Origin of the sequence: Microcoleus sp. CAWBG27 (assembly GCF_020883145.1) — a bacterium.
Classification (GTDB): Bacteria; Cyanobacteriota; Cyanobacteriia; order Cyanobacteriales; family Microcoleaceae; genus Microcoleus.
Genome location: NZ_JAHREU010000004.1, coordinates 72,071 through 129,741 on the forward strand (window position 1 = coordinate 72,071; position 57,671 = coordinate 129,741).

Consider the following 57,671-nt stretch of genomic DNA (forward strand, 5'->3'; position numbering starts at 1 on the left):
CGAACATATCAGTAGGTTTGTAGTGAGGACTTTAGTCCTTTCTTCTATGAGAACTAAGGTTATTTAATTGTGATGGATATATCGATTTGTCAAAAATGGAAAAATGGTGATTAATTCCACTATCCCATGTTTTTATTTTTGTGCTGTCTCCTGCTTATTTAAAACTTGTTCTTGCATCCGCAATAACTCTGGAACTGTTACAAATTTGTACCCTTCCTTTCTGAGTTTAGCAATAATATCCGGCAAAGCTTGCACAGTTCTCGAACGATTGCCGCCACCGTCGTGCATCAACACAATGCCACCAGAATTTGCCTGCCGCATCACGTTGTCCATCAAGGATTGCGTCGCAGTCCGCCAATCTAAAGAATCAGCAGACCACATGATAACTGCATAATTTTTCTTCTGTGCGTAAGCTGCCAATCCATTATTTAAAATGCCTCCTGGCGGCCGGAACATTGATGTTTTGACGCCTGTTACTTCCTCAATTAATGATGACGTGCGATCGATCTCGCGAGCCGCACCGTCTTCGTTATACTTAATGTATTGGTGGTTCCAAGTGTGGTTGCCGATCGCGTGACCGGCTGACGCAACTTGTTTGCCAAGTTCGGGATATGTTTGCAGGTATCTTCCTACCCAAAAAAATGTAGCCTTAATATTGTTTTTCTTCAGAATCTCTAGGATTTGTCTAGTAGTTGTCGGCCAGGGCCCGTCGTCAAATGTCAGGGCGATCGCCTTGTGCTGTTCGTCCAGTTTTGCCTGACGCAGCATGGTACCTTTAAACTGGGATGGTAGGGATGATTGAAAACGAGTTTCCTGCTGTTGAGCTAGGGCTTGTTGGGAAACTTCAACTCGATGGGCGATCGCTCCTGCGATTCCACTAACATTAGATATCAGTTTTGGTTCTGGCGAGGATACTGCCAAGACTTGTGGCTGTCTCGGTGGCGCTGGTTGATTGGCGCGCAAGTTCATCGGCAACGTTACACCCAGCAAAAAACTGCCCGCAGCAGCCAGAAAAGCAACGATTAATTTTTTTCGCCGCCTCAAAAGCCGTTTGATATTTGTCACGTCATTAATCTCCTTCACACCTTCGACAATTAATTCTAGATTTTATGTTGATATTAGTTAGTTCACCTTAGAGGATAATCTTAAATCAGATTGTCCCTAGCAATGTTACTCCAACTAACCGATCGCGGGGAAGTCCGGCAGGATGGGAGCATCTCATTTTTGCAAAAAAACATTTCTTTTGACAGTCACATTTGTAGTAGGGTGCGTCAGCCACTTCTGGCTCCCCCACCAAAAAATTCGGCTCCTCGCTGACGCACCCTACAATATCTACTCGCACGGCATTAAAAGCAAAACACAGATGCACTCGGCAGGATTAACAAGTTTAAGAATTTTCAGCGAGAGTTCCCCTAACCGATCAAAACGGGGAATAGTGGCAATCTTCCGGAAGGTAGTTACCAGAAAGAATTGGTTGAAAGCCCCAAGTCTTTGAGGGAGAAATTAAAATCCGACTATTCATTACTCCAATCCTCGGACTTAATGGTAGAGGTCGCTCTTCTTCGGTCAACTGTTAGCTGTCAACTGTCAACTGTCAACTGTCAACTGTCAACCGCCCCAGCGCCTTCAAATTAACTTTTAGGGCCGGTTCTCTCTTGATACAAGCCGACAATCCGATCGATAACTTCGTCAACAGTCAGATTATCTGTTTGAATTTCCACAGCATCAGCAGCTTTCCGTAAAGGTGCGATCGGGCGAGTGCTGTCCTTGGAGTCCCGCAGAGCGATGTCTTGTTCTAACTGGGTCAAACTAATATTAGCCCGATCGGCGTCTTTAAGTTCTAACATCCGCCGGCGCGATCGCTCTTGTACCGAAGCCGTCAAATAAATCTTCAATTCCGCATCGGGAAAAACATTAGTTCCTATATCGCGGCCTTCTGCCACAATCCCACCTTTTGTACCGCAGCGCCGCTGTTCATCTACTAGAAACTGGCGCACAGCGGGAATTGCCGCCATTTCCGAGACGCGAGATGTCACTTCCAAACTGCGAATTTCCTGGGTTATGTCTTCGCCGTTAATCTTCAGCATAAAAGATGCCGGATCGAGATTGTATTCCAAATAGCTGTAACTAATTAATTCGGCGATCGCACATTCGTCGGACATCGGCGTGTTTGTTTTCAAAGCCAGCCAAGTCAGCGCCCGGTACATCGCGCCGGTATCGAGATAAAACAAGCCCAAAGCTTTTGCTGCTTGGCGAGTTACGGTAGATTTGCCAGCGCCCGCCGGGCCATCGATCGCCACAATTGGCCTGCGGTTCCTCAGAATTATATTGTCAATCAACCGAGTAGAGCCGACTCTGGCTGCTACGGCTAAAAGTCCCGCTGTTTCCACCACCTCCAACGGCATCAGAGTATCGGGATCGACGAGTTCGGCGTATTCGAGCTTAACTTCTGGTTCTCCTGCCACTTCGGCGCGCGCGGTAGCGAGTGCAGTGGCCGAGGTGCGGTCGCCTGAAGCAAAAGTTTTTGAGGCTTGTTGCAGCGCGCGGAAGAGGGCGCAGGATTGCTGTTTTTGCTCTGTTGTTAAATACTGATTTCGAGAACTCATTGCTAGTCCTGATTCTTCGCGGACGATCGGGCAAGCAACAATCTCTACAGGCAAGTTAAAATCCCAGGCCAGTTGGCGGATAATTGCTAGCTGCTGGGCGTCTTTCTGACCAAAATAAGCTTTTGTCGGCTGCACCAAACTCAAAAGTTTGGTAACAATTGTCGCGACGCCTTGAAAATGACCGGGCCGAGACTTGCCGCACAACACCGATGTCATCGCCGGTGGCGGCACTACTTGAGTTAAGGATGAAACTTGAATTTGTGTTTGGACGGTTTTGTCGGTTGCTGCGCGATCGCCCCCTGGATTCCCAAACATTTCTGTGGCTGGGGGAGCAAAAATGGCATCAACGCCAGCTTGTTCGCACAGCAGCCGGTCTCGATCCAAATTTCGGGGATAATCTTGAAAATCTTCTGTCGGGCCAAATTGCAGCGGGTTGACAAAAATGCTGACTAGGACGATCGCATTGTCTTGTCTTGCCCGCTGGATCAAGCTGAGATGTCCGGCGTGCAAAGCTCCCATCGTCGGCACCAAACCGACTGTCACGTGAGGTGCAGCAGACTTTTGTGAATTTAAGTAGCAGCGAAGTGCTGCAATGCTAGTAAACAGGCGCACCGGTAGACTCTCCTGAAGGCATTCGGCAGAATGCAGAATTTTGTTTGTCGGAATTTGTTCGATCGGACATCTTGCACGGATGTTAGCAACTTGCCTCGCCCGCATCGGGACTCGACGAGTCCAAGATGTCAGTTTTATTCTACTTTCTGCCTTCTACACTTCCGATAACTTATTTATTGTGCTGCCTTTTCAGAAAGAATTGGTTTAAAGCCTTCACCCTTATAGGGAGAAATTAAAACAAGACTATTCATTACTCCCATCGTCTTTATTCCCAGTAGAGGTGACTGTCAACTGTCAACTGTCAACTGTCAACTGTCAACTGTTGAACGTCCTACACTTGTTTACTGTTTGGATTCGATTACTTGGATTTCCACTCTCGCAACACCGCTGCTCATCATTCCGAGCACGTTGGCTGCGCCCGCCGACAAGTCAATCAGCCGATCGCCCACGTAGGGGCCGCGATCGTTAATCCGAACTACTACCGATCGGCCGTTGTCCAGATTTCGCACCATCACTAAAGTGCCGAAGGGCAAGTGGCGGTGTGCAGCAGTCAAGGCATTTTGGTTAAAACGCTCGCCGCTGGCGCTGAGGTTGCCATCAAATCCGGGGCCGTACCAGGAAGCCCAGCCGCTGAGCCGCACTTGAACTGGGCCCAAAGATAGCACGGGGGCTTCTGGTTCTGGTTCGGGTTGGCCTGCCACTGCTTCCAAGGGTGGGGCGTTGCCCAGGAGTCGGCGGAGGCGATTGGTTACTTGCAGCGCATCTCGGCTGAAGTTGCTCGTGGTGTCGGGGAGGATGTTTTGAGCGTTGATGCTTACCAAATCCTCGCCGTTTGCCTGGATTATGTAGCGATCGCCTTTTTCCCACTTAACGGTAATGCTGTTGGGATCGATGTTGTTGCGGTTTAGTTGGTTGAGTCTTGCTGCTAAGCTAGATGCCCGCCACATTGGATCTGGTTCTTGATTGGTGGAATTGCTGGCAGTGTTTCCGGCTTTGGGATTTTCTTTTGTGCCGGCTACTTTTGACTGACTGCTACCACTGGCTTTGCGATCGCCAGTTTCTCCAATTTTGGTGTTGGTTTCCTGGCTTGGGTTCAGAAAGGTGATGACTGGAATGTTTCGCACGTAGACTGTCACTGCTTGTCGCCCCTCCAAGTCGTGGGGCTGAATTTTGACGATCGAGTCTTGGTCAATGTCAGCTCTGGCTTGGTACTGATACTGTCCAACTTTTTGTGCTTCGACCCGAGTTGCGTTTAACTGCGGGGACGGTTGGGTGGCAATTACTTGCTGCTTGGAACCCTGAGAGTCTGGCTTCAGAGCGTCTGTCGCTTGTGCGTGACAAGAAGATGCCGTTCCTACCACAGGAACTAACAGGACAGCGAGTAAACCACCAACAAATTTTTCCTTCATACGTCCATTTTTGTGAAGAGCCATTGCCAACCGAGATTGGAGGATTGGCCATTTGGCGGCAGGCGTCAAGGATTTTTCTCGATCCCTTCGCCATTCCCCCGTGAGTCAAAGCAAAGTATCCGGGTGCATTTTTGCTGTAATGCTTCAGCCCCAAAAAAAATTGGCTGAAACTTCCCCGATCTTTGACAACTCATACTCGATCCGCAATTTGTGTTTTGGTAACGAACTGCAACAGACTACCACAAACTTTTGCGCTTGGGGATCGCTGTTTCGATACATTTGAGCAATATTGCTCAAATTTTCTCAGAACTCTGTCTGACAAAGTCCTTTAATTGCAGTGGTTACAGCCATTTTCAGGATTCCAGAAATTTTTACAAAAATTTACAAAAAATTCGCGTATTTTATGGTTGCCGAAGGATTAGCCTGAAAAAATCTGTTTGTCAAGTATTTAAGGTTGAGTTCGCAACCAAACGGATACTTGCTGTGAGCCCAAAATTTTAGACTCTATTCGAGATCCGAGATCCACGGTTCGTTCAACGTTGGCGCTTAGCTGGAAGTCTAAAATCCCCAATCCCCAATCCAAAATCTAAAATCCAAAATCCAAAATCCAAAATCGACTGACGGTTCCGAATAAACTAAAACGTACAAATCGATTTGGCAGACTTATGGATTATCGAGCAGCAGGTGTGGATGTTGAGGCGGGCAGAGCTTTTGTCGATCGCATCAAGAATACAGTCAAAAGTACCCACCGATCGGGAGTTTTGGGCGGATTCGGCGGATTTAGCGGATTTTTCAGCGTTCCGGAGGGTTTAAAAGAGCCGGTGATGGTTTCGGGCACTGACGGCGTGGGAACTAAGTTGAAATTGGCCCACGATCTCGATCGGCACGACACGGTAGGTATCGACTTGGTGGCGATGTGCGTCAACGACGTACTGACATCCGGCGCCGAGCCCCTCTTTTTTCTCGATTATTTAGCAACCGGAAAGTTAAATTCCGAACAATTAGCTGGGGTGGTGACAGGAATTGCTGAGGGTTGCAAGCAAGCGGGCTGTGCTTTACTCGGAGGGGAAACCGCAGAAATGCCCGGTTTTTACCAAGCAGGTGAGTACGATTTGGCTGGTTTTTGCGTGGGAATTGTCGAAAAGAGCAAATTGCTTGACGCTTCCCAGGTACGGGTGGGAGATGTGGCTGTGGGGCTGGCTAGTTCCGGTGTGCACAGCAACGGTTTTAGTTTGGTGAGAAAAATTGCGGGCGATCTAGGTTTTGATTGGAATTCCCAACCGGAAAAGTTGGGCGGCAAAACTTTAGGAGAAGTGCTGCTGACTCCGACTACAATTTATGTGAAACCAGTCCTCGAAGCAATTAAGAGCGGTTTAGAAATTCACGGTATGGCTCACATTACTGGTGGCGGTTTGCCGGAAAATTTGCCCCGCTGTTTGGGAGCCAATCAATCTGTGAAAATTGACACCAGTAGCTGGCCGAGTTTGCCAATTTTTGACTGGATTGCTGAAGCGGGTTCAGTTGCGACGGCCGATATGTTTAATACTTTTAATATGGGTATTGGCTTTGTGCTGTTGGTCGATCGCCGGGAAGTCGAGCAGGCTGTTAAGTGGTTTGAATCTCAGGGAATTGGTGCATTTGCGATCGGCGAAGTTATTGACGGTAGTGGAGAATTAGTAATGGGCGTCGATTAATTTTAGTTGCATGAATTAAAAAAAATCGCCCTTTTTTTAGGGTCAAACGCTTGACTTTGACGGTTCAAAAAAGTATTATTTAATAATGGGAGTGGTGACAATTTTAAAATGTAAGTCACCATTTCCATTATCTAAAATATACCACAAGAATTCTGCAAAAATCAATAGGTAAAATATCCTTCTTTCTGACAAATTTTTCAATAAGATTGGAAAAAAGCCGATTTATTAGACTCGAAGTGCATAAATTTTGAATGAGCGAGGAAAGTTGATATTTAGGTACGTAGTTGCGCTTGAGCGCTTTTTTCTTATATATGAAAGTACGTAGTTGCGTTTCAGCGCTCTTTTCATAATATATATAAGAGAGCGCTGAAGCGCAACAACATACCTTAGAGTAATGTACAAATTTAAATCAAAGTAAAATTTGCTGCATTAATACTGGGAGGCATAACTCCATTTAAAACAGCTATAATTTCCCCAGTCGGTACAAACTGGATAGACGTTTTACCGCTGAGTTGAGTAACATTTAATTGCTCGAAAGTCAAGCCATTACCTAGAATCAGCAAATCTTTTCCATTCTCAAAATCGGCAATAATATCGCTCCCGGAATTGGTAGAGAGTAAAAAGCGATCGCTGCCAGCACATCCAATCAGACAGTCATCCCCCAAACCGCCAATCAAAGTATCATTTCCCTCGCACCCGTCTAGCAAATCATTGCCAGCACCCCCACTCAGGCAATCATTGCCAACGCCTCCGCAGAGGGTATCATCACCATAATTGCCGTAGAGAGAATCCTCGCCTCCGCTGCCGAAGATAATATCATTTCCCTTGCCTCCAAAGGCGCGATCGTTCCCCCTGCCTCCGTCGATAAAATCATCACCTGCACCGCCAACAATTAAGTCGGTGTTTTCTTGACCGTGTATCGAATCATTGCCGCTATTTCCGAAAATGATATCTTCGCCTTTACCGCCAACAATAATATCATTACCCTTGCCGCCAAACAGGATATCGTCGCCCTGATTGCCCTCAATAAAATCGTTGCCTTGGCTGCCGTAAATGATATCATTTGCTTCGCCCCCGTAGATGTTATCATCGCCTAAACCCGCAACGAAAATATTCGGATTTGGGCTGCCATAACAAGCATTATTTTCCGGCGTGCCAAACTGAATTTCACCGCTACCGTTGATGTTAATAATGTTATCAATTCGGTTGGGCTGGTTGAGATTTGGATAGTCAATAGCATCGCAAATGCACTCTGGCGCAGCAGGAGAAGGAATTACACCGGGCGTCGGCGTGGGAGTTGGAATTTCCGCAGGCGTTGGAGTTGGCGCAGGCGTTGGTGTTGGTGTGGGAGTTTCCGTAGGCGTTGGAGTTGGCGCAAGTGTTGGCGTTGGCGTCGGAGTTTGTAATGGCGTCGGAGTTGGCGCAGCCACAGGAGTTGGCGTCGGAGTTGGCGCAGGCGTCGGAGTTGGTGTCGGAGTGTCCAATGGCGTTGGAGTCGGCGTTGGTGTCGGAGTTGGCGTTGGTGTCGGAGTTGGCGTTGGTGTCGGAGTTGGCGTTGGTGTCGGAGTTGGTGTTGGAGTTGGTGTCGGCGTTGGTGTCGGAGTCGGCGTCGGAGTTGGCGTCGGGGTTGGGGTTGGAGTTGGGGTTGGAGTTGGTGTGGGAGTCGGCGTCGGAGTCGGAGTTGGTGTCGGAGTCGGAGTCGGGGTTGGAGTTGGGGTTGGAGTTGGTGTCGGAGTCGGCGTCGGAGTCGGAGTTGGAGTTGGAGTTGGAGTCGGAGTCGGAGTCGGAGTTGGTGTCGGAGTCGGAGTCGGAGTTGGTGTCGGTGTTGGCGGATTGACGGTAATATTTACAAAATCGACATCCGTTTGAGCACCGCCTAATTCCGGGGCACCATTATCCTTTGTCGTCACAGTCAGCGTATCCGTACCAACAAAATTCGGATTCGGCGTATAAGTTAAACCATCTAAAGCAGCATTAATATCAGCCTGTTTTCCCGTATAAATCAGGATGTTGCTACCATTACCAGATCCGGTAATTCCCGTCAGCGACTTGAGTGTCAGATTGCCGCTGGTGACGCTGAGATTAACTTCCACCAACTCGCTATCTGAGTCAAATACAGAGATACTATTGCTGTTGCTAGCAGAGAAGATGCGAGGAGTATTTTGAGTTGTGGTTGCTGTGCCGGTATCGGTAGTAATGTCCAGACTCCAACTGGCAATATTTCCAGGAATAGTAGCACCGGATGCCACACCATTCTCTTGGTTGGCATCAACTGCATACAACTTCCAGGCACCATTCGGGTTGGTTTTATTAAAAACAGAAAGAGTCGAACCGTAAGGCCCTTCTGGTGCTCCTGTCGGCGTACCAGGTGGTATAACCAAGGAATAAATATCGCGAAAACCGTTTGGCGAATAGTTCGTTGGTTTGTAAGTTCCTGAAGCAATATTTGGTAGCGACGTTGGAAATGTAGAACCAAGAAAAGAGGCAGCATTATCATCCAACTTCAGTGTGATGTTGTTAAGCGGTGCAGATCCTACCTGAGACATTAACACTACATTTTGTCCCTGTGGGCCAACTAGCAACAGGTTAATTACCTGTGATGCTGAATAAACCCCATCCGAAGTTTTGACATTGTTGATAGTGGTCGTAATACTGTCTACATTTCCCGTCACGCCTGAAACGTCAATAGCAGACGGATACGGTGTCGCTAAAACGTTATAATTAGGTATTCCTCCGCTGTTTATCGTAATGTTGTTTGGGTTAGTTGTGGTAGTAGTTGTTCTTCCCGGTATTGAATTAATCGGAGATTGATTGCGACGGGAAAATTCCGATGTATCACCTGTAGTTTTGTTAGTAGCAGTAGCTGCGAGAACCGGTTTGCCTGCTACTGGAGTGTAGGGAAAGTTGATATTAGCATTGCCAGCACTATCTGTCGTCACATCTTGGAAACCTAGAAAAGTTTCACCTTGACCTGCACCTGCGGAGTCATAACTTTTATTAGCAAAGAATTCGACGCGGAAGTTATTGTTAGGAGTGCTGTTGAGAATGCCTTTGACTGTGTTGCCGCTAACTGAGGTCAAAACCGGAAAATTTTGCAGGTTGTTGCTGCCTTTATCTGCATCGCCCACATCGTTGGGAGTCACGCCAGTAGTACCGATCAAGTCAATGCCCAATCGTTTGTTATTAAAAATGCTATTGCCTTGAATCGTTTGGTTGCTGATATTTCCATTAACCTCAATACCGCTGCCCTTGTTGTTCGCAATAATATTCGCGGTTCCGGGTGCGGCTCCACCAATGATATTATTATTAGGATTGGAACTTCGATCGAGGATCATAATGCCATCACCCTCGTTGCCTAAATCTCTTGTACCCGTGGTATCAGTCCCGATATAATTGCCCGTAATTGTGGTATTTGTTGCTGATATTTTCGCAAGAAATATGCCTCCTAAAGCACCATTGCCAGAAATGACGTTGCGCGAGATAATAGTGCCTGTGATGGGGTTAGGTGTGGGATTAGGCACTAAAGGATTGCTGCCACTGTTGATTCTAATGCCGCCCATAGTATTACCTACAGCAGCAGTACCGCTAATATCAGTGCCGATGTAGTTATCTTGAATAGTATTGTTATTAGTATATACCCAAATGCCGAAGCCCCCAAAAATGTTTGCTGCTTTTCCAAATCCATTAATAACTAATCCCTGAATTGTGCTGCCACTGGAATCTTCCTGACCCCCAAAAGGACTTCTGCTCAATTCTATACCGTTAGTACCAATCAAGCTACCAGAACCACCAACTTGTACCAAACTGCCATTGAGTTCGATAATTGGTTTCCCAGCATATCCGGGTTGAGATTTGCCATCGATAATTACTGGGCTGGTGATGACAGGTAACGCTTGATTTAAAAGGGTAATGGTATGAGGGCCCGTGCCGGGAATGTTAAAGTTAATTGTGTCTAATCCGGGATTGAAATTGGCTTGTTGAATCGCATTTCGCAGAGATCCCGTACCGCTATCGGAAGTATTGGTAACGCTATAGGTAGCCAAAACAGACGCATAATTTTCCATTGCGTCTGACTCGAATGCTAGGGGAGATTTAATGTTACCAATTTTTGTTTCGAGTTCCCAATTGCCTCCTAATTTTGCACTCCCCGTGAGATGTTTGGAGGCGGCGATATTTGCACCAGTGAGAGTGGCAATGCGGTGGAGGAAGTTGGTACTATTTACAACTTGTTCATCGAGTCCGCCGTTCGTTTCAACCCCCGTCTCATAGCAAAAGTCCTCGATCGGGGACTGTTTAATGAAATTGTTTTCAGTCGGTTTCAACCGACTTTCGCGCTCGAACAGGGAATAAATTCCCTGGCGGACTTTCGGGCAATCACGAGATTCTGCTGCGACATTACAAGCATAAATCAAGATATCTGCATCAACTGTTAAGGCGCGCCGCCATTGCTGTAATTGCTGGCTATAAGCTTCGAGGTTATCAATAGATAGTCTGGTTTTACCGAGTTGCAAGCTTCCCGGTTCGCCGTGGGAAACTAGATGAATGCTGTCAATATTAGTGCGATTCGCTAAGACTTCGCTAATTTGTTCGATTCCATCTCTGTGGGAGTCGATAATTATTGCTTCTACTCCCAATTTCACTCCATCGAGGAGAGTTTGATAGTCTGTTACTGCTGCATCGATAAATACTGCTGATAAAACTGGTATCATGGCTGTGTACCCCAGATCCTAAAGTAAATAATTTTTCATAAATCCAGGACTAGCACACCCGAACTCAAAAAAACCGTTTCTTTGACGGTACAAATACCTAAAATTGTGATTTTCCTGAGAACAACTCGGTTTGTTTGCAAGTCTTAAATTTATTGATTCAGACTATATTGTTTGTGGCTTTGTTTCTTAACTAGCCAAACAGATTATTTGACAAAATTTTGTCTAAATTCAACTATAGCCAGCATACTTACGTAAGCCCAAAGTCTTAATAAAAATACATATTTTCGACTCCAGCTAATCGGGGTAAATCCGCTAGCCCGATCTATTATTTTCCGCTCATTTACTGTGTCCGCGCTTCCTGTCAATTTTCGCCAACACAGCACCGGAAACATCCGCCAGAATGCTGATAATCCGATACAAAGCGACGGTGCTCAAAATTATACCCACAGAAAAGCGATCGTCCAAAAGGGCGATCGCCGTTGCTTCAAATACTCCCATCCCCCCGGGCGCACCCGGTACAACCAAACCCACAACAAACGCAAAACCAAAAGCACCGAACAAGTTGGGAATATCGATAAAATTCACCGGATTTAAAGCCATCACCGTTAGCAAAAAACCGCTGCCCCGCAATCCGATAAAACAGATTTGTCCGATTAACGGCACTAAAGGATAGCGTTTAATTGGCAAATTATTTTTGCGCTGAGACTTGACATTAGATATTTTTTTAGTTAGATTGGAGCTAGACTCTAAAGGCGAAATTAGTCGATCGCCCGCAGCATCTCCAACCTCGGAATTTTCGCCCTTGTTCTTGGATAACTTCAGGCGCTCTACAAATAGGACGATCGGATTTAAAATTCGGGGATGAATGGCTATTAAAATAGCAGCACAGCCGACAATTCGCAAAAAGCCATCGATCCGCTCAAAACAAATCAACCCAATCAGCACGCCCGCAGAAGCCATCAGCAACGGTTCCAACAAGACGCTGAGAGTAGCAGCTTTGGGCGCAATTCCTGCCTTTTTTGCCTCCAAGATGCGACCCCAAAAATGCCAAATATTCCCCGGTAAATACTTGGCAATATTAGTTTTGAGAAAAACTTGAATCGCCCAGGCGGCATTGACAGGTTGGCGGAATTCGCGCAAAATCAACATCCACACCCAGCCGACAAAAATTAGAGACAGTAACGTGACACCAACCGCAATAGCCAATAACGGAAAACTTTCGGCTCGAATTCGGATATTAGCGACTTCTCGCCAGTGAGTTACAAAAGCTTGGGCAATAAATAAAAACGTGCCGCCCAAAATCACATAGCGCAAATAAGGCTTTAAACGTGATTTGGCGAGGTTGAAAAAATTCTGAATTCGATGCAAGTGTTGTTTTCCCATTTTCCGATCCTGATTAATGAATTTGGGATTGTAGATTTTTTAAGGACAATTTCATGTTTTGAATCTAAAATTTAGATTGATTTTATCTAAGGAGTAAATTTCTATGCCCGGCCCGAGCCCTGACGGATTTTCCTATCTTTTAGATGATAGCCCCAATAGTTTCGCATTAACTCCAGGCTTTTTGACTCCTTATCCTAACGGACTTTTTGCCCTCGGAGGTAATGATTTTATTGTCGGTGCCTCGGATGCCGATCGCCTCAGCGGTGATAATGGTAACGACAGACTCCTCGGCGGTGCCAATTCCGATACTCTCTTCGGTGGTGTCGGGAATGACTTGCTTAACGGCGGTGCCGGCAATGACTTCCTGTTTGGCGGAAAGGGCAGCGATACCTTGCAAGGAGGTAGGGGAGATGATAGCCTCAACGGCGGCAACGGTAGCGACGTTTTAACAGGCGATGGAGGCAAAGATACGCTGACAGGGGGTTTGGGCTCAGATACCTTTGTGCTTCGCAGCAATTCCCCAGTCTCAGATCCGGCTGTTGCAGACACGATCGCTGACTTTAACAGTGTTGAGGATGCGATCGGACTAACTGACAATCTTACCGAAGCAGACCTCACTTTAGAAACAGTTTCCGGCACTCCCAATACAGTAATTAAAATTCGCCAATCCGGTGCTATTTTAGGCTTAGTCGCCAACACATCACCACAAAACCTCAGCGGTAAGTTCATCTCTGCAAATCCCGTATTGGGCAACCAACTCAGCCAAGCCCGAGATTTAGGCGTTTTGAGCAGCAATCAAACCATCGCCGACTCGGTTAGCAACGCCCGCCCAGACAACCTTTACCGCTTTACTTTGCCTGCAACTAACGACTTTAAATTAACTGTCAGCGGTTTTAGTGCCGATGTTGACGTGGCTGTGATTAAAGATATTAACGGCGACAATTCTATTGACTTTACCGATATTATTGCTTCTGCTAAAGAATCCGGTTTATCGCCAGAGTCGATCGATCTCAAAAATTTGGCAGCCGGAACATACTTTGTCCGAGTTTATCAAAATCAAGGTAATACAAATTTTACCCTAAATTTATCTGCAACTCCTGCAACTATTGTTCCTGACAATCCCAGCAACTCACCTGGTTTTGACTCTCGTTTTGGGTTTGGTTTAGTTAATGCGGCGGCGGCAGTTGCTAAAGCTCAAGGTGTGCCCACTTTTCCTGATGTTCCAGACTTGGGCGGTGACGAGTGGGGCAGAGACTTAATTAAAGCTCCAGAAGTTTGGACGAAGGGTTTGACTGGAGATGGCATTGTCGTAGCAGTTATCGACAGCGGCATTGACTACAATCACCCGGATTTAATCGGGAATGTTTGGAGCAATGGAGGAGAAAATGGCGTTGATGCCGCAGGTAGAAATAAAGCTAGCAACGGCGTAGATGATGATGGCAATGGCTTTGTAGATGATGTGCGGGGATGGGATTTTGCCAACAACGATAACGATCCGATGGATGATAACGGCCACGGCACTCATATCTCGGGTTTAGTTGCTGCCAAAAAGGATGGAGTGGGAATAACTGGAACTGCTCCGACTGCCAAAGTTATGCCTTTGAAAATACTCAATAGCACAGGAGTAGGCAGAATCTCAGATGAAATTAACGCAATTAATTACGCGGTGGCAAATGGTGCGAAAATAATTAATGTGAGTTTTGGCGGTCAACAGTTCAACGATCGCGAATTGAGCGCGATTCGAGCGGCGGAAGCTAAGGGCGTGGTGGTGATTTCGGCGGCAGGAAATGAAGCTCGCCCGGATGTAGATTATCCGGCTAAGTTTGCGAATGAGGTAGGAATTGCTGTCGGTGGTGTTACCCGCAACGGCTTGTTTGGTGATTATTCTAACCGGGCGGGATCTAACACAATTAGTTATTTTGTCGCTCCGGGCGGCGACGGCGGTAGGGCCGATGCTGGGGACGTTTATTCAACTGTGCCGCTGTCTCAACCGGGGATTCCCTATCGATATTTTGCGGGTACTTCCATGGGAGTGCCGCACGTATCCGGGGTGATAGCTTTGATGTTGCAAGCCAATCCCAGTCTGACTCCTGCTCAAATTAAGCAGATTCTGGCGGAAACGGCGAGTCGATCTGTTTAAAAAGGCACGTTGTTGCGCTTAAGCGCTCTTTCAAAGGCACGTTGTTGCGCTTCAGCGCTCTTACATATATATGAGAAAGAGCGCTGAAGCGCAACAACGTACCTAAAACCTTAATAATTGGCGGCGTAAGTCAAGTCAAATTGACGGCACAGAGTGATGCAGCAGTAGCCTGGTCGATCGAATATTAACTCGTAATTCATCTCGCCATCTATTTTGGTAATCGGCTGCTTTAAGGGGATGCCGTGAATGTCGTATTGGCGGCGTTCCAAGGCACTCCAGTCGATAATTTTGATATCGATTTGGTTCTGCAACTCACTAGCGATCAGATATAAGTGCATCTTGTCTTGAACTTTCCCAGTCAGGGGAATTTTCATTAACACTGACTGAGTGACAAGGGGTTTTTGGTCGTTGGGATGCTTTTGAGTGTGGCAGTTGTTGAGTTCGATATCGTAAGGTTCTACCTTAAATTTCTCTCCGTTGGCGATCGCAGACGAGTGTAAGTCTTTCAGCGATTTTTCTAGATGAGGAATCAGACCTAAGTCAGGATCGCACAGCAGTTTGCGAATGTTAGAGGTTTCAGTTACTGTCATTTTAGATTTTTGATGTTATGTTTGTGATCCTTAAATTATAGCTTACCGCGAAAAGTAATTCTGTTCTACTATACTTGCGACATACTTCCAAAGACCAGGTTTCTGGGCAGTATTTGCCGGGAAACTAGATTTTGATTCGTTAATGTTTTTATAGCCTTTATCAGAAAGATGAGGTATGACTATAAATGGAGTTTTTTATGCGACCTCGCTTACTATATAATAAATATAAGAGGGCTAAAGCCCAACAACGTACCTCACTTTTTTGAGAACCGCTATAAATTATTTTTTGGTAATTTTCCACAGATTGAGTTCGCCATTACCGCCCACCGGATCTATTTGATAGTTTTGTTGCCCAATTGCCGATCGCAAATTTGAGGAAGGCCTGTATAAAAACAACTCGCCCAAACCGCTGGGAATTTTCGGAGGTTCTGGTTTTTTCCTTGCCAACTCTCGATTTGCGTAGCAAGAAGTGTAACAGCGCGGTTCGATTAGCAGTTTGACTTTTGGTTGCAGGCGATAACTTAAAGGCATGATGTATGCTATGTTCGCATCGCTGATGATGAGGGGATTGCTGGCTTGATTGACAGTCGCTGCGACTTCTATTTCGGCACGCAGCCAGCCGCTGCCTTTATTCCACCAACTATCAGCTTGAGAACTAACTCCACCGGAGATGATGCCAGCACAAAACAGTGCAACTATAACTATTTTCCACAGTCTTTGCGGTTTTAAGTTATCAAAATTGTTGCTAATTTTCGCAGACAGCAGGTAAGCAACGGCTAGCTGAATTCCCACATAACAAGGAACTAAATATCGCGGATTTGCCGATCGCCTCCCGCCTTTAAGTATATCCGGCACTGCCAAAAATAAGGCAGTTGTGGCAATTAACAATAATATCAACAACCAAACCCGTTTTGGTGTTTGCCGGCATAGAAAATAAAGGGAATAGCCGACTAAAGCTAGAATCATGATGCCAACGGGAATTACCAAGGCTAGTTGTGTGGCGTTGGCAGTCCCATCAGTGCCAATATCAAAAAATCCTATGCAGACGGCGCCCACCCACCTGCTGACTAATCTGAAGAGATTTGTCTGTTCTGCCCATACTGTGGTACTTCTAACTTGATTGAACTTTTCGACAGTATTTACGAGGGAAGGCATGAAGCCAATTAAGGCGACCATTGCGGCTGCATAATAGGCAATAAATGTTTTAACATCGCGCCAGTTGGCAATAACTGCGACGTAGATTGTGTGGGCTGCGGCTACCCAGATAAATAACAAGTGGGTGTACAATCCCATTGCTGCTGTGACTGCGTATAGTGTCCAGTGAGAAATCAGCAACATTGGATTTTGATTGACATCCGGGCGCATTGCTCGCAATAAGGCTGCACTGGATAAAATAGTAGTTAATGCCCACAAACTGTACTGTCTGGCTTCTTGGGCAAACAGGATGTGGTAGGGAGAAATGGCGAAAATTGCGATCGCCATCCAAGCCACAGCAGAGGATTCAAATAACTCCCAAGCCAGCCAATAAATGGCGGGAAATACTAGCAAGCTAATGACGGCGGGCAAACTTCTCATTGCTGTCACAGAACTGCCGAACCATTGCGCCCAAAATCGCGCTAGTATGTAATAGAGTGGCGGGTGTTGGGGGTCTTCGGTTGCTAAGGAATTTAGGGTATTGCTTAAAGTTTTTTGGGAATTTATCTGCTGGTATTTTTGTAAATCTGAGGGCGAAGTTATTTTCTGGTATGAAATTTGTTTGATAATTTCCGCTTCGGTGTAGCCGGAAACTCTTAAGGAAGTATAGTTTTCGTCGATCCAGTAGAATTTGCGATCGAGATTTGCGAACCGAAATAAAATGCCGATCGCTAATACGGCTATAATTAAAAATCGCAACCACTTCTCAAGTGGAGGGTTGTGAGAATTTAGTCGATCGCGATTTTTAGTAGATTCCATTTTTTTACTAGCTAATCTCGCAGAAGTTTTGTGATGTCACGCTACAGACAACACGGTTTGTAGTGAGGACTTTAGTCCTTCTTTCCTTCTTAATAGTCAGAGAGAGGACTGAAGTCCTTACTACGAACCTGATTGAAAGGACAACACGGTTTGTAGTGAGGACTTTAGTCCTTCTTTCCTTCTTAATAGTCAGAGAGAGGACTGAAGTCCTTACTACGAACCTGATTGAAAGGACAACACGGTTCGTAGTGAGGACTTTAGTCCTTCTTTCCTTCTTAATAGTCAGAGAGAGGACTGAAGTCCTTACTACGAACCTGATTGAAAGGACAACACGGTTTGTAGTGAGGACTTTAGTCCTTCTTTCCTTCTTAATAGTCAGAGAGAGGACTGAAGTCCTTACTACGAACCTGATTGAAAGGACTGAAGTCCTCACTACAAACCAAAGAATGATTAATCGTCTACTCCTTCAATCGGTGCAAAACCTTGCCGCTGAATATTTTCAGTTATAGTGCGAGGTTCGAGGAATTGTAGCAAATAATCCGGGCCGCCGGCTTTGGAACCAACTCCCGAAAGTTTGAATCCTCCGAAGGGTTGGCGCGATACCACAGCGCCGGTGGTTCCGCGATTGATGTACAGGTTTCCGACTTCAAAATCGGCTTGGGCGCGATCGATATGCGAAGGTGTGCGAGAATACAATCCGCCAGTTAAAGCGAAATTTGTACCGTTAGCAATTGCGATCGCCTCATCGAAATTACGAGCCCGAATCACCGACAAAACTGGGCCGAAAATTTCTTCCTGGGCGAGAGTTGCAGTCGGCGCAACTTCCGTCACAATCACTGGGCCGACAAAATAGCCTGTTTCCGGCGCGGCCATTTCTAAGGCTATCTTAGCTTCAGCGCGACCTTTTTCGATGTATTCGCGGATGCGCGACTGCGCCGTAGCGTCGATGACAGGGCCGACTTGAGTGCCGGGATTTTCGGCTGGGCCGACATTGAGCGATCGCGCGGCTTCTACCAATCTTTGCACAAAAGTATCGTACACCGACTCGACCACAATCACTCGCGAACAAGCGGAACATTTTTGGCCGCTGTATCCAAAGGCAGAATAAACTACGCCAGCAACTGCTTGGTCTAAATCCGCACTTTCATCGACAATAATTGCATTCTTGCCGCCCATTTCTGCAATTACTCGCTTCAGGTGTTTTTGTCCTGGTTGCAAAATCGCAGCTTGGGCATAAATCTGACAGCCAACTTCCTGAGAACCGGTGAAGGTAATCATGTGAACGTCGGGATGTTTTACCATGTAAGCGCCGACGGTTGAACCTTTGCACGGTACGTATTGAAAAACGCCTTTGGGAATTCCAGCTTCTAGCAAAATTTCCGCTATCTTTGCAGCAATTACTGTGGAAAATTCCGCAGGTTTTAGTAAGGTACAGTTACCTGCAACTAGCGATGCAACTGTCATTCCGACGGGAATTGCTAGCGGGAAATTCCAAGGGGAAATAATCAGAGAAATGCCGCGCGGTTGATAGCTGTAGCGGTTAGTTTCTCCTGGTATGTCGTAATTTTGCCCTTGTTCCAACCGTTCCATTTCGTCGGCGTAGTAGCGACAAAAATCAATGGCTTCGGAGACTTCGACATCGCATTCTCTGACTGGTTTGCCCACTTCAAACACCATCCAAGCTGACAGTTCGTGGCGCCGTTGTTCCATCAATTCTGCTGCTTTACGGAGGACTCCGGCGCGCTGGCGGACGGGGGTTTTGCGCCAACTTGTGGAGGCTGCTTTGGCTGCTTCTAGGGCTTGTTTGGCTTGTTCTTCAGACAGCAATCCGATTTTTCCGACTACTTCTGCGGGATTGGAAGGGTTGAGGGAGTTAACTGTTGTTTCGGTGTTTTGGTATTCGCCGTCGATTAGCGGCAAATATGTTTTACCTAAGCTAGCCCGCACAGATTTGATGGCTGCTTCTGCTTGTTGCCGCAGTTTGGTATTGGCGTAGTCGGTATCGGCGACGTTGGGGAAAACTTTGCTGTAAGCTATCTGGTCATTGCCATTAGCGACTGGTGCGGCTAATAATTGTTCGATCGGCATTTCTTCGGAACTTTGCCGGATAAACGAACTGTTGGCGGTATTTTCCAGCAAACGGCGGATCAAATAAGCCATACCTGGGAGCAAATCGCCGTAGGGACAGTATACTCGGACGCGATAACCGCGATCGACCAAAAGCTTAGCCAGTTTGTCGCCCATGCCGTAGAGCACTTGCATCTCAAAGCGGCGGCGCGGTATATTGAGAGTCTCGGCAATTGCGATCGCCCGGGCTTGCGATCGGACGTTATGACTTGCGATCGCAGCATACAAATATTCGTGATTTTCCAGCAATAACTGAGTCATCTGCTCAAAATTTGCATCCGTAGCAACTTTGTCATTGTAGACAGGCTGCGGCCAATCCTTCTGCATCGCCTTAATTGTTTCCTGATCCCAGTAAGCGCCTTTCACCACACGCACCGTTACCGGATTTCCGCGTTTTTTTGCCCAAGCAATAATGCCTTGCAAATCTTGTTTGCTGTCGCGCAAATATGCTTGCAATGTGATACCAATATCCGTGCGGCTGCGAAACTCTTCCTCTAACAATAAGTCTTTGAGAATACTGAGAGTTAAACTCTTGTAGGCGTACTGTTCCATATCGAAATGAACAGCCGCCCCCAACTCCTGCGCGCGCCGCAATAACAGGCGAATTCTTTCGCTAACTTTCTCCTCGCTGCCTTTCGCATCCAGCGGGTCAAACTGAGAATAAAAAGCCGTTAACTTGACAGATACTTGCACTCGCGGCAGAGTTTCGCCGTCAGCTTTGTCGATGGCATCTACCTGCGACCAATTCTTAGCTGCATTGCTCAATTCCGCCATCAATTCCAAATAGCGGTTAAGATAAACTTCGGCCTCAGTTTCAGTAATCACAGCTTCCCCCAAAAGGTCAACTGTAAAACCCATTTTATCTTTGCGAAGCCGTTCTAAGGTTTTAATTACCTGCTTGATATTTTCCCCAGAAATATACTTGTGCGCCAAAGTTTCTACAGCAGGCGCAACCGTCGTCGCAGCCAATTGGCCGGGGACAGAATCAGCGTTAGCAAAGCTGAGCAATTTTTTCAAAGCTTCCGGCAATTCTACCTCTTCCACAGTCAGGTATTCTTGCAAGTGGCGGGCAATTTCCGGCTTGCTGCGGAGGGCGGGCAAACAGTCAATAAATCGAAACAATTGCACCCGCAGTCCGGGGCTGGCCATTGCCCAATCCATCAGCTTGTCGTCCCAGCGCATTTGGTCTTGCAGTTGACCGAAAAACGATCGCTTTTTGTCTTGAGTTGCCTTAAGGATTTCTTTAGCAATTTCCTGAGTCTTTGCTTCGTAGATGCTTGGAGATACTTGTGCGACCATTGGTAATTAGTAATTGGTAATGGGTAATTGGCAACCAGGGCGGGTTGATGTATTTTGCAACTACCCCCTGATAAAATTATACTGGCTATTTGACTTCAATTTTCACTCCGTAGTTTGCTTGGCGATCGCCCGAAATTTCAATAGTATAATCGCCGCTGCTGGCTAGTTGACCTTGCCACTGACCTGTGCTATCAACAGTACCTACTTTTTCACCGTTAGGAGCAATAATATCTGCACTAACTTGACCTTCTTGAACCTTTACTGTCATGCTTTGGCCGCTATTGCATTCTAGCAAGTAGCGCTTCGATTTGTTGGCTGGCAAGCTATTGCTGAGAGTCGTTCCGATAGCACCCGCTGGAAAGCTAACTCGCTCAGTTACAGGGGTTTCCAGGGCAGCGGGAGATGCAGCAGGAGAAGGTGATGGCGAGGCGGAAGCAAGTTGCGGAACCCCAGACAGCGATGGTACTTGAGTCGGAGTCGGCGAAGGTGCGATCGTGGCGGGCAGTGTCTGCTGGGGTGCGGGGGGGACACCGGGCAGGCGGTTGGCGCGCGCTGCTGGAACAGGGGGAGGGCTTTCAGGCAAGGGTACGTCCGAAGGCAATCTGATTTGAAGGTTCGCTCTTTCTTGATACATTCTCCACGCGACCAAACTGCCGAGACTGATCGTGGAACCGACTAACATTCCGCTCAGAAAAATTGCCAATATTTGCCAGATTGGAGTTGATTTGCGATCGGAGTTTGCGGTGTAATTTGTGATAGGTAAATCACCGATATTTTGACTGGTTTCCGGCGCATTTTCGGCGGTGATTGGAATTGTTTCTGTTTCGTCCATTGCCGTTGAAATATTTTCGGGTGCGGCAATTTCATCGGAAGTTTCTGGGAGTTCGGAAGTTGCTGCTAAAACATTTTCACTGGGGAGATTTTCGTCGGAAGTTTCTGGGGGCTCGGAAGTTGCTGTTAAAACATTTTCACTGGGGAGATTTTCGTCGGAAGTTTCTGGGGGTTCGGAAGTTGCTGTTAAAACATTGTCACTGGGGAGATTTTCTGTAGGAGTTTCTGGGGGTTCGGAAGTTGTATGGGGATTGGTAATGACAGTATTCGCGAACTCATCGCTGTCAGTAGCAATTGTTTCCGGTTGCTGAGTCAAAATTTGATTTTTTTCCTGTTCGTTACTCATGGGACTAAATTTTTTGTACAAATACTGCTTTTAGACAATCTTACCAAAAAGCTGGGTCTAAAGCCCCGTCCTTATAGGACGGATTTAATTCGAGTGTAAAGATTCTTGAAATAGTCAATTTGTAGCAACACCTGCTCGTAAATGTGATAGAATTATCCCATGATTGTACTAGAGTTCAAGTTAAAAGGCAAGCCACAGCAATACCGGGTCATAGACGAAATGATCCGCACAGCTCAATTTGTCCGAAACCAAGCTCTCAGATACTGGATCGACAATCAGGGAGTTAAGTTAATCGATCTCTACAAACAATGCGCCATTATGGCAAAAGAGTTTGAATGGGCCCGAAAACTTAACTCAATGGCACGTCAAGCTTCAGCGGAACGTGCCATTTTTGCTATTCAACGTTTCTTCTCTAATTGCAAAGCGTCAAAACCAGGAAAAAAAGGATACCCACAATTCAAAAAACACACTCGTTCCGTAGAATACAAAACATCAGGATGGGCACTTTCGGTCGATAAAAGATGTCTGACTTTCACGGACGGCTTTGCTGCTGGAACCTTCAGATTGCTTGGTAGTCGAGACTTGCAATTCTATGCGCCCAAGGAAATTAAGCGAGTCAGAGTAATTCGTCGCGCTGACGGTTACTACGCTCAGTTTTGTATTAATGTAGAGCGAACAGAAGAAATAGTTCCTACGGGGAAAACGATTGGCATAGATGTGGGGTTGAACCATTTCTACACCGATAGTACCGGGGAAATAGTTCCAAATCCTCGACATCTTCGCAAAAGTGAAAAAGCTTTGAAGCGGTTGCAGAAACGAGTTTCTCGAAAAAAGAAAGGTTCGGGCAATCGTAAGAAAGCTATCAATAAATTAGGCAGAAAACACTTAAAAGTTAGTAGGCAGCGTAAAGACTTCGCCATTAAAACAGCGTTGTGCGTAGTGAAATCTAACGATTTCGTAGCCTACGAAGACCTTCAGGTAAGAAATATGGTGAAAAACCATAAACTTGCGTTGGGAATTAGCGACGCAGCGTGGTCACAGTTTGCCCAATGGTTGCAATATTTTGGGAAAGTATACGGTAAAACAGTAGTTGCTGTAGCTCCTCATTACACTTCCCAAGATTGTTCAAGTTGCGGCAATCGCGTTCAGAAATCGGTATCAGTCAGAACTCATATTTGCCTGTGTGGTACGGTGTTAGACCGCGACCACAATGCAGCTTTGAATATTTTGGCTAAAGGATTGAAAGCCCGTGCAGGAATTAGTTTAAATACGGTGGGGCACACCGGAATTAACGCTTGGGGACAGACCGACCTCTACTCGTTGGTGGTGACATCAACGGGCAAGCCGACTGGTTGAACCAAGAATCCCCGCGCGTTCACGCCGGGGAGTGTCAATTTATATTAAATCCGGTGATGGTCGAATGATGCTGAGGGCGCGAGCGTCCCCTTCGCACTTAGGACTGAAGTCCTCACTACAAGCCAATTTTATGAGAAATTTGTCGGCTGGGGCGATCGCAAATTTACCAACTTTTAAAACCTGTATCTATAGCAACCACCACATCGGTATTGACAGAAATAAACTCATCAATAAAACCGACTATCCTTCTAGCATCAACGGTTTGATTCCCCTACTCTATAACTGTCAACTGTCAACTGTCAACTGTCAACTGCTATATATCGTTCAACTTAATTGCTGATTCAATTTCGTCATGAAATGCCTCAGCATAAGCCCAAGCATTTTTCAAATCGCTAGCACTAAGATGCGGATAATCTTCTAAAAGTTGAGCGTCAGTTGCACCTAATCGGCGAGACTCTACCAATCCCCAAACAGAAATTCTAGTTCCTGCAATCCTGGCATTACCGCCAACAGTACCGGGAGTTTTTTCAATGCCCTGCCAGGTGTTGGCTAAACTTTGAGCTAATATCTGTATTGCTTGAGCTTTCTCAGGCGGAGTCAGGGAAAGGAGTTGCGGTTCTAATTCTTTTAGTGTCATAGTTGAGCGCGGGTTTGGCTGCTGAGAATGTCGTATGTATATTATAGCGATCGGGCGGTTTCAACCGCTTTTTTTTGACCTCTAACTCTACCAACGAAGTCGAGGGCAAGTGAACTAAAAAATCGCGGTAGGTGCGTCGCTCATATATTGTCGTAAATTACCGGGATTATCGCAACGACGCACCCTACTTTCATATCAAATTCGGTTGCATAGGAATTATTAAGCTCTCTATATCTCTCTCTGTGTCCTCTGCGCTCTCTGCGGTTAAATCATTTCCATACAACCGGAAACAATATCACTTGTAGCTAATTAAAGCGGTACTATCTAATATCATCCCCATATTTGCCGGACGAGACTCGCGACGGCGGCTGATTTCGGCCAATAGTTCTGTTACAGATTTTTTACGTTGTTCTGAAAGAGGTTTTTTCTTTGTTGACAACTCGGCTTCTAAAATGGCGATCGTAAATGCACTAATCGAGCGGTTTTGAGCATCGGCCAACTCTTGCAGCCTTGTATACAATTCCTCTGGTATATTTTCTATTTGCAGGGTAGCCATCTCTTAAACTCCTAGCATAGTTTCCCTAAATATTAGCATAGGGAGGCAAGTTTATGGGGGATATTGAGATTTACGGTTGGGTGGGGGCGGGTTTACGAGATTGTTCGTTACAGGCGAGTATTGTTGGTGAACTAGCCCCTACAAAATTACGATTCCCGATTCCTGATTCCCAATTACTAATTATTAGGCAAAGATTGCCAAAAAGGAATAGGTTCTGGCTTCCTCACAGTATTCGTCGCCGACTGCACGTTTCCTTTCAATTCTTGATAATACCTATCATCCAGAAAACTCACGCTAACGCCAGCAGGAAGCAGCAATTGGCGCAATCTTTCTTGAGTGTAATCTAAACCATCAATCATTGCCCCGCGCGGATTGGAGACTAACAACTTACCGTTAACAGGCACCGAATTGACCATATTCGGCCACCAAGCATAACCGCTGTAGCCAAACATCGCTGGAACCTGAACGATTTGGTCGTCTGCGAGGGCAAACTCTCTTTTCAACTTCTCTAAAATCGGATTGAGTTTCTGCTTTTGCAGCTTGAGGTTGTGTTGAATTAAAGCAGGATTGTTCAAGGCAGCGCTGACTGTAGTTTCAGTGCTCAAGCCGCGATTGATTGTCACATCACCGTACCCTTTTTGGGCCAATTCTTCCAATAACTTAACTCCGGCTTCTGGACTGGCGATCGCCATTATATATTTTCCGGGAGTTGTACTGGGAATAAAATTGATAATTTCATCGACTTGGCGAGTCAAAAGCCAAGAAGTATCAATATCCACCGCTGGGCCTTGAATTCTTTGAGCTTGAATAAAATCAAGTACCTCAGGATTAAAACCAGCATTCCCCGAATTTCCGTAATAAACTCGACCCATTGGGTGTCCGGGAATCGGCGGCGTCACCTGCAAATTTCCGTATCCATCAGACCACTGATTCACAGGGTCTAAAGAGCGAGGTTTGCCAATTTTAAATACTCTCAAATCCCGCTCTTGATTTGACTTAGCCGGCTTGTCGAGCGCTGGATTGCTAGGGCTTTTAATCGCGACATTAACTTGACGCGTATCCGATTTTTCTGGAACTTGAACGTAGCCATTTTTCTGACTGTCTTGCATCCAAGCATTATCGCCCTGGATGATTTTTACTTGAGCGCCCGTGGGTTCTACAGCTTGTTTGAGTTGGGAGATGAATTCACTGTTAGCCGAGCCTCGATCGCTGACCTGAACTTCTGTTACTGGTGCTGTATTTGGTGCTATCATCCAAGGACTAACGCCCATTTGGATGGTCGCGGCGGCGATTTGTTGACCGTTATTTTCGGCAGTTGCTTTGAGATTAACAGTGCCGTTCCAATTGCGATCGGCAAATTGTTTGGCTTCCACTCCTAAAACAATATTGGTGCTGAAAATTATGGGTTTAGTACCGGATATATCTACAGGTAGCCAGCCGCCGGCAGTTTTCTGAAAAACGCTGATGTGAGGGCTGCCAATGGTATCAGCGGTGATAAATAATTGAGAATCTTTGAAGTTGTCCGACAGGATTAAGTTAACTTGAGAAAGCATTGCTGCGCGGCGAGGGACGCTAACCTTGGTTTCTTGCCAAGTCGGTATTTTGCTGCGGCGCTCGTTATTGCGATCGTTGTACACAATGAGCGCGCCGCGGGACAATGACCATTTATCTTTTTCGGCTTCGTCTAGTTGATTAATTTTGCCGTCTCTATTAGTATCTCCGGCAAAGAAGAAGTTGGTGAGTGAGGTTGCGGGCGTAACTGGGGCTGGAGTTGCGGTTGCGGTTGATTCTGGAGTTGGTGTTGCGGTTGACTCGGAAGTTGGTTGAGGAGTTGGTTGTTGATTGAGTTCTAATTGTTGTCTTTGTTGTTCTTTGAGGGCGAGTTCTTGCTTTTCTAATTCTTGTCTTGTGAGTTCTTTTAGTGCTAATTCTTCCCTTTCTTTTGCTTGGCGGGCAAGTTCTTGTTTTTCTTGTTCTTTGCGGACTAATTCTTGCCTTGCAAATTCTTGTTGTTCTATTTCTCTGCGGGCGAGTTCTTTTTTCTCTTGTTCTTGTCTCTCTATTTCGCGGCGAGCAAATTCTATTTTCTCTTGTTCTTTTCGAGCGATTTCTCTTACCTGTTCTTCCTCGGCTCTAATTTTCTGTGTAGAACGTGCTACTTGCCATTCGTAGGTAGCGAGAGTGAGGTTTCCTTGATATTCGATGGTTTTGTCGATCGCCCGTTCAGCCAACAAAGAACCGTGGGGAATGAGTCGAAGGTTATTGATAGCCAATTGCCAAAAGCGTTGCGACTGTTCCCAAGTAGCGGGATCTGCTTTAGAAGTGCGTCCAATAACGACGGCTTGGGAAGCCAATCTAGCAGCTTCATCCCAGTTATTTTTGGCTTGTTTTTCTATTTCAATCTGATTTTGAAGGTTTTGGAGTTGCTTCGTGAGAGTTTCGGATTGGTGGCGGGGGCTATCTGGTTGCCAATATTCGGGAGAAAACAGACTGCTGTCGGGAGTTTGGGCAAGTTTATCTAATTGTACCTTGAGGCGATCGCGCAATTTGTAAAGTTCCGGTAGGGATTGCGGAGTATCGCCGTCGGGCTGTTGCGGGGAGAGTGCGAGTTTGTAGTTTAGAGTAGGTTGAGCCACTGTCGTAGGGATGGCAACCCAGATAATCCCGATGACGACACCGAAAGCATTGATAATGGCGATCGCAATATATTTAACCAAACGCATATAGTTTATCCACAGACACCCAAATGATTTTACCTAATATTGGTGCATTTAGTAAGATTTTAGGGTGGGTTTGGGCAAATAGGACTTAGCATGGGGCTCAGAAACCGGGTTTTTCGCGAAAATACTTTGTTGCTACCGACAGATTAGGTAAAAAACCCGGTTTCTTTGTCGGAGTCGGTAATTTCTGTTATGGGTAATTGCGCCATGTTTTATGCTGCTTCATTTCTAACTATTGCTGCTTCAATTTCCTCTGGGTAAGCATCAGCATAAGCCCAAGCATTGACTATATCTGCGGCACTCAAATGAGGAAAGTCTTGCAAAATTTGCCCATCATTTGCACCTAGAGTGCGATAATTTACTAACGACCAAACTGGTATGCGAGTATTGCCGATACAAGCATCGCCGCCGCACACACCAGGAGTTTTTTTGATGCCTAGAGAACCGTTGGTTAAAGTTTGAGTTAGGATGCTGATGAGTTTAGCTTTATCAACCGGATTTAAGGTTAAGACTTGAGTTTCTAATTCTTGTATAGTCATAAGTGCGATCGGATTTGATATTATTTAAATTATAGAGCATTCATCGCGTCAGGGTCTAGAAACCGGGTTGTTCAGCGAATCTGTGGCTGAGTACGAAGTATTTCCGAAAAACCCGGTTTCTGAACTCCGCGAGTAAGCCCTATATTGATTTATTCTCTTTTTCGCTGACAGCAAGGTGAAAACCATGAAATTGCGCTGTTACTTATTAATTTTTATCCTTCTTGGATTATCATTAACAAGCTGCGGACAACCGCAGTCATTTCCAGAAATCGATCGCACATTGAAACATAGTAATGCGATCGCAGAACTTAGTTTGAAGCTGCAAACGGATGATGTAACTAAAAATAACATCCCAGCGAGTCCGAATAGTGGCAAGTTCGATCGAACCACCATGTCACCGGAAGAAAGTGCGATCGTGTTAGGGATATTCGGATTTCAGTTGATATGTTATTTGTTAGTTTGGAAGTTTCGCGGGCGGGAAGTGGCGAGCAACATGGCTAGGGCTGCGAGAAATAGAATCAGGAAGTAGTAGATACTTGCTAAACCCTTATTTTTTCTTAGTACGGTTGCGTTTTCTCGATTCAGCCGCCATTTTTTTTGCTTTTTTTTGCTTTTCTTTACTTACTTTAGAGGGATGGAAACCACTACCACTTATCGGTGGGCTTGACCATCCAAACATATCGGAGTTTTTAGCTGCAAGCGTAGGGGCAATCTCAGCATTATATATCTCCTGAAATTGTTTTAGACCTTCCTCCGTAGTCATGTCAAACCCTGCTTTATGACCCATCGTTACAAAGGATTTGGCAATTCCGAATCTAGAGGAATCTTGCATAATTTCCTGAAATTCCGGCTCAATATCCCGCAGGTATTTGATAATTGAAGTGGCATTTTGCAGTTTAAATTCTCGTTTCAAAAAATGCCAGAAAGCCAATAATTCTGGGATAGCATTTTCACTATCTTCCGGCGAAAGCAAAGTCACTTTCCTGGGAAATAAGTCTTCGATTATAGTTTCCACATCTGCCGCTTTCATGGAAGGTAGCGTACAACCTTCATAGCCGAAACCGTAATAAATAAGGTGCGAGATCCAAGATCCAACGTCTGGATAAGTTTTACAGTATTCTTCTCCTTCGGGAGAATTGACAAATAGCTCGATTAGCGTTTCCTGATAATCATCCAGGAGCGGTTCTGCTTCGTCATAGTCTAGGCCATTTAGTTGGCGGATGTTAAAAGGTTGATCTGACATAGTTGAAAATTTTTGAATTTAATTGACTTTATATCCAAGGTTAGTACAATTTTTGCAGTTCGATTAATTCTTTAGGATTTTATTATATTTAAATATCAGTGAGTCCACAAAATCTAGATCCCCCCTAGCCCCCCTTAAGAAGGGGGGGGACAAGAGTGCAGTCAAAGTCCCCCTTCTTAAGGGGGATTTAGGGGGATCTAGACTTGGCTACCAGCGAGATATCGAGAGGCTTTTAATCTTAACTTGTTACGTGCGATCGCTCCCATCTCCTTACCCGTAGCTACGATCGCAAAAAAATGGTATACTTTCATGTTAATCTCCTACCTAGAAAACAACACATCACTGTTGTAGAAATTATTCATTTACTCCCTTATTCTCTAAAACTCTCAGCAAAATTCATGAAATTGCGCTCATGCTGGCTAATTTTCACCCTCATGGGACTCTCCTTAACAAGTTGCTCCCAGCCGAAGTCATCTCAAGAAATTGCTGAAACAGTTAACAAGAGCCTCGTGCTGATTTACTACGAAAATCAAGCCGGACACGGTACTGGCTTTATTGTACCGGGAAAAAAGGGAGTTTGCACTGTTCTCACGGCCGGTCATGTGGTTAAAGGCTATAGTTTGAAACTGCAAACTGATCAGGATAAACAAAGTCATACAACTGACAGCATTCAAACAAGTCCTACTTACGATTTAGCCGTGGTGACATTTAAGTCTGCCGGGGAAAATTGTCCTTATCCGAGTGTCAATTTTGGTGATTCTAACGAGCTAAAATTAGGACATAAAATCTATATTTCTGGTTTTCCTGTTGTTAAAAATGAAGATTTAGCGCCAGAATTTTTGGAAGGTTCAGTATCGAGGATTAATGTTGTGTTGACGGAGGGATATGGCATTAACTATACAGCTCAAGTTTCTGTTGGCATAAGTGGTGCGCCTGTTTTAGATGCTAGCGGTAAAGTGGTTGCAGTTCACGGTTTGTTGAAAGATGAAGTTCCGAGGGGAATTCCGATTAAAACTTATCTGGCAAATCAATCTTGGGAAAATCAACCCATTACTAAAGCAGACTCTACAAAACAGGAAAAAAAGTCGGATTTGGTAGTTCTACCCTCTCCTAAAGCAGACTCTACAAAACAGGAAAAAAAGTCGGATTTGGTAAATCAACCGATTGTTAAAGCAGACTATACGAAACTGGATCAGTTATTGGAATCTGGGCAGTGGAAAGAAGCAGATCGGGAAACTACTAATAAAATGTTATATCTGGCGGGAAGACAACGAGAAGATTCGCTAAAACTGGAAGATATCGAAAACTTTTCGTGTCCAGATTTACGGGCGATGGATCAACTTTGGGTAAAATACAGTAATGGACGTTTCGGCTTTTCTGTGCAAAAGCGCATTTTTCAACGTTTTGGTGGCACCAAAGAGTTAGATGGAAATCCAAAAGTATGGATAGCTTTTAGCGAGGCTCTCGGCTGGAAGAAGAAAGAAGAAGTAGGATGGCTTGGGTCTTCCCAATTTACTTTTAATACTAATGCACCAGAAGCTCACCTGCCGGCGGCTACAAATCCGTCAGAAGGGGGAGTGGTGGGCGACAGAATGGGTGCATTTTTCTCTCATATAGAGACTTGTAAATTATAACCTATAAAAGCTTCAATTTTTTATTAATAATTGTCAGATAGGCAAAATCCAATAAGTCATGCGTCTGTGACTTTTCGATACCTGGCACTGGGGAATTATATCATGTACATTGGCCTGATTCTTGTATGTCATTGCGAGCAAAACGAGCCGAAGTGAAGCAATCGCAAGCCTCTGCGATTGCTTCACTTCCTTCGGAAGGATAAACCTCGCTGCCGGGATGATATCACTTAGCAGAATTAGAACCAGCAATCCGATCCTCCTCTGCCAAAAAAGGAGTTAAATCAATCTCTGGCGAAGACGGAGAAAACTTAGAAGGTGCCAACTTACCATCGCTATTTTGATAAACCCCATTACCACCATTCAACAAATTTTCAGTCATATCTCGCATTGCTTGATAAGCCTCCGTATCGCTACCGGGCTTCAACGTCACCAACAGCGGACAACCCTCGTCGCTATTATTCAACTTAGTTTTAGCACAAATCACGTATTGATTCGGCGTCTTAGGCTCCTCTCTATAAGCTAACCGAATTAAACCATCTTTGCGATAATCGTTCAAGCTTTCAGAAATTATTTGGCAGCGTCTTACAGGCGTATAATCACCGCCTAAAGTTGTCACCATTTTCAGCCAAGGTTGTTCACCTTTATCGTGACGGTACATAACAGTCCAAACGTCACCTCCCCGCTGAGTATCTGGCTGAAGTTGGCAGGAAAAACGAGCATTTTGTCCAACCAACAGGGGTGTCCAACCTTGAACAACAGCAATTCCCGCACCGCCAACAGCAGCTAACAAACCTAGTACACCGATAGTCAGGTTTGCGACGTTAAAGAAATTTCCATTATTGCTCACGGTACTGAATCCTCGATTAAATTTTGATAGACAACAACAGCGATAATAATAGGACTTACAGGGAGTCAGAAACCGGGTTTTTTTCGATAATACTTCGTTTAAAACCGTAAAAACTGCGAAAAACCCGGTTTCTTTGGTCTCGACGCGCAAGTTCTAAATAAGTTGAGAATTTCTACATCAGCTAACTAACGTATTCCCGAAAACGGCTGGGGAATTAATTCCCTGCCGGAGTAGGCGGAGTTCCCGTAACTGACGTGCTAAACTCAGTATACGCCCAAAAGTCACAGGGAAAATGATCAACCATCATGCAATTAGAAGATTACTTTGAATTTTTAACACCAGAAGATATCCGCATCAAAGGAACCCGCGTCGGTATCGAACACATTCTCTACGAATACATCCACCGCGGCCAAACTCCTGAAGCCATAGCTCAAAAATTTCGGACAGTGACTATGGCTCAAGTTTATGCTACGATTCTCTACTATCTGGAAAATCCCAAAACTGTAGGTAAATATGTAGGAGATTGGTTAGAATATTGCCTAAAAGCTGAAGCTGAATACGATCGCAATCCATCACCTTTTGTCTTGAAAATGCGTCAGCTTAAAGAGCAAAATCAGAAATCTCAACAATTAGATAGAGTTTATTAATGACTGTTAAAATATTAGTATTCGATTCATTTAATGATATTATAGTATGAGTTCAAACTTATAATTGATCGCCTTTTGTTACCATGCAACCAGATAACAGTGATAGCAGTGAATCTACTAGCCAGCAGCCACGCAAAAGATGCGAATATAGTGGAGAATTCTTGTCTGCCGATCCTAATAGTGACTATAAAATTTGCGCTTATAAATGCAAGGGTTACGCAGCTTTAGCAACATTCCCTTGGCCCAAAGATCGCCCCTGTCCTCAATCTTTTAACGAAAACTTTCCAGGGCCGTAAAAGTTAACCTAAAAAACGGAGAACCAAAATGTCTGAATTAGAAAAAGGTCTAGCCGCTTTTAATACCCAAGATTATACCCAAGCCTTTACCTTGTTAAAACCACTAGCAGAACAAGGAAATGCCGAATCCCAGTGCATCATTGCTAGTATGTACCATTTAGGATTAGGTCGGGAAAAGATGATATTAGAAGCAATTAAATGGTACATCAAATCCGCAGATCAAGGTTACGCTGTTGCCTCAAACAACTTAGCAGGAATTTATCTGTGCGGTGCTGATGGTGTATCAGCCGATCGCACAGAAGCAGAAAAATGGTTTCAAACAGCCAGAGAACAAGGATTTTCACATACACCCATTTCCAGTGAATATGTGAACCAAGCTAGCATTGCATAAAAAAATCGCCCAAAACAAAAACCCGGTTTATTGGATAAACCGGGTTTAATCATCTGCGTTAATCCGCGTTAATCTGCCTTCATCAGCGATCGCAAAAATCCTACAATTGCTTCACCTCAGCAACCAACTTCGCAACCACATCCTTCGCGCTACCAAACAACATCATCGTCTTATCTTTGTAAAACAACTCATTGTCTACACCCGAAAAACCAGCATTCATCCCGCGCTTGATCACGATCGTATGTTTAGCCTTATCAACCTCCAAAATCGGCATCCCATAAATCGGGCTAGCCGTATCGTGACGCGCCGCCGGATTTACCACATCATTCGCCCCGATTACCAACGCCACATCCGTCTCGTCAAACTGCGGGTTGATATCGTCCATATCGTACAACTGCGGGTAAGGCACATTTGCCTCCGCCAGCAACACATTCATGTGCCCCGGCATCCGCCCAGCCACCGGGTGAATCGCGTATTTCACGTCAACACCCATTTTTTCCAAACCGTCGGCTAACTCCCGTACCGCGTGCTGTGCTTGCGCTACAGCCATCCCGTAACCGGGAATAATTACTACCGATCGCGCATAGCCTAACATCATCGCACTTTCTTCGAGATTGATGCTGCGGACTGTTTTGTCGATCGCACCACCAGCAACCCCAGCAGCCGCAGCACTTCCGCCACCGCTACCAAAGGCACTAAACAGTACGCTAGAAAGCGATCGATTCATCCCCTTGCACATGATTTGCGTCAAAATAATCCCCGACGCGCCCACAAGTGCACCAGCGATAATCAGCATATTGTTCATCAAAATGAACCCAGCCACACTCGCCGCAATCCCCGAATAAGAGTTTAGCAGCGACACCACCACGGGCATATCGCCACCGCCGATCGGTAGCACAAACATGATTCCCAGGATATTGGAAATCGCCACCAAACCGAGGAATACCGGCACATTTTCGGGATTCGCCAGCATATAACCGCTGCCGACTAAAAGTGCGATCGCCAGCATGGCATTAAACGGCTGTTGTAGCGGAAACGTCATCGGCGCACCCGGTAGCAATTCTTGCAGCTTCGCAAACGCCACAAGGCTACCTGTGAAAGTGATTCCGCCAATCAATACGCCCAAAAGGATCGTGATTGTCGCATCAGGTGCCGGCGATTCCGGGATGCTGAGATAGCGCCAGAATTCGCCCACAGCAACGAGTGCAGAAGCCGCGCCCCCAAAGCCGTTAAGCAAACCTACCATCTGCGGCATATCCGTCATTGCGACGGTTTTCGCCATAATTGTTCCCAAAATGGAACCGACGATAATTCCGACTGCAATCAATTCGTAGCTGACTACTTGTTTTTCCAGTAACGTACCAACGATCGCGATCAACATCCCGATCGCAGCTAACACATTCCCTTGACGCGCCGTCGCGGGCGATCCCAACTGTTTCAAACCGATAATAAACAAAGATGCGGCAACTAAATAACCTAGTTGAATGCCACTTGGCAGAAAATCGCTCACGCTTTAACCTCTTTTTTCTTGAACATTTGCAACATTCGATCGGTGACTAAGAAACCAGCGACAACGTTAATTGTGGCAAGGGCGATCGCGATCGTCCCTAAAATAGAAGTAACAGTCACATTACCTTGTCCTGAAATTAGAATTGCACCTAAAACTGCAATTCCCGAAATCGCATTGGAACCCGACATCAAAGGTGTATGTAGCGTCGGTGGGACTTTGTTAATAACTTCAAATCCCACAAACGACGCTAGAGTAAACACCACTAAACCTGCAATCAATCCTTCTGCCATAACAATTGGTAATTTGGTAATTTGTAATTAGGTTCGTAGTGAGGACTTTAGTCCTTCTTTATTCAGATTTCAGACTTTAGTCTTTAATACGAATTTTTCAGACTAAAGTCCTTACTACAGGTTCGTAGTGAGGACTTTAGTCCTTCTTTATTCATTTTAAAGACTAAAGTCTTTAATACGAACCTTTAAGGACTGAAGTCCTTACTACGAGCCTTGAGGACTGAAGTCCTTACTACGAACCTTGAGGACTTCAGTCTTTAATACGAACCTTTAAGGACTGAAGTCCTTACTACGAACCTTGAGGACTGAAGTCCTTACTACGAACCTTTAAGGACTGAAGTCCTTACTACGAACCTTGAGGACTGAAGTCCTTACTACGAACCTTTAAGGACTGAAGTCCTTACTACGAGCCTTGAGGACTGAAGTCCTTACTACGAACCTTTAAGGACTGAAGTCCTTACTACGAACCATCATTATCTAACTAACTACTGAAGCCTGAGCAGCCAAAGCATCCCGCACCCGCTGGTTGCTAATCTCGCCATCGCGGGCGACACAAGAACCAGCAATGATATCATCTTCAAAATTTAAATTGAGTTCCTTATCTTTCAACATCAACTGAAGCAAAGCCGAGACATTCTTCGAGTAAGTTTCGCTAGCGTGTACTGGCATCGACGACGGTAAATTAATCGGGCCGATGACATTAACTCCGTTCCATTCAACATCTTTGCCTGCTTCTGTACACTCACAATTGCCACCTTGTTCCGCTGCCAAGTCAACAATTATTGCTCCCGGTTTCATCTGAGAAACCATTTCTCTGGTAACTAAAATCGGGGCTTTTCTACCAGGAACTTGAGCGGTTGTAATTACTGCATCAGAAGCGCCGACGTGCTGGGTGAGAACTTGGCGGGTGTGTTCTTTAGCTGCTTCTGATAATTCTTTAGCATAGCCGCCTGCTGCTACAGTTTCTTCCTTAAGTTCAACATCAATAAATTTTGCACCCAAACTTTGCACTTGTTCTTTTGTTTCCGGGCGGATGTCGAAGGCTTCGACGACTGCGCCCAAACGACGGGCTGTTGCGATCGCCTGTAAGCCCGCAACGCCCACGCCCATCACCAATATTTTCGCGGGGCGAATTGTACCCGCCGCTGTTGTCAACATCGGGAAATATTTCGGTAATGCACAGGCTGCGATCAGTACGGCTTTGTAACCCGCAACGTTGGCCTGGGATGACAGCGCGTCCATGCTTTGGGCGCGGCTGGTACGCGGGATCATTTCCATGCTGAATGCTGTTATTTTGCGATCGGCCAACCGCTGTACTAACGCCGGATTTCCCAAGGGATTCAAAAATCCGATGAAAACTCCTCCTTCGCGAAGTTGGTGAACTTCTGATTCTTTGAGCTCCCCGATTTTGACGACGACATCGGCTTCGCCCCACAGCGTAGCGGTATCGGCGATAACACGAGCTCCGGCTTCTTCGTAAGCAAGATCCGAGAAAAAGGATTTTGCACCCGCACCCGCCTCAACCCAAACTTCGACGCCTTGTTTGACTAATCGGGCTACAACGTCGGGTACTAAGGCTACCCGGCGTTCCCCTGCTTCGAATTCTTTGGCGATCGCTAATTTCATGGACTCTCCTTATACTCTAGACACAGACACAGACAGGGCGGTTGAAACCGCGTCTACACAGACAAAACCTGCCTCCGCAGGTTGAAATTCAAATTTCCCAGTCCGCCCAGAGGCGGACATCGTTTGTGTAGGCGCGATTTAATCGCTGGCTGGCTTGGACAGTCCGCGGAGGCGGACATCGTTTGTGTAAGCGCGATTTCAATCGCTGGCTGGCGTGGCGGTTGAAATCGATTCTGCTGGCTTCTCACGTTGATACTAAAGCCGATCCCCAAAATTACACTCGCTTCTTTAACTTGTCTTATAGATTCAATTTTGCTAAAGTCTTAAATTTGCAGCATGCCATGATACAATAAAACGCTGCCTAATTCTGTAGTTTGAATGTCAGTTGTCAGTATTACGCCAAAAATAATTGACCGAGGGCGGCCGATCGCACTCATCAAATTGTTGAGACATTCGATATATTAAAGGCATTCATCGCAAATTGCCCGCAGTAAATATTTAAGGTTCCATTGTAAATTTGATGAGAGGAGTGATTATGAAACGATTATTTTCAGCACTAGCAGTTACAGGTTGCTTGCTGACAGGCTTGCCAGCCCTCAGTTTAGCCCAGTCGATGCCGGGATTCACGATTTTCGGCGGCCCAGAACGCGGCAACCAGCTAAACTATCGCTTGGATTACGGCAAAGCCGGAATGGTTGGCGACAGATACCGGCTGCGAATTCCTTCCAAAAAAGTAAGTTTGGCGATCGCCCAACTCAACATTACTTATCCAGACTATTACAAAGGCGAATTCGACCAAAAAGACATTAAAGTGCGCGTCAAAGACAAAACAATAGCATTGCAAGAAGTAATCTGGGACAAAGAAAATCGATTCATAGAAATTTATCCCGCAGAACCAATTCCTGCCGGCAACAATGTTGAGGTTGTCCTCTCCAACGTCAGAAACCCAAGTCCGGGCGGAATGTACCATTTCAACGTCCGCATCCGCACTCCTGGGGACGTTCCATTGATGCGTTATTTAGGGACTTGGCTGTTGAGCATTGATTGAGGTTCCCGGAAGCAAATTTTAGCTAAACAGGCGATCGCGACAGAAAAATTTAACTGTGGCGATCTTTTTGATGTGGAAAAAAATAATGAGATAGTTCGCGATCGCACCCACGGCGAGAAACCGGGTTTTTTCTCCAAAATACTCGGTTGCAGCCCTAAAATCAGCAAAAAATCCGGTTTCTTTGCAAGGACTGCATAAAGCCTGAATGCTCAAAAAATCGAACCACAGGCTCATACCGCAATTGTATTTGATTCGTAAAATAAGTCTATGGTAATTCCCCGATGTTTGCCCCTAACTAATTAGACGTATGCCCCGGGGCGCTACTATAAAAAATATTGACGAAACTGATACATGAATTTACAAGCAAAAATCAAAAAAATCAAACTACCGCCAGCCCTGCGATCGCAAAATTACCGCCTATTTTTTGCAGGACAAGGCATCTCGCTGATTGGCAGTTGGATGACCCAAGTTGCTACAGTGTGGCTGGTCTACAATTTAAGCGATTCACCTTGGATGCTGGGTGTAGTCGGATTTACCAGTCAAATTCCCACATTAATCTTACTGCCTTTTGCCGGAGTTTTAATCGATCGCTGGAACCGACATCGAGTGATAATTGCCACTCAAATCTTAGCGATGGTTCAATCCTTAGCCCTAGCATTTTTAGCGCTAACAGGAGTCGTCAACATTTGGCAGCTTCTGGTACTGAGTTTGTTTCAAGGGGCAATTAACGCCTTTGACGCGCCCGCACGGCAAGCATTTGTCCCCGAACTCATAGAAAAGAAAGAAGACTTAGCAAATGCGATCGCCCTCAACGCTTCCATGTTCAACGGAGCCCGACTCATCGGCCCAGCAATTGCCGGATTAGTGATAGGTACAGTCGGCCCGAGTTATTGTTTTCTCCTCGACGGAATCAGCTACATCGCCGTGATTGCAGGCTTATTAGCAATGCAGATCGAACCCCGTAAAATAGCAGCAACCAATACCAAACCCTTACAAAGATTAAAAGAAGGATTCAATTATGCCTTCGGATTTCCCCCGATTCGAGCCATCTTACTGCTATTAGCATTAGTCAGCTTCGCCGGAATGTCGCACACAGTATTAGTGCCAATTTTTGCCACAAAAATTCTCAACGGCGGCCCGCAAACCCTCGGATTTTTGATGGCAGCATCCGGAGTTGGAGCATTTGCAGGCGCGATTTATTTAATCGGACGCAAAAGTGTAGTCGGCCTCGGCAAACTGATTGCAATTTCGCCAGCAATCATGGGAGTTGGACTGATTGGTTTTGGTTTGTCCCGCATCCTGTGGCTGTCATTAATCATGATGTTGTTTGTAGGATTTGGTTTCATCATCCAATTTGCCGGAGGAAACACATTTTTGCAAACAATAGTAGAAGACGACAAACGCGGCAGAGTCATGAGCATCTACACCATGGCATTTTTTGGAGTCACACCGTTTGGCAACTTAGTAGCTGGTGGACTTGCCAATTATATCGGCTCTCCCAATACAGTCATAATTGGTGGTATAATTTGTATTTTAGGTTCAGCAATATTCACAAAACAACTGCCCGCATTAAAACATTTAGTTATCCCAATCTATCAAAAAATGGGCATAATTTCCTAAACAACTTGTAAAATACCGTATTGACTCAAACCATCTCTTTGCATCTCTTACTCTGCGCCCTCTGCGCCCTCTGCGGTTAAAAAATCCAAATTCAAAAAAAAGGCATAAATTCCCAAACAACTTGTAAAATACCATCTTTCTCTCTCTTACTCCGCGCCCTCTGCGCCCTCTGCGGTTAAAAAATCCAAATTCATTACACCAGAGGTAAAACCAATGGCAAATACCAGTGCAATTCCCCAACAACAGAGCGACGATCGCGTTCCCATAAAAACCTGGATCGGCGTCATGGGAACAATCCTCGGCGCATTCATGGCAGTTTTGGACATCCAAATCACCAACGCTTCTCTCCGAGATATTCAAGCAGCATTAGGCGCAACTTTAGAAGAAGGTTCTTGGATTTCCACCGCCTATCTAGTCGCAGAAATAGTCGTCATTCCGATTACGGGTTGGCTGTCGCAGGTATTCTCTGTGCGCCGCTACATCTTGGTAAATGCCGCTTTCTTTATCTTCTTTTCCATGTGCTGCGCTTGGGCGTGGAATTTGAATTCAATGATTGTATTTAGGGCTTTACAAGGATTGAGCGGCGGGATTTTAATTCCGATGGCTTTTACATTTTTGCTGACCAATTTGCCGCCCAAGAAACAGCCAATTGGTATGGCGATGTTTGCACTGACAGCGACTTTTGCACCATCCATCGGCCCGACATTGGGAGGTTGGCTGACGGAGAATTACGGCTGGCAATATGTCTTTTATTTGAACTTAGTTCCGGGGCTGATGCTGCTAGCTGCTGTGTGGTATGCCGTCGCCCCCGCGCCGATGCAGCTAGAACTGCTAAAAGGGGGCGACTGGTGGGGAATTATCTCAATGGCGATCGGCCTGGGTTCCCTGCAAGTTGTGTTAGAAGAAGGCAGCCGCAAAGACTGGTTTAGTTCTGAGTTTATTGTGCGTTTAAGCATAGTTGCTGCTATATTCCTCGGCGCTTTTTTCTGGATTGAACTAACTCGAAAAAACCCGTTTATTAATCTACGACTGCTAACTCGCCGCAATTTCGCCTTAGCAACTATTGTCAATGTTTCGTTAGGTGTAGGATTGTACGGTTCGGTGTTCATTCTACCACTGTATTTAGGTCAGATCCAGCAGTACAATGCCATGCAAATTGGCGAGGTAATTATGTGGGCGGGAGTACCGCAGTTATTCATCGTGCCGGTGGTACCGAAATTGATGCAGCGAATCGATATGCGGTTGCTAATTGCGATCGGTGTGAGTTTGTTTGCAGTGAGTTGTTTTATGAATGCTAGCATGACTAATCAAACGGGTATCGATCAGTTGCGTTGGTCGCAATTAGTGCGCGCTTTGGGGCAGCCTTTAATTATGATACCGCTGTCAACGATCGCCACTGCTGGTATGGAGAAACACGAGGCTGGTTCTGCTTCTGGTTTGTTTAATATGATGCGAAATATGGGAGGTTCGATGGGGATTGCGGCGCTAGCAACTTTGGTGACCCAGCGCGAGCAATTTCACTCAAATCGCTTGGGGGAATCTGTTTCTTTGTACAATCCAGCAACGCAGGAAAGACTTAATCAAATGACTCAGTATTTTGTGAGTCGCGGTGCTGATTTGAGTGTGGCGAAAGAACAGGCAATTAAGGCGATTGATAGTATTGTGCGCCGCGAAGCTTATGTGATGGCTTTTAATGATTGTTTTTACTTTGTGGGAATTGCTTTGTTGTTAAGCGGGATTGCTATTTTGGGTTTTCAAAAGGTGAAACCGGGTGCGGGTAGTGGGGGAGCACATTGAGATTCAGCGCTTTCTTCTATATAAAAAAGCGCTGAAGCGCAACAACGTACCTGAAGAGGTGAAACTGGGCGCTGGTGGTGGTGGCGCTCATTGAGATTCTGCGCTTTCTTCTATATAAAAAGCGCTGAAGCGCAACAACGTACCTCAAGAAATGTTTTTTAGTTTATTCACCATTCTTGTTGGGCTTCTGCTTCTGCTTGGATTAAATTTTGTCGTAGTTGCACCCAATCTATTTGATTAGATGGCAAGTCTTCAATGAGTTTTCCGCGCTGTAAATGCAGAATTCTGGTGCTAAATTGCTCGGATAATTCTAATTGGTGATTGACCATTAAAATTGTGGTTTGATTGTTAGTTAGCTGTGTCAATACTTCCAAAAGGTTGGCGGCTTTTCCTACATCTAGGGCGGATGTTGGTTCGTCTAAAAGCAAGATTTTTGGTTGCAGAATGATGCCGCGGGCGATCGCCACTAACTGCTTTTGGCCCGTAGAAAGCTGCAATTCCGTGCGATCGAGCAATTCTTGAGGTATCCGCAGTTGTGCGATCGCCCCGCTAATTCTCTCAGCAATGTTTGATGCACTCACACCCCGCAGCTTCAAAGGATAAGCCAAAGCTTCCCGCACCGACATCCCCAACAGCTTCGATTCCTGTAGAATCAGGGTAATTTGTCGCCGAAGTTCGATCGGCGGAATTTGCCGGTATTCCGTATTTTCAAGATAAATCGAGCCACTGGTGGGGCTGCTGAGTCGGTTTAACAACCGCAACAGGGTAGTTTTCCCAGCCCCCGAAGGGCCGACAATTGCGACGCGATCGCCCTTGTGTACCTGAAACGAGATATTGTCGAGTAAGTAGCTAGAGGCGATCGGTGTTTTTAAACTTACATTCTCAATTCGCAATTGAGCAGTTGTTTCTGTATTATTTTCTGAATAATTAGGCATTGAATTCATTTAAAATAGGGAAGAAATAGTTTTATTGAACCGCGAAGACGCGAAGGACACGAAGGAAGAGTTAAGAAGAAGAGCGGAAAAAAACTAGCCATATCTCCGATTTCTTAAAGAAGTCGGAGATATAATAAGTTTATCCGTGTATCCGTGCCTGCATCCGTGTCGTGCCTTTTTACCGTACTTTTGCTAAGGGAAAATCCAAATGTTCCCGCTGTTCCAAATAAAGCTGAGCGACGCGCCGCGCCAAATTCCGAATTTTGGTAATGTAGCGAGTTCTTTCCGTTACCGAAATCACACCTCTAGCATCGAGCAAATTGAAAGTATGCGAACATTTTAACACATAATCAAGACTAGGCAAAACCAATCCTTTCTTAGTCAATTGTTCGGCTTCTTGTTCGTACAATCCAAAGAGCGTAAACAGCAATTCAGGATTAGAAGCTTCAAAGTTATAAGTACACTGTTCTATTTCACCTTGCAGGTGAACATCACCGTAAGTTACACCATCTTTCCACTGAATTTTGGTCATCGCATCTACTTCTTGGAGATACATCGCGAGGCGTTCAAGCCCGTAGGTAATCTCAATCGAAACTGGGCGACAATCAATGCCACCACACTGTTGAAAATAGGTAAATTGGGTAATCTCCATCCCATCCAGCCAGACTTCCCAACCAACGCCCCAAGCTCCCAAAGTCGGAGATTCCCAGTTGTCTTCTACGAAGCGAATGTCATGGTCTTCTGGTTTAATTCCTAATGCTCTCAGCGAGTCTAAATAGATTTCTTGGATATTAGGAGGAGATGGCTTAATTAAGACTTGATATTGATAGTAATGTTGAAAGCGATTGGGATTTTCGCCATAGCGTCCGTCTGTGGGGCGGCGACAGGGTTCGACGTAGGCGACTGACCAAGGTTCGGGCCCAATTGCTCTGAGAAAGGTGTGGGGATTCATAGTGCCTGCACCTTTTTCTGTATCGTAGGATTGGGCGATCAGGCAACCTCGATCGCTCCAGAATTTGTTTAAGGTGGCAATGACTGATTGAAAGTTCACTGGTTTAAATATGGTTGGTGAGTGTCTAAACTTATTTAAGCATACTAGGAGTGGCGGATTTATCGCGATCGAGCCTAGGTACACTCTCCAACAACTTATAATGATAAAGATACTTTTACAATTTCCCGAAATCACCTTGGTTGTAGGGAAAATATTCTAATCACCACCAGAGAGACCTAAGATGACCGATAACCTATCCCTCCCTAACATCCAAGAAGCGGATACCCTGCTGTCAGACCTCTTTCAAGAGGTGCAAAAGTGGGAAGGCACCCTGGCTGGAGGGACAAAACTTGGCACAGGTGCAGCAGCCGTTGAGAGTCTATTGAAAACTCAGGTCAGTTTTGGCAATCCACAAGATCGGTTGACCTTACTCACAGAGGAAACATTTAAAGCAAGTGGAACTGAATTAATCGGCATCTATAAAGAGCAGATGCAAACTCAGTATGATTTTTATTATATAACACTGACAGTGGATTTGCGTCCCAAACCGGGCGCTCAATTCAGGCGGTTAATCTGTCAGCTTGATTTCCATCCTAAAGGCAGCAATGAGCCAATTATTCAGAGCATTTTTCCAAATCAGCAGTGCCGAACTGTGATGAATTTTGGGGTTGGCATGGACATCGGGCTAAATGGAATCCTCGAATGGAGTGCTGGAGCAGACAGCGCTTGGCTAGGTGAACTTACAAACCTGCTTCCAGGTCAGCTAAAAACAAATGCAGCAAATAAGAATGAACTCAAGGCATTTCTGGCGCTTCCTGAATATAAATACGAACTGAGTCATGCTGAGATTACTGTGGTAGGTAACAGGAGCTCGACTTGTTATTGGCGCATCCAAGACCAGGAAATTCAAAAAATCGGAACAGCAAAGTTTGCAGTGGTTTTCAAAGTGCCTAAAGGAACAGAATCGATTAATTTGCGAGGAATTGCCTGGGCTGAACCCAATATGAATTGGCTGACTGCCGATGTGCGGGATGTGTTTAGTGAATTATCAGATAGGTTCAAGAATCTACTGCGACGTAAAGATGAAGCTGCGATTCAGTTGGCTCGAATTGCAAATGAAGAATGGTCGCTAATTCTACCAAAGGCAACTACTAAAGGCTAGAGAATCAGGTTGTAGTTCACTATTTTATGATAACAATTAATGACAAAAGCTTACTGGAATTATCGCATTTGTGTTACTAACTACGAGCGCGTGCAGGTACAAAAATGGAATGATAAACATCAATCATTAGGTGAACCATCTGGAATATTCCGATATCAAGATAAGCTAGCCGAGATTACACCACTGCTAGCTACTGCACGTAATAATGAGTTGCAGAAACCCAGTCAGACACGAGCGATCGGAGAAGTTTTGTTTGAGATCCTATTTGATGATAGGCTGCTCCAGGATTTTGTGAATTTTTATCACCTGGTTGTGCAGCAGGAAAAGCAACTATTGCGAGTAGAATTGGACATTGACGAACAGGGAATGCCTGAGATTGCTGCGCTTCCTTGGGAGTTCATGTGCGTGCCTGGACGGGCAAATTTAGGCACTATTTGGCTCGGAACGGTTACAGATTTGGTATTCTCTCGCCGTCGATCGCAATGGATTCCAGCCACTCCAATTCAGTTACAAAAAGATGAAAAGCTGAGGATTGCACTGGCAATTTCTGCACCTCAAGATTTGTCTCCAGTCGCTTACGAATCCGTGCAAGAGACTTTGGAAAAACTGGCTATCGAACTAGCCGATCGAGTAGAGTTATTGCCAATCATCAAGTCAGCCAATCCTGAAACGGTGGATGCAGTTTTGGCAAAAAAGCCGCATATTTTCCACTTTATCGGTCACGGGCGTTTGGTAAACGAAAATAATCGGGAAATAGGGCAAATTGCGTTCGTTGACCCAGAGTTTGATGAAGCGATGTGGGTTGATGCCGATTACTTCAGCGAACTGTTTAATCAACACCGACCTGGTGTAGTGATGCTGCAAGCTTGTGAAGGAGGAATGCTGTCTGCATCCCAGGCTTTTGTAGGTGTGGCCTCCAGGGTGGTTCAACAAAATATTCCCGTGGTTGTAGCAATGCAGTATGAAGTGACGAACAGTACAGCCTGTCGATTTTCTCGTCGCTTTTATCAGCAGTTAGTGGAAGGATATCCGGTCGATATTGCCACTCAATATGGACGACGGGCGATCGCTCTGGGCCCAACACAATATCGGAAACGGGATTTTGCCATACCAGTTATTTTCATGCGCGTGCCGAATGGCTATCTATTCAGTCATCAAAATGGAGAAGTCGAATCTGAGAAATCAACTGACCAACCTATAAGCAAAAACAATCCTCCAATTCCTGAAAACCTTCCCCGCAGTGGCGTGGTGGCGTTTGTCGGTCGGGATATCGTTATGTCGGAACTCCACCAGATTTTGCAACAGGATCATCGTGTTGCGGTTTCTGCGATCGGCGGGATGGGCGGAATTGGAAAAACCGAACTAGCGTTGCAGTATGCGCTCAAGCACTTAAATGAAAACACTTATCTCGGTGGAGTCTGTTGGTTACAAGCGCAGCAAGATGTAGCAACACAGATTGTAGATTTTGCTATCACCAGGTTGGGACTGAAAATACCAGATGAGTTGAAGCTACCACAGCAAGTGGCTTGGTGTTGGCAGCACTGGCAAGAAGGTTTAGTGCTGATAGTTTATGACGATGTGCTGAAATATAAAGATATCGAAACCTATCTTCCTCCTGTAGATCAACGATTCAAAGTGTTGCTGACAACGCGCTTAGATTTACCATCTCAAGTGCAAAAGTTGTCGCTGGAGGTGTTGACCGAGGAAGCATCTTTAGATTTGTTCAGTTCTATTGTCATTGATGGGCGAATAGATCGAGAACTAAAAGTAGCAAAGGATATCTGTGAATGGCTTGGCTATTTGCCTCTAGGATTGGAACTAGCAGGACGATATCTAGCTTTTAGAAAAGATTTATCTCTAACGAAGTTATGGGAAAGATTGCAACAGCAGCGACTAAAAGCAGAGGCTTTGATTGAAGCAGTCTCAGGAATGACAGCACAACGAGGCATAGCAGCAGCGTTTGAACTCAGTTGGGAGGAAATGTTAAAAAATTCGCCAAATGCAGAACAGGTGACAGGCTTGCTAGGATTGTTCGCCTCCGCACCAATTCCGTGGAATTTGGTACAGAACTGTTTGTCGGACTGGAATGAAGAAGATCTGGAGAATGTGCAGTATAAGAAGTTACTAGGGTTGCACCTACTTCAACGAGTGAGTGAAGGAACCTATCAGTTACATTCACTGATTCGGGAGTTTTTTCGGACAAAGCTTGAACAGTACGATCAGGCAGATAAACTCAAACGACTTTTTGCAACAACATTGGCAACTATATCAGAGCAGCTACCATACAGAGCACATCGAGATGCAATTATTGCTTTTGAACCAAATGTTCCGCACTTGAAGGAAGTAGCCAATAACTTCATTGATTGTCTGAGCGATCGAGACTGTTGTAAGCCTTTAACTGCTTTAGGACGCTACTACAGAGATCAAGGACAATATGATTCAGCATTAACTTGGCTTACAAAACGAGTAGAGATTTGTGAATATCGGCTTGGAGCTAAACATCCTCTTACAGCAGCTTACTACAATAATCTAGCTTTGCTTTACAACGGTGAAGGGGAATACCAGGAAGCAGAAAGACTACTCAATAAAGCTCTAGAGATTTATAGATATCCGTTTACCGAAAGTAGTTATGACTTAGCAAATTCTCTTGGAAGTATGGCTAGAGTATGTCTAAATCTAGAAAAGCTTGATGAAGCGGAAAAGTGGTGTAAAAAATCATTAGAAATGAAGCGTGATTTAATGTATCCAGGCGGAGGTATTCTTCAAACTAGCGTGCAATCTTTGGCTGATTATGCATTATATTTAGCGATATACGCTGATATTTTAGAGTTAAGAGACAATAATAATGAAGCAATCGAACAATATTTAGAAAGCCTGAGAATATTAGACTTATGTGAACAGGTATTGAGAGAAATTCACCCCCATAAACCTTACGTTATTAACGATCTAGGACTCCTTTATGAAAAAAATAAACGTTATGAGGAAGCTGAAAGCTTATACAGAGAAGCTCTAAAAATTAGAAGAAAAATCCTTGTTCCTAAACATCCTGAACTAGGAGTCAGTCTTAATAATCTAGCTTTACTTCTTGTAGTTAAAGGCAAATATGATGAGGCTGAGAAGCTATTCTTGGAGGCATTATATATCAAGAAATATAGCCTACCAGAAGAACATCCTTCTGTAGTTTTAACTCTGATAAATTTAGCCAATCTTTATGTGTGTTGGCAAAAACATGATGAAGCAAGTTCTTACTTTATAATAGCTTCAACATTTTGTAAAAATATATCCAGTGAACAACGCCTATTAATAGCAACTTATTTATTCAGTTTGGCAACGTTCTATTGTGAAGGACAAGAGCAATATAGCAAAGCTGAACCTCTTTACAAACAAGCGCTGGAAATCAGAGTGGGAGAATTGGGAGAAAATCATGACGATGTAGCAGTCTGCTTCAACAACTTAGCATTTCTTTACCAACATCTAGCAAAATACGAAGATGCTCAAAAGTGCTACGTAAAGACTTTTAATATTTTGTGGCAGTTAGGCGATAGCTCTAAACCTAACGCAGCAATTGCCCTCAGTAATTTGGCGGGACTTTATGGACAGGTTGCTGGACTTTATGGACAGGTAGAGTTATATGCTGAGGCGGAAAAACACTACAGCAATGCTGTACAAATGTTAATGGATTGTCTAGGTCATAAAGACCCTAAAACTTTACAGGTTTGGGAAAATTTTAATACGTTTTTGCATGATGTGGTCAAAAGAGGTCAAACAACAAATTTGTCCAATAGTCCTGCTACACAACAGCTTATTCAAAAAATTGAGCAAGCAAGCGAAAAAGAGCGCGACTAAGAAGTTAGAGACCGAAAATATCAAAATGACGCTTAATTTTTAGGATTTTTGAAATACGTCACTGTTCCCAAATATTCTTGACTAAAGACGGCCTATCAAGCAGCTTGAGGAAAATCAGTAGTTTTCCCTCACTAAACTGTTGAAACTCTCCATTCATTAAATGAGATACTTCTAGCAGTGGAATGCCAAGAAGTTGACTAATTTCGCGCTGTTTTAAGTTGCGTTGTTTCAGGATACGGATTACTTGAATCCCGATTTTGCCACGCATAAAAAGTTCATCTGCATCCTCCAGTTCCAGGTCAGCAAATACATTACCGCTGCTTTCTTCAAAAATTGGTTCTTGTATCATAGTTCTCTTTTGGCATGGTATAGTAGCCATCTTCGATTCCCATCGACAACTCATGAAAACAGACACCATTTTCTACAGCCTGTTTCAAGAATTCCCCAGCTTCTTCTTTGAACTGATCGATCGCCCTCCAGAAGAAGCCGCCGCCTACGAATTCACATCCCGCGAAATCAAACAACTCGCATTCCGCATGGATGGGTTATTTCTGCCCACAACCGAAGCACCTGAAAAACCATTTTACTTGGCGGAAGTTCAGTTTCAACCCGATCCCGACTTGTACTACCGCATCTTTGGCGAACTCTTTCTCTATCTGCGACAATACAAACCCGTCAATCCTTGGCGCGTCGTTGTTATCTATCCCAGTCGCCGCATCGAACACGAACAGATGCTGCAATTTCAGGAACTCTTAACCAGTCAGCGGGTGCAACGGATTTACCTCGATGAATTGCCGGAAAGTGCCGATCGCTCCCTGGGAGTCAAAATTGTTAAACTGGTAATCGAGCCAGAAGAGACAGCAGCAGAACAAGCACGGCAGTCGATCGCTCAGGCCCGCCAACAGTTATCCGATCCGATCGTTCTACGCGATTTAATTAACCTCATCGAAACAATTATTGTCTACAAACTCCCCCAAAAAAGCCGCGAGGAAATTGCCGCCATGTTAAATTTAAGCGAACTCAGAAACACTCGTTTTTTTCAGGAAGTCAAGCAAGAAGGCTTAGAAGAAGGACTTGAACAAGGACTCGAACAAGGTGAACGGCAGGCGAAGTTAGAAGCCATTCGTCGCACGATCGGGTTGGGGATAAATTTAGAGACGATCGCACAATTATTAGATTTGTCTGTAGAATTTGTGCGGCAAACAATTCACAAAATCCAACGGGAATCGATGTCAGTCCCCGAACAACAGATCGACTCGTTTATCGAACTGTTAACCCAGCAGCGATCGCTCTTTTCCGCGACACAATTAACTGAACTAGCGCAGCTAATTGAACCTTTATCCGATGAGAGCGATGTCCTTTCAGAATCGATTTCATCCTGGGCTGCAAATTACCCTTCAATTCAAGAAGCTCAATCCAAACTGCTGGAACCGCTACCGCCGATCGCTAAAGCATCAGAAAATGCCGCAGTCAGTCCAGAAAGTAGCGAATCTCAAATTGGCGATCGCCCCAACAAACAAGCTCTCACAAATGCCATTTTATTGTAGCTATAATCCGGCGGTTGAAACCGCTACTGCACAAACAAAGCCCGCCTCCGCGGGCTAAGAAATAAACGGGGTATTTAAGCCAAATTGCCGCTAAACAACCGAATAGTTAGAGCCCCGACTTCTTAAAGAAGTCGGGGCTCTAACCGTGAAAAGGTTTAGATTACTTTCTCGTTTAGTCGGCGGGAGTTAGGGAAACTAAAAGAGTGATTTTGTCAACGCCGATGACATAAACAGTATCTCCAGGTGTGAGAGTGATTTGGCGATCGCACCGTGCGGGCCACCAGCTACCTTGGAAGCGGACGCGACCTGTTTGATTCGGGTAAATCGATTCATCGACGACTGCTTCTTCGTTGAAATAGATAAAATTGGTATTGATGTAGTTGTCCACTAACATATTGTTTTCTGTGCTGTGGGTGTGAACAGAAAAAATCGAACCGAAAGCTTTTGCTAAGTTAAACATTTCCCTGACTCCTGTTGTGTTAAAATATATCGAAGTTTAATCGCCTGTGTATGCTATTTGAAAGGTTGCATTTCCTGATTTTTGAAGCTCTGATTTAGTCTGCGGGAGTGAGGGAAACTAACAGAGTGATGCTGTCAACGCCGATGACATAAACCGTGTCTCCGGGTGTGAGAGTGATTTGGCGATCGCACCGTGCGGGCCACCAGCTACCTTGGAAGCGGACGCGACCTGTTTGATTCGGATAAATCGATTCATCGACGATTGCTTCTTCGTTGAAATAGTTAAAGTTGGTGTTGACGTAATTTTTGATTAACAGATTGTTGGCTGTGCTGTATCCTTGAGTGGAGAAGAGAGAGCCGAAAGCTTTGATTGCGTTGAACATAATATTTACTCCTGTTTTGTTACAATATATGGAAGTTTAATCGCCTGTTTCTGCTATTTGAAAGGTCGCATTTCCTGGTTGTTAATGCTCTGATTTAGTCTTAGTCTGCGGGAACGAGGGAAACTAACAGAGTGATGCTGTCAACGCCGATGACATAAACCGTGTCTCCGGGTGTGAGAGTGATTTGGCGATCGCACCGTGCGGGCCACCAGCTACCTTGGAAGCGGACGCGACCTGTTTGATTCGGATAAATCGATTCATCGACGATTGCTTCTTCGTTGAAATAGTTAAAGTTGGTGTTGACGTAATTTTTGATTAACAGATTGTTGGCTGTGCTGTATCCTTGAGTGGAGAAGAGAGAGCCGAAAGCTTTGATTGCGTTGAACATAATATTTACTCCTGTTGTCTTACAATATATGGGTGTGTAATTGTCGGTTTGTGCTATTTGACAGGCTGCATTTCCTCGATTGAGATTGATTGATTGCCCTGATATTTCATTGTTCTTGTCTTCAGTCGTTTTATCCGGATCGAAGTCCAAGAATTTTTAAAATGTAAGAGGGATTTGAGAAGCGGTTGCGGGAGTTTAAATTCGGTAATTCCGAGGTATTGAATTAACGATTTAGTGGTTGAGCCGTGGGTGGGATTTACCTCAAGGGTAGATGTGGTTATCTACACTAGCGCTTGGGTGATTCCGCATTACTGCTGCTGTGAAGATGTTTTATTTTTGGGCTTGATTTTTTGACTCGGTTGTGACTCGTTTGCTTGACACTTACTAATTTCCCAGGAATCGAATGTGTTTGGTGCGATCGCCCTGACACTTTTATCGTCTGGTACTGGCACAGGACACTTTTCAGCCTGAGAACAACGATTTATCAATAGTTTCAGCCTACTCATCTGACTGGTAGCTGTGCCAATTTAGGCAACTGGACTACCGCAGGCTGTGAATCCTGAGTTTACGCAAAGTCGATCGTGCAATCCGGAACATCCATACATATAGCCTTTCAAGCTCCCATATTAGGTACGACTGGGCATAGGCCAAACCGGGCATAGGGCATAGGGCATACCTCACTTTTTTGAGAAAGGCTGTATCTAGTGCGTGAGTCATAGGTTCGCAGTCAAGACTTCAGTCCCTTCTTATCTGATGAGGACTGAAGTCAGCCCCAGAAGCATAATCTGTATATGTAGAGCGCGGAATAAGTACGCACAGCCAATCCTCTAAGTAGCGTACAAAACCACTTTTTAGCCTTAGCCCTGTAATCGCAATTATTTAACAAGTCGAAGTTAAAATCAATTCATAAATTCAGAATCTCAAATTCATAAAAGTCATAATTATCAAGAACCTGCTTGATACTGCATAATTGTTACCGGAATTCTGAATAAAGTTTTACCTAACTGAGACAAACCGAACTTGAATTTAAGCGACTGCGGCAAATCTTGCACGGAAACTTCTACAAAGCCAAAGCGAGTATAAAATGATGCGAGTCGCTTTCCCAAACATTCTAAGTATAGCGGTTCTGTAGCCTGTTGAATTAAATGTTTTGTCAGATAAATGCCCAAACCGCGATCGCGCCAATCCTTCGCCACAACCAAACTACCCAATTCTTGCGCGCCCGCAAACTTCCGCAATTGTCCGCAAGCAACCAATTTCCCATCACATTCGATCGCCCAAAATTGCTCCCAGCGCAACTGAGTCGGATCGAGTTTGGCACTCCAAACTAACTTTCTAATTGATTTGATATCTTCCTCCGACGCTTGGCGGATTGTGCATTCTGGGGGTAAGGAAACAGAACTTGCAATCATGATGATTCCTGCTGGCTATCTCGTTTGGCTTGAGCTTTCAACATCCTTTCTTTTAACCGCGCATTTCTCTCGACAATTTCGGGATTTCCCTCATACCAAGGCGGAACATCGTCATAATCGGGAATGCCATCATCTATCAGATAGCGCGCGTTGGGCTGCTTGGGATAACCAGCGGCCAATCCTCCAGTACAGATAACAAACAAGGCTGTATTTTCACCCGCTTTTAATGCTCTCTTCGCTGACGGAGAAACTCTCACAATATCGCCGCCCTCAAGTGTCAATAGTTCACCATCTACAACCATCAGGCCTTGGCCTTCAACTACAATATAAACTTCTTCTTGTTCTGCGTGGCTGTGAGTAAATGTGTAGCCATCTCCCGCAGGCAAGCGAATCAAACCTAAAGCTACTCCTTGCAGCTTTAGCTCTCGCCAAGGGTTAGTGAGTTGGGGTAACTTGTCAAAGTCAAAGTGAGCTTTAGTGAAGTTATTGTTACTTTCAGAATCTAGTTCCATATTATGTATTTAAGTAGAAGAGGTATTGCTGGAAATTATACTAGCTAGCCGTTTCAAAACGCGAAATACTTCGTAAATTTCGTTGCCGGGATTCGCAATATCGAAAAGCTTAGAGACGGCATACTGCGGTGTATCTTGTTTAGTCACTTTAATGAATCGGAAACTGCTGCCATTTGTCAGAAGCCCAAACGTTGGTTGTTCTGAATTTGGGTCATTCAGCATATAAAATAGCAATTGAGGAAGTCCAGCTTCAACGGAATATTGCGATCGCTTGGCTTCGATCGCCACCACCCAAAAAGATTCAATTAAAAGCAGAACATCTATACTTCCCCTGACAAGCATACCTTCATCCACGGTGACAAGTTCCACCGATTTTTCTGCCTCTATGTGAAAGGGATTGAGGTATAAATCTGCTAAAAATAGCAAGGGAGCAAGTACCACCATTTTTACAGTATCTTCTATAATGGAGTGGTCGGCACTGTTAGTATAGCCTGCCTTTACTTTATCAAGATATCGCTTTTCGACCTCAGTAATTTCTGGTAAATTGTCAATCCACTCCCGGAAGAATTGCTCGTCTTCACAAAACTCGAAGTTAAATTTTGTTTTGACATCGTTGAGGGTCAATGTTTTTGCTTGAATTGATTGTGTCATGGCTTTGCATCTTCAATTGAAATTTATTGTAGCATACTAATTGTCGATCGCCCTTAACAACACCTCCGCACCAAACCGTACCGGATCGGTACAAAGCAATCCCGTTTCCCCTTGAACTTCAGCTATTGCTAATTGTGCTTCAGCTTCATTTAAGTGATGAGTATTCAGAGCGATCGCGCTGACTTTTGCCCCAACAAAAGCACCCGCAGCAGCGGCAACCATTTCGTACAATTTAATTACTTTCAACAAACTAGGAATCGATACGTGAGGGTGATTGCGAATGTGAGTTTGTCCGGCTCGGTGCGCTAAAATTAAATCAGTTGGCTGCGCGCCCCGCAACAGTGGCAGAGTCGCCGTCGAACCCGGATGCAATAGCGAACCTTGCCCTTCTACGTGCAGAATATCGCATTCAGAACCTAATTTTAATACCATTTGTTCGATCGCACCGGCGGCAAAATCAACTCGCACTGCATCCAAAGCAATGCCTTCATTTCCAATCATTAAACCCGTTTGTCCGGTTGCTAAAAATTTGGAATGCAAACCCCGCTGCAAACAAGTGCGATTGAGTTCCAAACTGGTTGACATTTTGCCAATGCTCATATCTGTGCCGACGGTTAACACGCGGCGACAGCTTAATTTAGCAGCGGCGGCACAGGCGATCGCCCCAACAGACTTCGGTTCCTGACGCACGTCCCAAATCCATTGATTTTCGGTTAACGGAACCGTTATCAAAGGTGCAAGTTTCGCGTGCAAACCATTGACAACTGACAAACCTGCTGCTACCGCTTCATTGATTTCTGGCAGCCAATCCGGCGGCAAAATACCGCCGGATGGAGCAATACCAATTAGCAGAATATCCGGCGCAAATTGCAGTGCTTCTGCAACGGAAGCAACGATCGGTACTTGTTGGGGAATGCCAGTTAATTCAGACAAAGATTGTCCCGGACATTGGCGGTCAATTACTGCCACAATTTGTGCTTCGCTGTAGCGCAAAAAAGCTAAGCCTGTTTTGCCGGAAGCACCGAGAATTCCCTCGTGCAGCAAGATAGCAACTTTGCCATTTTTGATAGGATAGTTTTTAGTCATTGGTTCACTGTAGGTGATATCATAGCATCTCCCGATTAGTTGTGAGCGATATTTCTATTCTACAATGTTAATTCGCCGCACTCCCAATCCCGATCGCCCGTTTGGCAGCAAACACCCATTTTCGATGCTTGCACCCGTGAAAGGATCGTCTAGTAAATTCAAGTGACTGTCCAAATCCAAATAATCAGCTAGGGGAGAAAGTTGTGCGGCGGCCGTATTTGCGATCGCACTATCGGAATAGCAGCCGAACATTACTTGCAGATTGCAGGCTTTTGCGGTGTGAATCATCCGCATAGCTTCGCTCAATCCGCCGGATTTCATCATTTTGATATTGATGCCGTGGACGCAGTGCGCTAACTTGGGTATATCAGAACTATTAAAGCAACTTTCATCAGCAAAAATTGGCAGCGGCGATTGACGGTAAAGTTCCGAGAATTCAGCTATATCCGCGACAGGTGAAAGCGGTTGTTCGACATAATTTATGTTATATTTTTCCAGCCAGCGACACATTTCTACTGCTTCTTTCAAATTCCAACCACCGTTAGCATCTACACTGATTTGAATGTTAGCCGGCGCTTCGTCTAATACTGCGATTAACATAGCTTTGTCGGCTTCAATTCCTTCGGGATTGCCCAACTTGATTTTGACAGCCCGGTATTTGATGCTTGCGGGATCTGTCGCATCTGTGCCAAACCAATCGCGAACTCTGTCTCTCGCACCCGACGGCGAATTTATGCCGATGGTGACGGATGTGGGGACAATGCGCGATCGATCTAATCCCCACATTTTCCACAGCGGGAAGCCTGCTTTTTTGCCCAGCCAGTCGTGCATTGCCATGTCGATGCCGGCGCGGGCGGCCGAGGGTAACTCGATTTCTGTAAAGATTTGTTCGACTTTTTGGCGATCGCACGGAGTAAACTTTTCTAGTAGCGGTGCAACTTCCTGCAATGCTGCTAGCAAACTCTCCGTACTTTGGGGCTTAGAACCTGTGGAAAAGGGCGATGCTTCTCCCCAACCTTCGATACCTTCGTGTGTTAATTTTACCCACAAATTCGTTGTTTGAGCTGTTGTACCGCGGCTGATGGTAAGCGCAAACCGCTTGCGAACAGTGAAGGTGTGAATTTGAACGCGCATTTTCAGCTATTAGTATTTTTTTATACAGAACAATCGGCAGAGACGGATAGGGCGGATCTTTGCATTTTTTATTTTTTACTTTATAGTTTTATTTTGCTTGTTCTAGTTTACCAAAAAGTCGATGAAATTCATTATTTCTGTTTCGCCAAAGAGAGTTGCCTTCTCTCTTAGCATTTGGGTGCTCTTCTTTGCTGTTGCTGGTTTCACCGTACAAGTCCTGCGCTACGGTTTTAACTATCGCGAACGCTGGATTCATTTGTTTAATTTAGACAGAGAAATAAATTATCCTTCGTGGTACTCGTCATTTACTTTGCTATTTTGCGGGATTTTGCTCGGTGTTATCGGTGCTGCCAAGCAGAAACAGGGCGATCGATATTTTCGGCATTGGAAAGCACTAGGGTTCATCTTTGTATTCTTCTCTTTAGATGAAATCTTGAGCCTGCATGAAATATTAATTATTAACGACTTGCGAGAGTCACTGAATTTAGGAGGATTTTTTTACTTCATTTGGGTAATTCCGGGGGCGATTTTTGTTGCGGTTACTGGACTGACTTATCTCAAGTTTCTCTGGCACTTACCCCGAAAAACCAGGGATTTATTTCTACTGGCAGGTAGTATATATGTAGGTGGAGCGCTTGGCATGGAAATGGTTTGCGGTTATTATGCAGATGCGGTAGGTCAGCGAACTTTAATCTACGGTTTGCTGGCTTCGGTTGAGGAAATTTTGGAAATGGTGGGGGTAATTGTATTCATCTATGCGCTGCTATCTTACATCGGTTCCTATCTCGAAGATATTGATTTGCAGTTCAAAATAGTGGATGAAAGAGACGTAAAATTGACTGCCACTAAAGGAAGGAACGAAAGTTTTTAGTTGGTTGTTATTTGCTGGTTGTGAGTTGTTCGTTATAATAACCAATACCCAATGCCCAATGCCCGAATAGAATGGATCCGTAATTCATCGAACTTATAGCAAACACCACATTGGTATTGACATAATTCAGCTCGTGAATATATCCCCAAACCCCTCACCAGAAACAGTCAAACTGTCAACTGTCAACTGATATAATATGACTATCTACTTTTACAGCACTCTCGGCGAATACGGCAGTTTCTCTAATTTCTCTCGTCACGGATTCGAGTTAGACGGAGAATACTGGCCGACTACCGAACATTATTTTCAAGCACAAAAGTTTCCCGAAACGGAACACTGCAAGCAAATTCGCCAAGCAAAAACACCGAAAGATGCAGCAAAAATGGGGCGCGAACGCTCTCGTCCCCTGCGCCAAGATTGGGAACAAGTCAAAGATGATATCATGCGAAAATGCGTATTACGCAAATTTGAAACTCATGCCGATATCCGCGAAATTTTACTCGCTACCGCAGATGAAGAAATAGTCGAAAATGCACCCGGAGATTACTATTGGGGTTGTGGGAAAGATGGCAGTGGCAAAAATATGTTGGGACAGATTTTAATGGAAGTGCGAGAGATTTTGCGACAAGACACGTAGCGAGTAAAACATAACCTACAAGTTTGTAGTAAGGACTTCAGTCCTTTCTTTCTAAATTCAAGAGGGAGGACTAAAGTCCTTACTACGAACCTATGATAAAGCAGGACTTATTTAATCCTAAGTCCTGCAATGCTGCTAAGCGAGCATTTCCTCAATTTTATTAAACAAGGTGACTCAAACATCCGCCTGACCACCTGTCAAATTGTGTGCCAATCTCCTCAGGCTGTTCTAGTAGAGGGTTTAGCCTCTCCTCAGAGACTGCAAAGCAGGGGAAACGGTAAAAACCCTGCACCACTTTTTGGTTTTGACAACTACTGTCAACCAGAATTAACTTTTATCGTGGTAAGTACAGCATTTTTCGCCAGTCGCCTCCCGGACACCGTTCTCCTTAGGTTGGCGATTCACAGGTAAAATAACAAAACTCCTGTTCTGGGTAAGGTTGATTTTTTATTTATGCTGTATATTTCTATTCTCTGCGATTTCTCTAAATTGTGACCTGTTGTACAGAATTCTTTACACTTTTTCGATCTAAAAGATGCTGTTTTTGTTTTGATTAAGAGATCGATCGCACTTTTGGAATCCTCCCTCAGACTTAGGTTCGGGGATCGCAGCTTAAGTGAGTTTTCAGCGAATTATAAGATTGCGGACTGTTAAGATTTTTGAGTTATTTGGCTGCATTGGCGCCGAACTGCCGCCGTTGTTGTTGAATTCGGTTGAACTCTTTCTGTTCTTCGCACAGCAACGTATTGTCGATCGGCGATCGCATATCCCACTGCAACTCTGAGAGTAACAGCAAACAACCCGCCATAATTATGCCTGTGGTTAGATATTGCCAAGGGGCAACGAAGGTTAATAGAGGTATGCTAAATAAATGAGTTAGCCCAATCAGGATAAAAGTGCGCGATCGCAAACCGAGTCCAGTACAAAAATAGCCGATCGCACTTAAGCCCAACCACAAGTCGCAGAGGTGCAGCAACCAAAATCCCCAACCCGCAAAAATACTGCAATCCGTCAGAACCAAACCAGAAATCATCAAAATCGCCCAAGAGTAAAGAATCCAGCTAACCCGCTCGACTCTTACCCAAAACAAAGTCAAAACAGCCATGATCGCAGTGCCAATTAGAGTCACAGTTGACCACAGAATCGCCTGAAAGCTCCAACTAAGCGGGACAAACTGAGCCGTGAAAAAAATCCCCGCCGT

48 protein-coding genes (1 of these 48 cut by a window edge) are annotated in these 57,671 nt (G+C 45.0%); 16 read left to right on the plus strand and 32 right to left on the minus strand.

All coding sequences use genetic code 11. From position 1 onward, the window contains the following. Positions 1 to 132: 132 nt before the first annotated feature. The 3 genes from QZ938_RS03770 to QZ938_RS03780 form a co-directional block, all read right to left on the minus strand. Positions 133 to 1,065, minus strand: a complete 933-nt coding sequence (locus tag QZ938_RS03770; RefSeq protein WP_293147108.1) for a polysaccharide deacetylase family protein — start codon at positions 1,063 to 1,065, stop codon at positions 133 to 135. Between the two features lie 566 nt (positions 1,066 to 1,631). Continuing rightward, positions 1,632 to 3,218, minus strand: coding sequence for a bifunctional pantoate--beta-alanine ligase/(d)CMP kinase (locus QZ938_RS03775; RefSeq protein WP_293352677.1), 1,587 nt, complete (start codon positions 3,216 to 3,218; stop codon positions 1,632 to 1,634). Between the two features lie 341 nt (positions 3,219 to 3,559). Beyond that, positions 3,560 to 4,627 carry a septal ring lytic transglycosylase RlpA family protein gene (locus QZ938_RS03780; RefSeq protein ID WP_293352669.1) on the minus strand — a complete coding sequence of 356 codons (1,068 nt, stop codon included), beginning with the start codon at positions 4,625 to 4,627 and terminating at the stop codon, positions 3,560 to 3,562. A gap of 665 nt (positions 4,628 to 5,292) precedes the next feature. Here QZ938_RS03780 and purM point away from each other — a divergent pair. Then, on the plus strand, positions 5,293 to 6,321 hold the full coding sequence (gene purM, locus QZ938_RS03785; protein WP_293352671.1) for a phosphoribosylformylglycinamidine cyclo-ligase: 1,029 nt from the start codon (positions 5,293 to 5,295) through the stop codon (positions 6,319 to 6,321). A 404-nt stretch (positions 6,322 to 6,725) separates the two neighbouring features. Here the strand turns inward: purM and QZ938_RS03790 are convergent, their stop codons facing one another. Both QZ938_RS03790 and QZ938_RS03795 read right to left on the minus strand, forming a co-directional pair. Beyond that, positions 6,726 to 11,030, minus strand: a complete 4,305-nt coding sequence (locus tag QZ938_RS03790) for a DUF4347 domain-containing protein (protein ID WP_293365359.1) — start codon at positions 11,028 to 11,030, stop codon at positions 6,726 to 6,728. Positions 11,031 to 11,366: 336 nt separating this feature from the next. Further along, positions 11,367 to 12,413, minus strand: a complete 1,047-nt coding sequence (locus QZ938_RS03795; protein ID WP_293349419.1) for a UPF0104 family protein — start codon at positions 12,411 to 12,413, stop codon at positions 11,367 to 11,369. A 103-nt stretch (positions 12,414 to 12,516) separates the two neighbouring features. Between QZ938_RS03795 and QZ938_RS03800 the strand changes: the two genes are divergently transcribed. Continuing rightward, positions 12,517 to 14,553 (plus strand): S8 family serine peptidase, encoded by a 2,037-nt coding sequence (locus QZ938_RS03800; RefSeq protein WP_293349422.1) that lies wholly within the window; start codon positions 12,517 to 12,519, stop codon positions 14,551 to 14,553. A gap of 110 nt (positions 14,554 to 14,663) precedes the next feature. Here the strand turns inward: QZ938_RS03800 and QZ938_RS03805 are convergent, their stop codons facing one another. The 4 genes from QZ938_RS03805 to QZ938_RS03820 all read right to left on the minus strand — a co-directional run bounded on the left by QZ938_RS03805 (position 14,664) and on the right by QZ938_RS03820 (position 21,699). Next, entirely contained in the window at positions 14,664 to 15,143 is a 480-nt protein-coding gene (locus tag QZ938_RS03805) for a hypothetical protein (RefSeq protein ID WP_293349425.1), read from the minus strand. A gap of 279 nt (positions 15,144 to 15,422) precedes the next feature. Further along, the gene (locus tag QZ938_RS03810; RefSeq protein WP_293349428.1) at positions 15,423 to 17,096 is read right to left on the minus strand and encodes a glycosyltransferase family 39 protein; all 1,674 of its coding nucleotides are present in this window, start codon (positions 17,094 to 17,096) and stop codon (positions 15,423 to 15,425) included. Between the two features lie 450 nt (positions 17,097 to 17,546). Next, complete coding sequence (pruA, locus tag QZ938_RS03815) at positions 17,547 to 20,522, minus strand: L-glutamate gamma-semialdehyde dehydrogenase (protein ID WP_293349431.1); 2,976 nt, start codon at positions 20,520 to 20,522, stop codon at positions 17,547 to 17,549. Positions 20,523 to 20,607: 85 nt separating this feature from the next. After that, positions 20,608 to 21,699: a hypothetical protein gene (locus QZ938_RS03820; RefSeq protein ID WP_293349434.1), complete on the minus strand. Its 1,092-nt coding sequence runs from the start codon at positions 21,697 to 21,699 to the stop codon at positions 20,608 to 20,610. Between the two features lie 159 nt (positions 21,700 to 21,858). Here QZ938_RS03820 and QZ938_RS03825 point away from each other — a divergent pair, with 159 nt between their 5' ends. Both QZ938_RS03825 and QZ938_RS03830 read left to right on the plus strand, forming a co-directional pair. Continuing rightward, the gene (locus QZ938_RS03825) at positions 21,859 to 23,055 is read left to right on the plus strand and encodes a transposase (protein ID WP_293147079.1); all 1,197 of its coding nucleotides are present in this window, start codon (positions 21,859 to 21,861) and stop codon (positions 23,053 to 23,055) included. Between the two features lie 130 nt (positions 23,056 to 23,185). Then, complete coding sequence (locus tag QZ938_RS03830) at positions 23,186 to 23,395, plus strand: hypothetical protein (protein WP_293147077.1); 210 nt, start codon at positions 23,186 to 23,188, stop codon at positions 23,393 to 23,395. On the opposite strand, the gene QZ938_RS03835 is transcribed toward QZ938_RS03830, so the two are convergent. From QZ938_RS03835 to QZ938_RS03850, 4 genes are all read right to left on the minus strand, one after another. Then, positions 23,369 to 23,692: a DUF433 domain-containing protein gene (locus tag QZ938_RS03835; RefSeq protein ID WP_293147075.1), complete on the minus strand. Its 324-nt coding sequence runs from the start codon at positions 23,690 to 23,692 to the stop codon at positions 23,369 to 23,371. The two genes, QZ938_RS03830 and QZ938_RS03835, sit on opposite strands and share 27 nt — an antisense overlap. Positions 23,693 to 23,987: 295 nt before the next feature. Continuing rightward, positions 23,988 to 24,248, minus strand: coding sequence for a hypothetical protein (locus tag QZ938_RS03840; RefSeq protein WP_293147073.1), 261 nt, complete (start codon positions 24,246 to 24,248; stop codon positions 23,988 to 23,990). 176 nt (positions 24,249 to 24,424) lie between these two features. Further along, positions 24,425 to 26,971, minus strand: coding sequence for a protein-arginine deiminase family protein (locus QZ938_RS03845; protein ID WP_293349437.1), 2,547 nt, complete (start codon positions 26,969 to 26,971; stop codon positions 24,425 to 24,427). A 209-nt stretch (positions 26,972 to 27,180) separates the two neighbouring features. Further along, positions 27,181 to 27,507, minus strand: coding sequence for a DUF433 domain-containing protein (locus QZ938_RS03850; protein ID WP_293349440.1), 327 nt, complete (start codon positions 27,505 to 27,507; stop codon positions 27,181 to 27,183). Positions 27,508 to 27,691: 184 nt separating this feature from the next. On the opposite strand from QZ938_RS03850, the gene QZ938_RS03855 reads away from it, so the two are divergent. Continuing rightward, positions 27,692 to 28,036 carry a hypothetical protein gene (locus tag QZ938_RS03855; protein WP_293349443.1) on the plus strand — a complete coding sequence of 115 codons (345 nt, stop codon included), beginning with the start codon at positions 27,692 to 27,694 and terminating at the stop codon, positions 28,034 to 28,036. A gap of 18 nt (positions 28,037 to 28,054) precedes the next feature. Here QZ938_RS03855 and QZ938_RS03860 read toward each other — a convergent pair whose 3' ends face one another. Further along, a complete protein-coding gene (locus tag QZ938_RS03860; RefSeq protein WP_293349446.1) occupies positions 28,055 to 28,750 on the minus strand; it encodes a hypothetical protein in 696 nt (231 codons plus the stop codon). Between the two features lie 398 nt (positions 28,751 to 29,148). On the opposite strand from QZ938_RS03860, the gene QZ938_RS03865 reads away from it, so the two are divergent. Next, on the plus strand, positions 29,149 to 30,384 hold the full coding sequence (locus QZ938_RS03865; protein ID WP_293349449.1) for a GUN4 domain-containing protein: 1,236 nt from the start codon (positions 29,149 to 29,151) through the stop codon (positions 30,382 to 30,384). 223 nt (positions 30,385 to 30,607) lie between these two features. Here the strand turns inward: QZ938_RS03865 and QZ938_RS03870 are convergent, their stop codons facing one another. Next, complete coding sequence (locus QZ938_RS03870; protein WP_293349452.1) at positions 30,608 to 31,231, minus strand: COP23 domain-containing protein; 624 nt, start codon at positions 31,229 to 31,231, stop codon at positions 30,608 to 30,610. Between the two features lie 305 nt (positions 31,232 to 31,536). Here QZ938_RS03870 and QZ938_RS03875 point away from each other — a divergent pair, with 305 nt between their 5' ends. Together QZ938_RS03875 and QZ938_RS03880 are read left to right on the plus strand one after the other, a co-directional pair. After that, on the plus strand, positions 31,537 to 31,878 hold the full coding sequence (locus tag QZ938_RS03875) for a DUF433 domain-containing protein (protein ID WP_293147058.1): 342 nt from the start codon (positions 31,537 to 31,539) through the stop codon (positions 31,876 to 31,878). 324 nt (positions 31,879 to 32,202) lie between these two features. Then, entirely contained in the window at positions 32,203 to 32,565 is a 363-nt protein-coding gene (locus QZ938_RS03880) for a tetratricopeptide repeat protein (RefSeq protein WP_293147057.1), read from the plus strand. A 100-nt stretch (positions 32,566 to 32,665) separates the two neighbouring features. On the opposite strand, the gene QZ938_RS03885 is transcribed toward QZ938_RS03880, so the two are convergent. From QZ938_RS03885 to QZ938_RS03895, 3 genes are all read right to left on the minus strand, one after another. Beyond that, entirely contained in the window at positions 32,666 to 34,075 is a 1,410-nt protein-coding gene (locus tag QZ938_RS03885) for an NAD(P)(+) transhydrogenase (Re/Si-specific) subunit beta (protein ID WP_293349455.1), read from the minus strand. After that, positions 34,072 to 34,365, minus strand: coding sequence for an NAD(P) transhydrogenase subunit alpha (locus QZ938_RS03890; RefSeq protein ID WP_106150865.1), 294 nt, complete (start codon positions 34,363 to 34,365; stop codon positions 34,072 to 34,074). The genes QZ938_RS03885 and QZ938_RS03890 overlap by 4 nt, the downstream gene beginning before the upstream one ends. A 477-nt stretch (positions 34,366 to 34,842) precedes the next feature. Then, positions 34,843 to 35,991 carry a Re/Si-specific NAD(P)(+) transhydrogenase subunit alpha gene (locus QZ938_RS03895; protein ID WP_293349458.1) on the minus strand — a complete coding sequence of 383 codons (1,149 nt, stop codon included), beginning with the start codon at positions 35,989 to 35,991 and terminating at the stop codon, positions 34,843 to 34,845. A 535-nt stretch (positions 35,992 to 36,526) separates the two neighbouring features. Between QZ938_RS03895 and QZ938_RS03900 the strand changes: the two genes are divergently transcribed. After that, positions 36,527 to 37,039: a DUF2808 domain-containing protein gene (locus QZ938_RS03900; protein WP_293349461.1), complete on the plus strand. Its 513-nt coding sequence runs from the start codon at positions 36,527 to 36,529 to the stop codon at positions 37,037 to 37,039. Positions 37,040 to 37,057: 18 nt separating this feature from the next. Here the strand turns inward: QZ938_RS03900 and QZ938_RS03905 are convergent, their stop codons facing one another. Further along, on the minus strand, positions 37,058 to 37,273 hold the full coding sequence (locus QZ938_RS03905) for a hypothetical protein (protein WP_293349464.1): 216 nt from the start codon (positions 37,271 to 37,273) through the stop codon (positions 37,058 to 37,060). 117 nt (positions 37,274 to 37,390) lie between these two features. Between QZ938_RS03905 and QZ938_RS03910 the strand changes: the two genes are divergently transcribed. Together QZ938_RS03910 and QZ938_RS03915 are read left to right on the plus strand one after the other, a co-directional pair. Further along, the gene (locus QZ938_RS03910) at positions 37,391 to 38,659 is read left to right on the plus strand and encodes an MFS transporter (RefSeq protein WP_293349466.1); all 1,269 of its coding nucleotides are present in this window, start codon (positions 37,391 to 37,393) and stop codon (positions 38,657 to 38,659) included. Between the two features lie 213 nt (positions 38,660 to 38,872). Then, positions 38,873 to 40,456, plus strand: a complete 1,584-nt coding sequence (locus tag QZ938_RS03915; RefSeq protein WP_293349469.1) for a DHA2 family efflux MFS transporter permease subunit — start codon at positions 38,873 to 38,875, stop codon at positions 40,454 to 40,456. 167 nt (positions 40,457 to 40,623) lie between these two features. Here the strand turns inward: QZ938_RS03915 and QZ938_RS03920 are convergent, their stop codons facing one another. Together QZ938_RS03920 and glyQ are read right to left on the minus strand one after the other, a co-directional pair. Next, entirely contained in the window at positions 40,624 to 41,391 is a 768-nt protein-coding gene (locus QZ938_RS03920) for an ATP-binding cassette domain-containing protein (protein WP_293349472.1), read from the minus strand. Between the two features lie 178 nt (positions 41,392 to 41,569). Continuing rightward, complete coding sequence (gene glyQ, locus QZ938_RS03925; protein WP_293349475.1) at positions 41,570 to 42,442, minus strand: glycine--tRNA ligase subunit alpha; 873 nt, start codon at positions 42,440 to 42,442, stop codon at positions 41,570 to 41,572. 181 nt (positions 42,443 to 42,623) lie between these two features. Here glyQ and QZ938_RS03930 point away from each other — a divergent pair, with 181 nt between their 5' ends. Next, a complete protein-coding gene (locus QZ938_RS03930) occupies positions 42,624 to 43,544 on the plus strand; it encodes a hypothetical protein (protein ID WP_293349478.1) in 921 nt (306 codons plus the stop codon). 39 nt (positions 43,545 to 43,583) lie between these two features. Further along, the gene (locus QZ938_RS03935; protein ID WP_293349481.1) at positions 43,584 to 47,390 is read left to right on the plus strand and encodes a tetratricopeptide repeat protein; all 3,807 of its coding nucleotides are present in this window, start codon (positions 43,584 to 43,586) and stop codon (positions 47,388 to 47,390) included. A gap of 58 nt (positions 47,391 to 47,448) precedes the next feature. Here the strand turns inward: QZ938_RS03935 and QZ938_RS03940 are convergent, their stop codons facing one another. Beyond that, positions 47,449 to 47,739 (minus strand): XRE family transcriptional regulator, encoded by a 291-nt coding sequence (locus QZ938_RS03940; protein ID WP_293349484.1) that lies wholly within the window; start codon positions 47,737 to 47,739, stop codon positions 47,449 to 47,451. A gap of 52 nt (positions 47,740 to 47,791) precedes the next feature. On the opposite strand from QZ938_RS03940, the gene QZ938_RS03945 reads away from it, so the two are divergent. Next, on the plus strand, positions 47,792 to 48,937 hold the full coding sequence (locus QZ938_RS03945; protein ID WP_293349487.1) for an Rpn family recombination-promoting nuclease/putative transposase: 1,146 nt from the start codon (positions 47,792 to 47,794) through the stop codon (positions 48,935 to 48,937). A gap of 172 nt (positions 48,938 to 49,109) precedes the next feature. Here the strand turns inward: QZ938_RS03945 and QZ938_RS03950 are convergent, their stop codons facing one another. The 9 genes from QZ938_RS03950 to QZ938_RS03990 form a co-directional block, all read right to left on the minus strand. After that, positions 49,110 to 49,397: an NfeD family protein gene (locus QZ938_RS03950; RefSeq protein WP_293147028.1), complete on the minus strand. Its 288-nt coding sequence runs from the start codon at positions 49,395 to 49,397 to the stop codon at positions 49,110 to 49,112. A gap of 94 nt (positions 49,398 to 49,491) precedes the next feature. Continuing rightward, on the minus strand, positions 49,492 to 49,779 hold the full coding sequence (locus QZ938_RS03955; RefSeq protein ID WP_293147026.1) for an NfeD family protein: 288 nt from the start codon (positions 49,777 to 49,779) through the stop codon (positions 49,492 to 49,494). A gap of 100 nt (positions 49,780 to 49,879) precedes the next feature. Further along, positions 49,880 to 50,167 (minus strand): NfeD family protein, encoded by a 288-nt coding sequence (locus QZ938_RS03960; protein WP_293147024.1) that lies wholly within the window; start codon positions 50,165 to 50,167, stop codon positions 49,880 to 49,882. Between the two features lie 308 nt (positions 50,168 to 50,475). Then, positions 50,476 to 50,619, minus strand: coding sequence for a hypothetical protein (locus QZ938_RS03965; protein ID WP_293147022.1), 144 nt, complete (start codon positions 50,617 to 50,619; stop codon positions 50,476 to 50,478). A 492-nt stretch (positions 50,620 to 51,111) separates the two neighbouring features. Continuing rightward, positions 51,112 to 51,579 (minus strand): GNAT family N-acetyltransferase, encoded by a 468-nt coding sequence (locus tag QZ938_RS03970; protein ID WP_293349493.1) that lies wholly within the window; start codon positions 51,577 to 51,579, stop codon positions 51,112 to 51,114. Beyond that, complete coding sequence (locus QZ938_RS03975; protein WP_293147018.1) at positions 51,576 to 52,091, minus strand: cupin domain-containing protein; 516 nt, start codon at positions 52,089 to 52,091, stop codon at positions 51,576 to 51,578. The genes QZ938_RS03970 and QZ938_RS03975 overlap by 4 nt, the downstream gene beginning before the upstream one ends. Before the next feature lie 9 nt (positions 52,092 to 52,100). Continuing rightward, positions 52,101 to 52,742 (minus strand): type I restriction endonuclease, encoded by a 642-nt coding sequence (locus tag QZ938_RS03980; RefSeq protein WP_293349496.1) that lies wholly within the window; start codon positions 52,740 to 52,742, stop codon positions 52,101 to 52,103. Between the two features lie 36 nt (positions 52,743 to 52,778). Next, positions 52,779 to 53,828, minus strand: coding sequence for a DUF1611 domain-containing protein (locus QZ938_RS03985; RefSeq protein WP_293349499.1), 1,050 nt, complete (start codon positions 53,826 to 53,828; stop codon positions 52,779 to 52,781). Between the two features lie 54 nt (positions 53,829 to 53,882). Next, positions 53,883 to 54,962: a dipeptide epimerase gene (locus QZ938_RS03990; RefSeq protein WP_293147014.1), complete on the minus strand. Its 1,080-nt coding sequence runs from the start codon at positions 54,960 to 54,962 to the stop codon at positions 53,883 to 53,885. Between the two features lie 121 nt (positions 54,963 to 55,083). Here QZ938_RS03990 and QZ938_RS03995 point away from each other — a divergent pair, with 121 nt between their 5' ends. Continuing rightward, complete coding sequence (locus QZ938_RS03995; RefSeq protein ID WP_293147012.1) at positions 55,084 to 55,833, plus strand: hypothetical protein; 750 nt, start codon at positions 55,084 to 55,086, stop codon at positions 55,831 to 55,833. 196 nt (positions 55,834 to 56,029) lie between these two features. Next, the gene (locus QZ938_RS04000; RefSeq protein WP_293147010.1) at positions 56,030 to 56,470 is read left to right on the plus strand and encodes an NADAR family protein; all 441 of its coding nucleotides are present in this window, start codon (positions 56,030 to 56,032) and stop codon (positions 56,468 to 56,470) included. 664 nt (positions 56,471 to 57,134) lie between these two features. Here QZ938_RS04000 and QZ938_RS04005 read toward each other — a convergent pair. After that, positions 57,135 to 57,671: the 3' portion of a hypothetical protein gene (locus QZ938_RS04005; protein WP_293349502.1), read on the minus strand. The gene runs 168 nt beyond the window's last position; the window shows 537 of its 705 coding nt (coding positions 169–705); its start codon lies beyond the right edge, outside the window; it ends in the stop codon at positions 57,135 to 57,137.

Bases quoted from the DNA above. Each gene is read 5' to 3' on its own strand.
- purM (WP_293352671.1), top strand. From the start codon at position 5,293: ATGGATTATCGAGCAGCAGGTGTGGATGTTGAGGCGGGCAGAGCTTTT.
- QZ938_RS03990 (WP_293147014.1), bottom strand. From the start codon at position 54,962: ATGCGCGTTCAAATTCACACCTTCACTGTTCGCAAGCGGTTTGCGCTT.
- QZ938_RS03935 (WP_293349481.1), top strand. From the start codon at position 43,584: ATGACAAAAGCTTACTGGAATTATCGCATTTGTGTTACTAACTACGAG.
- QZ938_RS03890 (WP_106150865.1), bottom strand. From the start codon at position 34,365: ATGGCAGAAGGATTGATTGCAGGTTTAGTGGTGTTTACTCTAGCGTCG.
- QZ938_RS03855 (WP_293349443.1), top strand. From the start codon at position 27,692: ATGAAATTGCGCTGTTACTTATTAATTTTTATCCTTCTTGGATTATCA.
- QZ938_RS03955 (WP_293147026.1), bottom strand. From the start codon at position 49,779: ATGTTCAACGCAATCAAAGCTTTCGGCTCTCTCTTCTCCACTCAAGGA.
- QZ938_RS03800 (WP_293349422.1), top strand. From the start codon at position 12,517: ATGCCCGGCCCGAGCCCTGACGGATTTTCCTATCTTTTAGATGATAGC.
- QZ938_RS03875 (WP_293147058.1), top strand. From the start codon at position 31,537: ATGCAATTAGAAGATTACTTTGAATTTTTAACACCAGAAGATATCCGC.
- QZ938_RS03985 (WP_293349499.1), bottom strand. From the start codon at position 53,828: ATGACTAAAAACTATCCTATCAAAAATGGCAAAGTTGCTATCTTGCTG.
- QZ938_RS04000 (WP_293147010.1), top strand. From the start codon at position 56,030: ATGACTATCTACTTTTACAGCACTCTCGGCGAATACGGCAGTTTCTCT.
- QZ938_RS03795 (WP_293349419.1), bottom strand. From the start codon at position 12,413: ATGGGAAAACAACACTTGCATCGAATTCAGAATTTTTTCAACCTCGCC.
- QZ938_RS03865 (WP_293349449.1), top strand. From the start codon at position 29,149: ATGAAATTGCGCTCATGCTGGCTAATTTTCACCCTCATGGGACTCTCC.
- QZ938_RS03830 (WP_293147077.1), top strand. From the start codon at position 23,186: ATGAGAAATTTGTCGGCTGGGGCGATCGCAAATTTACCAACTTTTAAA.
- QZ938_RS03940 (WP_293349484.1), bottom strand. From the start codon at position 47,739: ATGATACAAGAACCAATTTTTGAAGAAAGCAGCGGTAATGTATTTGCT.
- QZ938_RS03850 (WP_293349440.1), bottom strand. From the start codon at position 27,507: ATGACTATACAAGAATTAGAAACTCAAGTCTTAACCTTAAATCCGGTT.
- QZ938_RS03845 (WP_293349437.1), bottom strand. From the start codon at position 26,971: ATGCGTTTGGTTAAATATATTGCGATCGCCATTATCAATGCTTTCGGT.
- QZ938_RS03790 (WP_293365359.1), bottom strand. From the start codon at position 11,030: ATGATACCAGTTTTATCAGCAGTATTTATCGATGCAGCAGTAACAGAC.
- QZ938_RS03895 (WP_293349458.1), bottom strand. From the start codon at position 35,991: ATGAAATTAGCGATCGCCAAAGAATTCGAAGCAGGGGAACGCCGGGTA.
- QZ938_RS03900 (WP_293349461.1), top strand. From the start codon at position 36,527: ATGAAACGATTATTTTCAGCACTAGCAGTTACAGGTTGCTTGCTGACA.
- QZ938_RS03995 (WP_293147012.1), top strand. From the start codon at position 55,084: ATGAAATTCATTATTTCTGTTTCGCCAAAGAGAGTTGCCTTCTCTCTT.
- QZ938_RS03975 (WP_293147018.1), bottom strand. From the start codon at position 52,091: ATGGAACTAGATTCTGAAAGTAACAATAACTTCACTAAAGCTCACTTT.
- QZ938_RS03960 (WP_293147024.1), bottom strand. From the start codon at position 50,167: ATGTTCAACGCAATCAAAGCTTTCGGCTCTCTCTTCTCCACTCAAGGA.
- QZ938_RS03825 (WP_293147079.1), top strand. From the start codon at position 21,859: ATGATTGTACTAGAGTTCAAGTTAAAAGGCAAGCCACAGCAATACCGG.
- QZ938_RS03905 (WP_293349464.1), bottom strand. From the start codon at position 37,273: ATGAGCCTGTGGTTCGATTTTTTGAGCATTCAGGCTTTATGCAGTCCT.
- QZ938_RS03950 (WP_293147028.1), bottom strand. From the start codon at position 49,397: ATGTTTAACTTAGCAAAAGCTTTCGGTTCGATTTTTTCTGTTCACACC.
- QZ938_RS03945 (WP_293349487.1), top strand. From the start codon at position 47,792: ATGAAAACAGACACCATTTTCTACAGCCTGTTTCAAGAATTCCCCAGC.
- QZ938_RS03840 (WP_293147073.1), bottom strand. From the start codon at position 24,248: ATGGCTACCCTGCAAATAGAAAATATACCAGAGGAATTGTATACAAGG.
- QZ938_RS03910 (WP_293349466.1), top strand. From the start codon at position 37,391: ATGAATTTACAAGCAAAAATCAAAAAAATCAAACTACCGCCAGCCCTG.
- QZ938_RS03805 (WP_293349425.1), bottom strand. From the start codon at position 15,143: ATGACAGTAACTGAAACCTCTAACATTCGCAAACTGCTGTGCGATCCT.
- QZ938_RS03970 (WP_293349493.1), bottom strand. From the start codon at position 51,579: ATGATTGCAAGTTCTGTTTCCTTACCCCCAGAATGCACAATCCGCCAA.
- QZ938_RS03880 (WP_293147057.1), top strand. From the start codon at position 32,203: ATGTCTGAATTAGAAAAAGGTCTAGCCGCTTTTAATACCCAAGATTAT.
- pruA (WP_293349431.1), bottom strand. From the start codon at position 20,522: ATGGTCGCACAAGTATCTCCAAGCATCTACGAAGCAAAGACTCAGGAA.
- QZ938_RS03920 (WP_293349472.1), bottom strand. From the start codon at position 41,391: ATGCCTAATTATTCAGAAAATAATACAGAAACAACTGCTCAATTGCGA.
- QZ938_RS03835 (WP_293147075.1), bottom strand. From the start codon at position 23,692: ATGACACTAAAAGAATTAGAACCGCAACTCCTTTCCCTGACTCCGCCT.
- QZ938_RS03915 (WP_293349469.1), top strand. From the start codon at position 38,873: ATGGCAAATACCAGTGCAATTCCCCAACAACAGAGCGACGATCGCGTT.
- QZ938_RS03810 (WP_293349428.1), bottom strand. From the start codon at position 17,096: ATGGAATCTACTAAAAATCGCGATCGACTAAATTCTCACAACCCTCCA.
- QZ938_RS03780 (WP_293352669.1), bottom strand. From the start codon at position 4,627: ATGAAGGAAAAATTTGTTGGTGGTTTACTCGCTGTCCTGTTAGTTCCT.
- QZ938_RS03980 (WP_293349496.1), bottom strand. From the start codon at position 52,742: ATGACACAATCAATTCAAGCAAAAACATTGACCCTCAACGATGTCAAA.
- QZ938_RS03860 (WP_293349446.1), bottom strand. From the start codon at position 28,750: ATGTCAGATCAACCTTTTAACATCCGCCAACTAAATGGCCTAGACTAT.
- QZ938_RS03820 (WP_293349434.1), bottom strand. From the start codon at position 21,699: ATGAGTAACGAACAGGAAAAAAATCAAATTTTGACTCAGCAACCGGAA.
- QZ938_RS03930 (WP_293349478.1), top strand. From the start codon at position 42,624: ATGACCGATAACCTATCCCTCCCTAACATCCAAGAAGCGGATACCCTG.